Origin of the sequence: Mycolicibacterium boenickei, assembly GCF_010731295.1 — a bacterium.
In the GTDB taxonomy this organism is placed as follows: Bacteria; Actinomycetota; Actinomycetes; order Mycobacteriales; family Mycobacteriaceae; genus Mycobacterium; species Mycobacterium boenickei.
This window is the reverse complement of the sequence record NZ_AP022579.1, coordinates 4,717,969-4,775,432: the sequence shown is the minus strand read 5'-3', so window position 1 is coordinate 4,775,432 and position 57,464 is coordinate 4,717,969. Positions and strand designations below refer to the sequence as shown.

53 protein-coding genes (2 of these 53 only partly in view) are annotated in these 57,464 nt (G+C 67.6%); 28 read left to right on the top strand and 25 right to left on the bottom strand.

All coding sequences use genetic code 11. The features are described 5' to 3' along the window. From G6N57_RS22740 to G6N57_RS22715, 6 genes are all read left to right on the top strand, one after another. Nucleotides 1–1,598, top strand: partial view of an HNH endonuclease signature motif containing protein gene (locus G6N57_RS22740; protein ID WP_077739277.1) — the 3' portion only. 1 nt of this gene lie to the left of the window's left edge; only the last 1,598 of its 1,599 coding nucleotides appear in the window; its start codon straddles the left edge of the window (only 2 of its three bases are visible, at nt 1–2); its stop codon occupies nt 1,596–1,598. Between the two features lie 184 nt (nt 1,599–1,782). Further along, nucleotides 1,783–2,712 (top strand): methionyl-tRNA formyltransferase, encoded by a 930-nt coding sequence (fmt, locus tag G6N57_RS22735; RefSeq protein ID WP_077739278.1) that lies wholly within the window; start codon nt 1,783–1,785, stop codon nt 2,710–2,712. Next, complete coding sequence (locus G6N57_RS22730) at nt 2,709–4,118, top strand: RsmB/NOP family class I SAM-dependent RNA methyltransferase (protein WP_077739279.1); 1,410 nt, start codon at nt 2,709–2,711, stop codon at nt 4,116–4,118. Before fmt ends, G6N57_RS22730 begins: the two co-directional genes overlap by 4 nt. 5 nt (nt 4,119–4,123) lie before the next feature. Continuing rightward, nucleotides 4,124–4,828: a ribulose-phosphate 3-epimerase gene (gene rpe / locus G6N57_RS22725; RefSeq protein ID WP_077739280.1), complete on the top strand. Its 705-nt coding sequence runs from the start codon at nt 4,124–4,126 to the stop codon at nt 4,826–4,828. Further along, nucleotides 4,825–5,826, top strand: coding sequence for a bifunctional diaminohydroxyphosphoribosylaminopyrimidine deaminase/5-amino-6-(5-phosphoribosylamino)uracil reductase RibD (ribD, locus tag G6N57_RS22720; RefSeq protein WP_077739281.1), 1,002 nt, complete (start codon nt 4,825–4,827; stop codon nt 5,824–5,826). The genes rpe and ribD overlap by 4 nt, the downstream gene beginning before the upstream one ends. A gap of 153 nt (nt 5,827–5,979) precedes the next feature. Further along, entirely contained in the window at nt 5,980–6,135 is a 156-nt protein-coding gene (locus tag G6N57_RS22715; RefSeq protein WP_162563912.1) for a hypothetical protein, read from the top strand. Nucleotides 6,136–6,140: 5 nt separating this feature from the next. Here the strand turns inward: G6N57_RS22715 and G6N57_RS22710 are convergent, their stop codons facing one another. Both G6N57_RS22710 and G6N57_RS22705 read right to left on the bottom strand, forming a co-directional pair. Continuing rightward, entirely contained in the window at nt 6,141–7,814 is a 1,674-nt protein-coding gene (locus tag G6N57_RS22710) for an MFS transporter (RefSeq protein ID WP_077739282.1), read from the bottom strand. Beyond that, nucleotides 7,814–8,530: an LppX_LprAFG lipoprotein gene (locus G6N57_RS22705; RefSeq protein WP_077741719.1), complete on the bottom strand. Its 717-nt coding sequence runs from the start codon at nt 8,528–8,530 to the stop codon at nt 7,814–7,816. The genes G6N57_RS22710 and G6N57_RS22705 overlap by 1 nt, the downstream gene beginning before the upstream one ends. A 73-nt stretch (nt 8,531–8,603) precedes the next feature. Between G6N57_RS22705 and G6N57_RS22700 the strand changes: the two genes are divergently transcribed. The 4 genes from G6N57_RS22700 (at nt 8,604) to G6N57_RS22685 (ending at nt 11,586) form a co-directional block, all read left to right on the top strand. Continuing rightward, entirely contained in the window at nt 8,604–9,203 is a 600-nt protein-coding gene (locus tag G6N57_RS22700; protein ID WP_077739283.1) for a riboflavin synthase, read from the top strand. Between the two features lie 97 nt (nt 9,204–9,300). Continuing rightward, nucleotides 9,301–10,629: a bifunctional 3,4-dihydroxy-2-butanone-4-phosphate synthase/GTP cyclohydrolase II gene (locus tag G6N57_RS22695; RefSeq protein ID WP_077741720.1), complete on the top strand. Its 1,329-nt coding sequence runs from the start codon at nt 9,301–9,303 to the stop codon at nt 10,627–10,629. Continuing rightward, a complete protein-coding gene (gene ribH / locus G6N57_RS22690) occupies nt 10,626–11,105 on the top strand; it encodes a 6,7-dimethyl-8-ribityllumazine synthase (protein WP_077739284.1) in 480 nt (159 codons plus the stop codon). Before G6N57_RS22695 ends, ribH begins: the two co-directional genes overlap by 4 nt. A 7-nt stretch (nt 11,106–11,112) precedes the next feature. Next, the gene (locus G6N57_RS22685; RefSeq protein ID WP_077739285.1) at nt 11,113–11,586 is read left to right on the top strand and encodes a PH domain-containing protein; all 474 of its coding nucleotides are present in this window, start codon (nt 11,113–11,115) and stop codon (nt 11,584–11,586) included. 13 nt (nt 11,587–11,599) lie between these two features. On the opposite strand, the gene G6N57_RS22680 is transcribed toward G6N57_RS22685, so the two are convergent. Further along, the gene (locus tag G6N57_RS22680; RefSeq protein ID WP_174814506.1) at nt 11,600–13,567 is read right to left on the bottom strand and encodes a gamma-glutamyltransferase family protein; all 1,968 of its coding nucleotides are present in this window, start codon (nt 13,565–13,567) and stop codon (nt 11,600–11,602) included. A gap of 50 nt (nt 13,568–13,617) precedes the next feature. Here G6N57_RS22680 and uvrC point away from each other — a divergent pair, with 50 nt between their 5' ends. From uvrC to secG, 12 genes are all read left to right on the top strand, one after another. After that, nucleotides 13,618–15,741, top strand: a complete 2,124-nt coding sequence (uvrC, locus tag G6N57_RS22670; RefSeq protein ID WP_077739286.1) for an excinuclease ABC subunit UvrC — start codon at nt 13,618–13,620, stop codon at nt 15,739–15,741. Nucleotides 15,742–15,778: 37 nt separating this feature from the next. Continuing rightward, nucleotides 15,779–16,693 (top strand): RNase adapter RapZ, encoded by a 915-nt coding sequence (gene rapZ, locus G6N57_RS22665; RefSeq protein ID WP_075920308.1) that lies wholly within the window; start codon nt 15,779–15,781, stop codon nt 16,691–16,693. Continuing rightward, complete coding sequence (yvcK, locus tag G6N57_RS22660; protein ID WP_075920309.1) at nt 16,690–17,748, top strand: uridine diphosphate-N-acetylglucosamine-binding protein YvcK; 1,059 nt, start codon at nt 16,690–16,692, stop codon at nt 17,746–17,748. The genes rapZ and yvcK overlap by 4 nt, the downstream gene beginning before the upstream one ends. After that, the gene (whiA, locus tag G6N57_RS22655) at nt 17,745–18,722 is read left to right on the top strand and encodes a DNA-binding protein WhiA (RefSeq protein WP_077741723.1); all 978 of its coding nucleotides are present in this window, start codon (nt 17,745–17,747) and stop codon (nt 18,720–18,722) included. The genes yvcK and whiA overlap by 4 nt, the downstream gene beginning before the upstream one ends. 254 nt (nt 18,723–18,976) lie before the next feature. Then, a complete protein-coding gene (locus G6N57_RS22650; RefSeq protein WP_077739287.1) occupies nt 18,977–19,621 on the top strand; it encodes a TetR/AcrR family transcriptional regulator in 645 nt (214 codons plus the stop codon). A gap of 5 nt (nt 19,622–19,626) precedes the next feature. Next, a complete protein-coding gene (locus G6N57_RS22645) occupies nt 19,627–20,550 on the top strand; it encodes a sterol desaturase family protein (protein ID WP_077739288.1) in 924 nt (307 codons plus the stop codon). 130 nt (nt 20,551–20,680) lie between these two features. Continuing rightward, nucleotides 20,681–22,456, top strand: a complete 1,776-nt coding sequence (locus G6N57_RS22640) for an ABC transporter ATP-binding protein (RefSeq protein WP_077739289.1) — start codon at nt 20,681–20,683, stop codon at nt 22,454–22,456. After that, a complete protein-coding gene (locus tag G6N57_RS22635; protein WP_077739290.1) occupies nt 22,453–23,445 on the top strand; it encodes a phospholipase D-like domain-containing protein in 993 nt (330 codons plus the stop codon). The genes G6N57_RS22640 and G6N57_RS22635 overlap by 4 nt, the downstream gene beginning before the upstream one ends. 87 nt (nt 23,446–23,532) lie before the next feature. Beyond that, on the top strand, nt 23,533–24,555 hold the full coding sequence (gap, locus tag G6N57_RS22630; RefSeq protein ID WP_077739291.1) for a type I glyceraldehyde-3-phosphate dehydrogenase: 1,023 nt from the start codon (nt 23,533–23,535) through the stop codon (nt 24,553–24,555). A 5-nt stretch (nt 24,556–24,560) separates the two neighbouring features. Further along, nucleotides 24,561–25,784, top strand: coding sequence for a phosphoglycerate kinase (locus tag G6N57_RS22625; RefSeq protein ID WP_077739292.1), 1,224 nt, complete (start codon nt 24,561–24,563; stop codon nt 25,782–25,784). Nucleotides 25,785–25,788: 4 nt separating this feature from the next. Then, entirely contained in the window at nt 25,789–26,574 is a 786-nt protein-coding gene (gene tpiA / locus G6N57_RS22620; protein WP_077739293.1) for a triose-phosphate isomerase, read from the top strand. 44 nt (nt 26,575–26,618) lie between these two features. Beyond that, nucleotides 26,619–26,852 (top strand): preprotein translocase subunit SecG, encoded by a 234-nt coding sequence (secG, locus tag G6N57_RS22615; RefSeq protein WP_019348649.1) that lies wholly within the window; start codon nt 26,619–26,621, stop codon nt 26,850–26,852. Between the two features lie 22 nt (nt 26,853–26,874). On the opposite strand, the gene G6N57_RS22610 is transcribed toward secG, so the two are convergent. After that, the gene (locus G6N57_RS22610; protein WP_077739294.1) at nt 26,875–27,285 is read right to left on the bottom strand and encodes a hypothetical protein; all 411 of its coding nucleotides are present in this window, start codon (nt 27,283–27,285) and stop codon (nt 26,875–26,877) included. A gap of 172 nt (nt 27,286–27,457) precedes the next feature. Between G6N57_RS22610 and ppc the strand changes: the two genes are divergently transcribed. Next, a complete protein-coding gene (gene ppc / locus G6N57_RS22605) occupies nt 27,458–30,277 on the top strand; it encodes a phosphoenolpyruvate carboxylase (protein ID WP_077739295.1) in 2,820 nt (939 codons plus the stop codon). Here ppc and G6N57_RS22600 read toward each other — a convergent pair. The 9 genes from G6N57_RS22600 to tkt form a co-directional block, all read right to left on the bottom strand. Next, complete coding sequence (locus G6N57_RS22600; protein WP_162563913.1) at nt 30,274–31,398, bottom strand: FAD-dependent oxidoreductase; 1,125 nt, start codon at nt 31,396–31,398, stop codon at nt 30,274–30,276. The two genes, ppc and G6N57_RS22600, sit on opposite strands and share 4 nt — an antisense overlap. 16 nt (nt 31,399–31,414) lie before the next feature. Further along, nucleotides 31,415–32,689: an ABC transporter substrate-binding protein gene (locus G6N57_RS22595; RefSeq protein WP_077739297.1), complete on the bottom strand. Its 1,275-nt coding sequence runs from the start codon at nt 32,687–32,689 to the stop codon at nt 31,415–31,417. Beyond that, a complete protein-coding gene (locus tag G6N57_RS22590; RefSeq protein WP_077739298.1) occupies nt 32,689–33,984 on the bottom strand; it encodes an MFS transporter in 1,296 nt (431 codons plus the stop codon). The genes G6N57_RS22595 and G6N57_RS22590 overlap by 1 nt, the downstream gene beginning before the upstream one ends. A gap of 197 nt (nt 33,985–34,181) precedes the next feature. Beyond that, nucleotides 34,182–34,559 carry an ATPase gene (locus G6N57_RS22585; RefSeq protein WP_077739299.1) on the bottom strand — a complete coding sequence of 126 codons (378 nt, stop codon included), beginning with the start codon at nt 34,557–34,559 and terminating at the stop codon, nt 34,182–34,184. Between the two features lie 216 nt (nt 34,560–34,775). Beyond that, nucleotides 34,776–35,483: a 6-phosphogluconolactonase gene (gene pgl, locus G6N57_RS22580; RefSeq protein WP_077739300.1), complete on the bottom strand. Its 708-nt coding sequence runs from the start codon at nt 35,481–35,483 to the stop codon at nt 34,776–34,778. Next, nucleotides 35,476–36,387 (bottom strand): glucose-6-phosphate dehydrogenase assembly protein OpcA, encoded by a 912-nt coding sequence (gene opcA, locus G6N57_RS22575; protein WP_077739301.1) that lies wholly within the window; start codon nt 36,385–36,387, stop codon nt 35,476–35,478. Before opcA ends, pgl begins: the two co-directional genes overlap by 8 nt. A 28-nt stretch (nt 36,388–36,415) precedes the next feature. After that, nucleotides 36,416–37,966, bottom strand: a complete 1,551-nt coding sequence (gene zwf / locus G6N57_RS22570) for a glucose-6-phosphate dehydrogenase (protein ID WP_077739302.1) — start codon at nt 37,964–37,966, stop codon at nt 36,416–36,418. Beyond that, the gene (tal, locus tag G6N57_RS22565; protein ID WP_077739303.1) at nt 37,963–39,078 is read right to left on the bottom strand and encodes a transaldolase; all 1,116 of its coding nucleotides are present in this window, start codon (nt 39,076–39,078) and stop codon (nt 37,963–37,965) included. The genes zwf and tal overlap by 4 nt, the downstream gene beginning before the upstream one ends. A 22-nt stretch (nt 39,079–39,100) precedes the next feature. Next, nucleotides 39,101–41,191 carry a transketolase gene (gene tkt, locus G6N57_RS22560; RefSeq protein WP_077739304.1) on the bottom strand — a complete coding sequence of 697 codons (2,091 nt, stop codon included), beginning with the start codon at nt 41,189–41,191 and terminating at the stop codon, nt 39,101–39,103. A 232-nt stretch (nt 41,192–41,423) separates the two neighbouring features. Between tkt and G6N57_RS22555 the strand changes: the two genes are divergently transcribed. Next, the gene (locus G6N57_RS22555; RefSeq protein WP_077739305.1) at nt 41,424–42,356 is read left to right on the top strand and encodes a heme o synthase; all 933 of its coding nucleotides are present in this window, start codon (nt 41,424–41,426) and stop codon (nt 42,354–42,356) included. A 63-nt stretch (nt 42,357–42,419) separates the two neighbouring features. Continuing rightward, entirely contained in the window at nt 42,420–43,349 is a 930-nt protein-coding gene (locus tag G6N57_RS22550) for a DUF1254 domain-containing protein (RefSeq protein WP_174814586.1), read from the top strand. Nucleotides 43,350–43,451: 102 nt separating this feature from the next. On the opposite strand, the gene G6N57_RS22545 is transcribed toward G6N57_RS22550, so the two are convergent. Next, entirely contained in the window at nt 43,452–44,426 is a 975-nt protein-coding gene (locus tag G6N57_RS22545) for a quinone oxidoreductase family protein (RefSeq protein ID WP_109790714.1), read from the bottom strand. Nucleotides 44,427–44,458: 32 nt separating this feature from the next. Here G6N57_RS22545 and G6N57_RS22540 point away from each other — a divergent pair, with 32 nt between their 5' ends. Then, nucleotides 44,459–45,397 (top strand): ATP-grasp domain-containing protein, encoded by a 939-nt coding sequence (locus tag G6N57_RS22540; protein WP_077739307.1) that lies wholly within the window; start codon nt 44,459–44,461, stop codon nt 45,395–45,397. 25 nt (nt 45,398–45,422) lie between these two features. Here the strand turns inward: G6N57_RS22540 and G6N57_RS22535 are convergent, their stop codons facing one another. The 6 genes from G6N57_RS22535 to G6N57_RS22510 all read right to left on the bottom strand — a co-directional run bounded on the left by G6N57_RS22535 (nt 45,423) and on the right by G6N57_RS22510 (nt 51,912). After that, nucleotides 45,423–46,487 carry an ABC transporter ATP-binding protein gene (locus G6N57_RS22535; protein WP_077739308.1) on the bottom strand — a complete coding sequence of 355 codons (1,065 nt, stop codon included), beginning with the start codon at nt 46,485–46,487 and terminating at the stop codon, nt 45,423–45,425. A gap of 18 nt (nt 46,488–46,505) precedes the next feature. Next, nucleotides 46,506–47,321: a carbohydrate ABC transporter permease gene (locus G6N57_RS22530; RefSeq protein ID WP_036444397.1), complete on the bottom strand. Its 816-nt coding sequence runs from the start codon at nt 47,319–47,321 to the stop codon at nt 46,506–46,508. Beyond that, a complete protein-coding gene (locus tag G6N57_RS22525) occupies nt 47,318–48,187 on the bottom strand; it encodes a carbohydrate ABC transporter permease (RefSeq protein WP_077739309.1) in 870 nt (289 codons plus the stop codon). Before G6N57_RS22525 ends, G6N57_RS22530 begins: the two co-directional genes overlap by 4 nt. 40 nt (nt 48,188–48,227) lie before the next feature. Next, nucleotides 48,228–49,565 carry an ABC transporter substrate-binding protein gene (locus G6N57_RS22520; protein WP_077739310.1) on the bottom strand — a complete coding sequence of 446 codons (1,338 nt, stop codon included), beginning with the start codon at nt 49,563–49,565 and terminating at the stop codon, nt 48,228–48,230. A 62-nt stretch (nt 49,566–49,627) separates the two neighbouring features. Next, nucleotides 49,628–50,428: an SDR family NAD(P)-dependent oxidoreductase gene (locus G6N57_RS22515; RefSeq protein ID WP_077739311.1), complete on the bottom strand. Its 801-nt coding sequence runs from the start codon at nt 50,426–50,428 to the stop codon at nt 49,628–49,630. Then, nucleotides 50,425–51,912, bottom strand: a complete 1,488-nt coding sequence (locus tag G6N57_RS22510; RefSeq protein ID WP_077739312.1) for an FGGY-family carbohydrate kinase — start codon at nt 51,910–51,912, stop codon at nt 50,425–50,427. Before G6N57_RS22510 ends, G6N57_RS22515 begins: the two co-directional genes overlap by 4 nt. 189 nt (nt 51,913–52,101) lie before the next feature. Here G6N57_RS22510 and G6N57_RS22505 point away from each other — a divergent pair, with 189 nt between their 5' ends. Together G6N57_RS22505 and G6N57_RS22500 are read left to right on the top strand one after the other, a co-directional pair. Continuing rightward, nucleotides 52,102–52,917, top strand: a complete 816-nt coding sequence (locus tag G6N57_RS22505) for a BtpA/SgcQ family protein (protein WP_077739313.1) — start codon at nt 52,102–52,104, stop codon at nt 52,915–52,917. Continuing rightward, nucleotides 52,914–53,651 carry an inositol monophosphatase family protein gene (locus G6N57_RS22500; protein ID WP_077739314.1) on the top strand — a complete coding sequence of 246 codons (738 nt, stop codon included), beginning with the start codon at nt 52,914–52,916 and terminating at the stop codon, nt 53,649–53,651. The genes G6N57_RS22505 and G6N57_RS22500 overlap by 4 nt, the downstream gene beginning before the upstream one ends. Here the strand turns inward: G6N57_RS22500 and G6N57_RS22495 are convergent. From G6N57_RS22495 to mptB, 5 genes are all read right to left on the bottom strand, one after another. Further along, nucleotides 53,634–54,437, bottom strand: coding sequence for a DeoR/GlpR family DNA-binding transcription regulator (locus G6N57_RS22495; RefSeq protein WP_162563914.1), 804 nt, complete (start codon nt 54,435–54,437; stop codon nt 53,634–53,636). The genes G6N57_RS22500 and G6N57_RS22495 overlap by 18 nt on opposite strands. 88 nt (nt 54,438–54,525) lie before the next feature. Next, the gene (locus tag G6N57_RS22490) at nt 54,526–55,497 is read right to left on the bottom strand and encodes a COX15/CtaA family protein (RefSeq protein WP_077739315.1); all 972 of its coding nucleotides are present in this window, start codon (nt 55,495–55,497) and stop codon (nt 54,526–54,528) included. Nucleotides 55,498–55,549: 52 nt separating this feature from the next. Beyond that, entirely contained in the window at nt 55,550–56,332 is a 783-nt protein-coding gene (locus G6N57_RS22485) for an ABC transporter permease (protein WP_077739316.1), read from the bottom strand. Continuing rightward, complete coding sequence (locus G6N57_RS22480; protein WP_077739317.1) at nt 56,329–57,261, bottom strand: ABC transporter ATP-binding protein; 933 nt, start codon at nt 57,259–57,261, stop codon at nt 56,329–56,331. Before G6N57_RS22480 ends, G6N57_RS22485 begins: the two co-directional genes overlap by 4 nt. After that, on the bottom strand, nt 57,258–57,464 hold the 3' end of the coding sequence (gene mptB / locus G6N57_RS22475; RefSeq protein ID WP_077739318.1) for a polyprenol phosphomannose-dependent alpha 1,6 mannosyltransferase MptB. 1,470 nt of this gene lie beyond the right edge of the window; only the last 207 of its 1,677 coding nucleotides appear in the window; its start codon lies beyond the right edge, outside the window; it ends in the stop codon at nt 57,258–57,260. The genes G6N57_RS22480 and mptB overlap by 4 nt, the downstream gene beginning before the upstream one ends.

The window sequence follows — 57,464 nt, the reverse complement described above, 5'->3', positions numbered from 1 at the left end:
TGGTGATGGCGGGAGTGGTGCAGGGTCGGGAGGTGGTGCAGTCCGTGCTGGCCGGTCACCGTGCCGCGACCGCGGCGTTGGCCGATGTCGATTTCACCGGGTTGGACACCGCGGAGTTGTTGGCGCTGCAGTCCGCGCGGGAACGGCTCGCCCGTACCGAGGCGCTGATCGATCACCGGATCCAGGCCGCCCTGATGGCGCAGGCCAGCCCGCATGAGATCGGCGGGAAATCCTTTAAAGACGTACTGGCCACCCGGATGCGGATCAGCGGCAGGGAAGCTTCCCGGCGGGTGGCCGCCGCCGCCGCTCTCGGGCCGCGCTATGCCATCGGCGGTGAGGTGCTCGACCCGCTGTTTCCCGCGTGTGCCCAGGCGCTGCTGGCCGGCACGATCAACACCGACCACATCACCATCATCCGCGACACCGTGGCCAAGGCCGAAAAATACGTCAACACCGCCGAACTCGGCAAGATCGAATCCGACCTGGTCGCCGCCGCCACCCGCGACACCCCCGAAACCCTCAAAGCCGCTGCCGACAAACTGCTCTATCTGCTCAACCAGGACGGCGACTCGCCTGATGTCGCGGCGCATCTGCGGGGGTTGCGGATCGGCACACAGGACGCCGACGGACTGGTGCATGTCCAGGGCTGGCTGGACCCTGAGACCGCGGCGTACCTGACCACCGTCACCGGCGTCTGGGGTGCCCCGGGCATCAACAACCCCGCCGACCCCGAACCCATCCACAACCCCACACCCAACCCACTCGACGACCAGACCGAGACAGACGACGCCGCGCGCCAGACCGACACCCCTGCCGCTGAGGCCGGCGTGCCCGGGCCTGACGTGTCCGGGCCTGACGTGACCGACTCCGAGGCCGCCGTTCTCGTTGATGAGGAGACTGAACTCGACGCCTGCGAGGAGCAGCAGACCTCTCATGAGCAGGCCACGGCTCAAGCCGCACACGCCCAGCAGGCCGCCGCCGACCGGGACACCCGGACCCAAGCCCAACGCAACCACGACGCCCTCAAAGTCGCGCTACGGGAAGTCCTGATGTCCAAACGACTCGGCCAGCATGGCGGCCTCCCGGTCACCGTGGTGGTCTCCACGACCCTGGCCGAACTGGAAGCCGGCGCCGGCATCGCCGTCACCGGCGCGGGCCTGCGGATGCCGATGAACGACCTGATCCGATTGGCATCACACAGCTTTCACTACCTCACCGTCTACAAACGCCACACCGCCGAACCGCTATACCTGGCCCGCACCAAACGATTGGCCACCACAGCCCAACGCCTGCTGCTCTACAACCGCGACCGCGGCTGCACCCGCCCCGGATGCACCGCCGCGGCCGACCGCTGCGAGGTCCACCACGCCCGAGCCGACTGGCAACACGGCGGCCACACCGACGCCCCCGACCTCGCCCTGGGCTGCGGACCCGACAACCGCCTGGTCGGACTCGGCTGGACCACCACCATCGACCCCGACACCGGCCGCATCCACTGGCACCCAGCACCCCTGATGAACACCGGCCAAGACACCCTCAACCACCACTTCCACCCCGAAGAACTACTCATTCCCCCAGACGAAGCCGACGACGGGTAGAAACCGCCCGCTCAATCACAACCACGCTGACGCGCAGCATGATTGAAATCACCTATGTGCGGAATCGTGCCTGTGAACGCGGCTCTGCGGTGGCGCTGAGAACATCCGGATGCAAGTCCGCCGACCCGACATCGATGAGTCGACGTATTAGGGGAGCAGCGCCCTGGATACCTAGACTGTTTCGGTGCGTCTTGTCTTTGCCGGAACCCCAGAGCCCGCCCTCCCGTCGTTGCAGCGGCTGATCGACTCGCCCCGTCACGACGTGGTCGCGGTCCTGACCCGGCCTGACGCGGCCGCCGGGCGGCGCGGCAAGCCCGCACCGTCGCCGGTCGCGAAGCTGGCTCTCGAGCACGACATACCGGTGCTGCGCCCGGCCAAGCCCAACTCCGACGAGTTCATCGCCGAGCTGTCCGAGCTGGCACCCGACTGCTGCGCCGTCGTCGCGTACGGCGCGCTGCTGAGCGAACGCCTGCTCGCGGTGCCCGAGCACGGCTGGATCAATCTGCACTTCTCGTTGCTGCCCGCCTGGCGCGGGGCCGCGCCGGTGCAGGCCTCCCTGGCGGCCGGTGACGAGGTCACCGGGGCCACGACGTTCCTCATCGAACCGGCCCTCGACTCGGGCCCGGTCTACGGGGTGGTCACCGAGCGGGTGCGCGACACCGACACGGCGGGCGATCTGCTTGGGCGGCTTGCTGATTCGGGCGCGACGTTGTTGGAGTCCACATTGGATGGAATCGCCGAAGGCGCGCTCACCGCGGTGCCGCAGCCCGAGGACGGCGTCAGCCTGGCGCCCAAGATCAGCGTGGAGTCAGCCCGGGTGCGCTGGGACCTGCCAGCCCACGTCATCGACCGGCAGATCCGCGCCGTCACCCCGAATCCCGGTGCCTGGACGATGATCGGGGACCTGCGGGTCAAGGTCGGTCCCGTCACGGTGGAGCAGTCGCAAGATTCGTTGGCGCCCGGTGAGATCCGGGTCGAACGCAACGCGGTACTGGTCGGCACCGGGTCGCAACCGGTTCGGCTGGGGCAGATCCAACCGCCCGGCAAGAAGCTCATGAACGCCGCCGACTGGGCCCGCGGCGCGCGGCTGGACGAATCGGTGCGTGCATCATGAGCAATCCGCAGAACCGACCGAACCGAACCAACCGGGCACCGCAACGCAACCGCCAGTACCGGCGCACCCCGCTGGATCCCGCCCGCCGGGCGGCGTTCGACGTGCTGCGCGCGGTGTCGGAGCGCGATTCCTACGCCAACCTGGCTCTGCCCGCACTGCTGCGGGAACGGGGCATCGAGGGCCGCGACGCGGCTTTCGCCACCGAGCTGACCTACGGCGCCTGCCGGACGCGCGGGCTGCTCGACGCGGTCATCGCCGCGGCGGCCGGGCGTCCGCCCGAGCGGATCGATCCGGTGCTGCTCGACCTGTTGCGCCTTGGCGCCTACCAACTGCTGCGTACCCGGGTCGAACCGCACGCCGCGGTATCCACCACCGTCGAACAGGCCGGAATCGAATTCGACTCGGCCCGAGCCGGTTTCGTCAACGGGGTGTTGCGGACGATCTCCCGCAGCACCGAGGCCGAGTGGATGGAGCAGCTGGCACCGCCTGCGGCCACCGACCCGGTGGGGCACGCGGCCTTCCTGCACGCCCACCCACGGTGGATCGCCCAGGCCTTCACCGATGCATTGGGTGCCCGGGCCGGTGAACTCGACGCCCTGCTGACCAGCGACGACGAACGTCCGGTGGTCCACCTGGCAGCCCGGCCCACCGCGCTGACCGCTGCCGAGCTGGCTGCTCAGGCCGACGGCACCGTGGGCCGGTACTCGCCCTATGCGGTCTACCTGCCGGGCGGCGACCCCGGGCAACTGGCTGCGGTGCGTGACGGCGCCGCCCAGGTCCAGGACGAGGGCAGTCAGCTCGTGGCCCGAGCGCTGACCCTGGCCGAACTCGACGGCCCGGACAACGGCCGTTGGCTCGATCTGTGCGCCGGCCCCGGCGGGAAGACCGCGCTGCTGGCCGCCATCGGTGCGGCCTCGGGTGCCCGCGTCACCGCGGTCGAGCCCGCACCGCGGCGGGCCGATCTGGTCGAGGAGAACACGCGTGGCCTCGACGTCGACGTGCGCCGGGTGGACGGGCGGGAATCCGGTCTGGAACCCGGTTTCGACCGGGTCCTGGTCGACGCCCCGTGTACCGGGTTGGGCGCGCTGCGCCGACGCCCGGAGGCCAGGTGGCGACGCCAGCCCGGCGACGTCCCGGGCCTGGCGAAACTGCAGCGTGAGCTGCTCGCCGCGGCCATCTCGCTGACCCGGCCCGGCGGCGTGGTCCTCTACGCGACCTGTTCGCCGCACCTGGCCGAAACCGTCGGGGTGGTGGCCGATGCCGTGCGCCGGCATCCGGTGACCCAGCTGGACACCCGCGAGTTGTTTGCCCCGGCCGACGACCTCGGTGACGGACCGCACGTCCAGCTGTGGCCGCACCGGCATGGGACCGATGCGATGTTCGCCGCCGCCCTAAAAGTAGGCTGACCGCCATGGCAGACCCCCGCGCACGCGAGGAGCACAAGACTCCGTTGATCGCCCCGTCCATCCTGTCCGCTGACTTCGCGCGGCTGTCCGACGAGGTCGCCGCGGTGGCCGGGGCCGACTGGCTGCACGTCGACGTGATGGACAACCACTTCGTACCCAACCTCACGTTGGGCCTGCCGGTGGTGGAGTCCCTGCTCAAGGCGACCGACATCCCGATGGACTGCCACCTGATGATCGACCAGCCCGAGCGCTGGGCGCCGCCGTACGCCGAGGCGGGTGCGTACAACGTCACCTTCCACGCCGAGGCGACCGACAACCCGATCGGCGTGGCCCGCGACATCCGCGCCGCCGGCGCCAAGGCCGGCCTGTCGGTGAAGCCCGGCACCCCGTTGGAGCCGTACCTGGAGATCCTCAAGGAGTTCGACACGCTGCTGGTGATGTCGGTCGAGCCCGGGTTCGGCGGACAGAAATTCATACCTGAGGTGCTCGCCAAGGTGGGCACCGCGCGGCGGCTCGTCGACGCCGGCGAGCTGACCATCGTCGTGGAGATCGACGGCGGCATCAATGCCGACACCATCGAGCAGGCTGCCGAGGCCGGCGTGGACTGCTTCGTCGCGGGTTCCGCGGTCTACAGCGCGGCCGATCCGGCCGCCGCGGTGAAGTCGCTGCGTCAGCAGGCTGCGAGCGCTTCGCGACACCTGACGCTATGACGCCCGAGGCCGCGATGCGGCTGGCCATCGAGCAGGCCGAACAGGTCAAGGGTTCGACCTACCCCAATCCGCCGGTCGGCGCGGTGATTCTCGACAGGGACGGGCAGATCGCCGGCGTCGGCGGGACCCAGCCGGTAGGAGGCCCGCACGCCGAGGTGATGGCCCTCCAGGCAGCGGGGGACCGGGCCGAGGGTGGCACCGCCGTCGTCACCCTGGAGCCGTGCAATCACCACGGGCGCACCCCGCCGTGCGTGGATGCGCTTCTGGCGGCAGGGATTTCGTCGGTCACCTACGCGGTGTCCGATCCGAACGCGGAGGCCGCGGGCGGTGCCCAACGGCTTGTCGACGCCGGCGTCACGGTGAGTCCCGGGCTCCTGGCCGACGAGGTCGAGACGGGACCGCTGCGCGAGTGGCTCTACAAGCAGCGCACCGGATTGCCGCATGTCACATGGAAATTCGCGACGAGTGTGGACGGCCGCAGTGCCGCCGCCGACGGTTCCAGCCAGTGGATCACCAGTGAGGCCGCCCGCGCGGACGTGCATCGCAAGCGGGCCGCCGCCGACGCGATCGTGGTCGGTACCGGGACCGTGTTCGTCGACGACCCGACGCTGACGGCACGCCGGGCCGACGGCACGCTGACCGATCACCAGCCCCTGCGGGTGGTGGTGGGCATGCGAGAGGTGTCGCTGGACGCCAATGTGCTCAACGACGATTCGCACACGATGTTGATCCGCACGCATGATCCGCATGAGGTGATGCGGTCGCTGGGGGACCGGACGGACGTGCTCCTGGAGGGTGGGCCGACCCTGGCCGGGGCCTTCCTGCGGGCCGGCGTGGTGAACCGGATCCTGGCCTATGTGGCGCCGATGTTGCTCGGTGGGCCGATCACCGCGGTCGACGACATCGGGGTACCGAGCATCGTGCACGCCCAGCGGTGGCGGTTCGACGGCATCACCGCCATCGGGCCGGATGTTCGCCTGAGTCTGGTGCCGAACTGATAGCGGCCTCGCAGAAGGTAGCCAGCGCTAGTTAGGGTGACCTAAGTTACGCTCGCGAAATGCCGATCGTTGTCGGTAGTGATCGGTACACTCGTACCAAAGCGCGTTCGCTGCCGAATCCGCGCCCGGTGAACACGAGCAAAGGACGCGAGCATGACCGCACTGCAGGACTGGCTCCCCATCGCGCCACCGACTCCCCGCCTGATCCGGGCGCTGGTGCGCGCCCCGCTACGCCTCGTGATGCCCAGTCGGCCGGTTGAGGCCGACCGGGCGCCACGTTTGCTGAGCCCTGGGGTCGAACGCTGCTGAACCGGTCAGTCCGACCGGTGCCGCCCAGGAGGCTGCTGTCGCGGTAGCTGGACCGTCTCGTCGGCGGACTGGACCGGCAGCACCTGCGTGGGCAGGTACAGCTGCCCGGTCGGGGCGTCACCGTCACCGTCGTCGCCGGCGGGAGGCGGGCCCTCGAGTTCGTCGGCGTGGAAGTGGCGCGCCGCGATCAGCAGGCCGAGCACCGCACCCACCACGCAGACGATCGCGGTGATCCCGAAGATGTCGCCGTACATCGACACATACGCCTCGCGGTAGCGGGTCGCCTGCGACGCCAGCCGCTCCTGAAGCGACATCTCGCGGCTGTTCGCCGCAGCGGTCAGACCGGCCAGGTGCTGATTGAACCGGTACAGACCCCAGGCGGACAGCGCCGCCATGCCGATCAGCATGCCGATCATGCGGGCCACCACGACGAATGCCGAGGCGATGCCGTGCTGTGCGGCAGGCACCACCCGCAGCGTGGCCGAGGTGAGCGGCGCGATCACCAGACCGAGGCCGAGGCCCACGATCGCCAGATCGGTGTCGAGCACCGGCAGCCGGAACAGAGCCAGGTCGTAGGTGTTGTCGAGCACGTCGATCGACCAGTGGGTGATCAGCCAGAAGCCGCCTGCGGCGATCATCAAACCGGTGAAGCTGACGATCCGATCCCCGACCCGGGTGGCGATCCAGCCACCGATCAGGGCGCCGATCGGCAGGGCGATCAGGAACCGCAGCAGCAGGAAGGCGGCCTCGTACTTGTCCTTGCCGAGCACGCCCTGACCGAACAGTTCGACATTGACCAGCGTCACCATCAACGCGGCACCGGTGCACAACGACGCCGCGAGCGCGGCGAGGAACGGCAGGAACTTCACGCCCGCGGGTTCGATCAGCCGGGTGCGGGCGACCTTCTCCCAGACGAAGAACGCCACCGCCGCCACCAGCGCGCCGATCAGCAGCGGCGGGCCCCACTCGGGCAGGACGTGCTTGCCGTCCGGCTCCGGGTTGTAGAGGCCGACGACGGCCAGGCCCAATGCGATCGCCAGCAGGATGCCACCGACGACGTCGACCTTCTCCGGATGGTCGCTCTGCTGCTTGCCCGGCAGGCTGAAATGGATCATCACCATGGCGATGACGGCCAGCGGCACATTGATCCAGAACACGGCCTGCCAGTGATGGAACAGCGCGACTGCACCGATGCCGTACAGCGGGCCAAGGACACTGCCGAATTCCTGCGCGGCGCCGACGCCGCCGAGCACCGCGGCCCGGTTGCGTGCCGCCCACAGATCGGCGGCCAGCGCCAGGGTCACGGGGAGCAGCGCGCCGCTCGCGGTGCCCTGCACCACCCGGCCGATGACCAGCATGGTCAGGTCCCCCGACAGCGCGGTGATCACCGACCCGACCGCGAAGCCGGCCAGACCGACCTGGATCAGCATCTTGCGCCCGAACCGGTCCGAGGCCCGGCCCAGCAGCGGCATGGCCGCGATGTAGCCCAGCAGATAGCCGGTGATGATCGGCGTGACCTGCTGGATCTTGTTGATCGCGATACCGACGTCGGACATGATGTCGGTCATGATCGTGACCACGACGTAGGTGTCGAGGGCACCCAGCAGCACGGCGAGACTGCCCGCGCTGATCGCGATGTGGCGGTTGCGGCCGGACCTCGCCGACTCCGCGGCCTGCATCAGGAAGCGGGCTTGGTGACGGTGACCTGCTTGCCCCAGTCGGTCAGGGTCATGGTGACGCTGTTTCCGGGGGTGGGCTCGAGCTTGGCCTGCAGCAGGGCGTGGTCGCCGTCCTCCTTGATCCAGGCGGTGCCCGGGACCGGGCCCTCAGCCTTGAGCTGCGGGGCGATCTTGTTGACCGCGTCGGCGCTGACGGTGCCGGTCACGCGGACCCCCTCGGTGCCGTTGACCGACTCGCGGCCCTCGGCCTTGGGGTCGGTGAAGTTCGACAGCACGTTGGCCAGCCCGAGCTCGGGGTTCAGGATGGTCGAGACGTCGTAGATCTTCTCGGCGGGCCCGTAATCGGACAGCGGATCGCCCGCGGTCAGCGCGGCGTAGAGGATGCCGTCGGCGACGACGAACTTGGCGTCGGAGATCTTCTGGCCGAAGGCGTTGAGGTCGACGGTGCCCTCTGCGGCCACGGCGGGCGTGTTGGTCAGGTCGCCGTCGAGCTTCTCCACGGGGAGGCCCTTGATGGTGCCCTCCACGGTCAGCAGCAGATGCACGCTCTGCTGGGCCTTGGTGGTGGCGGCGGACTGCTGCAGGAGTTCGGCCGCGTCGGGCAGCGGGGCGTTCGACTTCTCCGAGGAGGACGACGAGCAACCCGCGACGAGGGCGGCCGCTGCGAAGAGGATTGCGAGTAAGGACTGGACTGCGAAGCGTGGGCGCGTCTGCATGACTTGCATCGTAGAGGCTCGCGGCGGTCGGGCGTTTTCTCCAACTCCCGGTTGACTGAATAGTCTGGTCCACGTGTTCACCGGAATCGTTGAAGAGCTGGGTGTCCTGGTCGACAAGGCGGAGCTGACGGATGCCGCCCGGTTCACCATCCGCGGGCCCGTGGTCACCGCTGACGCCGGCCACGGCGACTCGATCGCGGTGAACGGGGTCTGTCTGACCGTGGTGGACGTACTGCCCGACGGCGTGTTCACCGCCGATGTGATGGGGGAGACGCTCAACCGGTCCAGCCTGGGCGGAGTCGGAGTGGGCAGCCAGGTCAACCTGGAGCGGGCCGCAGCGGTCAACAGTCGACTCGGCGGGCACATCGTGCAGGGCCATGTGGACGGCACCGGCACTGTGATTTCCCGCACGCCCTTCGACCACTGGGAAGTGGTGCGCATCGGCCTGCCTGCCGCGCTGTCGCGCTACGTCGTCGAGAAGGGTTCGATCACCGTCGACGGCGTCTCGCTGACCGTGTCCGCCGTGGGTGACGACTGGTTCGAGGTGTCACTGATCCCCACCACCCGTGAGCTCACCACGCTCGGTCACGCGGCCGTCGGGACGACGGTCAACCTCGAGGTGGACATCATCGCCAAATACGTGGAACGGCTGATGGCCGGTCCCGGTGAGTAAGAGCTGGCAATAACCGCTGGATTTCGGTGGTTCATACTGGAGTCGGCATATGGTCCCGCATTGGGGACCTGGCATGAGAACAGGCAAGGTGGCGCAGATGACCAGGCTCGATTCCGTCGAGAGGGCGATAGCCGATATCGCGGCGGGCAAAGCCGTGGTGGTGATCGACGACGAGGATCGCGAGAACGAGGGCGATCTCATCTTCGCCGCCGAGAAGGCGACCCCCGAACTCGTGGCGTTCATGGTCCGCTACACCTCCGGCTATCTGTGTGTGCCGCTGGACGGTGAGATCTGCGACCGGCTGGGCCTGTTGCCGATGTACGCGGTCAACCAGGACAAGCACGGTACCGCCTACACCGTCACGGTGGACGCGAAAAAGGATGTGGGAACCGGCATTTCGGCATCCGACCGGGCCACCACCATGCGGGCCCTTGCCGATCCCGGTTCAGTGATCGACGACTTCACCAAACCCGGCCACGTGGTTCCGCTGCGGGCCAAGGACGGTGGCGTGCTGCGTCGCCCCGGGCACACCGAGGCCGCCGTGGACCTGGCCCGGCTGGCAGGGCTGCAGCCCGCAGGCGCGATCTGCGAGATCGTCAGCCAGAAGGACGAAGGCGACATGGCGCGCACCGATGAGCTGCGGGTCTTCGCCGACGACCACGACCTGGCGCTGATCTCGATCGCCGACCTGATCGAGTGGCGGCGCAAGCACGAGAAGCACATCGAGCGGATCGCCGAGGCGCGGATCCCGACGCGGCACGGCGAGTTCGTCGCGGTCGGCTACAAGAGCATCTACGAGGACGTCGAGCATGTCGCGTTGGTTCGCGGCGACATCGCCGGGCCGGCCAGTGACGGTCACGACGTCCTGGTCCGGGTCCACTCCGAATGCCTGACCGGCGACGTGTTCGGCTCCCGGCGCTGTGACTGCGGCCCGCAGCTGGACGCCGCGATGGCGATGGTGGCGCGCGAAGGGCGTGGCGTGGTGCTGTACATGCGTGGCCACGAGGGCCGGGGCATCGGGCTGATGCACAAGCTGCAGGCGTATCAGTTGCAGGACGCGGGCGAGGACACCGTCGACGCGAACCTGAAACTGGGTCTGCCTGCCGACGCCCGCGATTACGGCATCGGGGCCCAGATCCTGGTCGATCTCGGTATCCGGTCCATGCGGCTGCTGACCAACAACCCGGCCAAGCGGGTGGGTCTGGACGGGTACGGCCTGCACATCATCGAGCGGGTACCGCTGCCGGTGCGGGCGAACTCGGAGAACATCCGCTACCTGATGACCAAGCGGGACCGCATGGGCCACGACCTCGTCGGCCTCGAAGACTACGACGAAGCGGTGAGCATGGACGACTATGACGAGGCGGTGTACCTGCTCGGTGACCGCAGGCCGCCCAGTGCGACCGATTCGGGATCGAGCCTGTGAGCGGCCACGGAGTCCCCGATCTGCCCCAGGTGGATGCCTCGAACGTGAAGCTGGCGATCGTGGCCAGCACCTGGCACACCCAGATCTGCGACGCGCTGCTCGACGGCGCGCGCAAGGTGGCCGCCGAGGCGGGCATCGGCGATCCGACGGTGGTACGTGTGCTCGGGGCCATCGAAATTCCCGTTGTCGCACAGGCATTGGCGGCCACGCACGACGCGGTGGTGGCGCTGGGCGTGGTCATCCGCGGGCAGACCCCACATTTCGACTATGTCTGTGATGCGGTGACGCAGGGGTTGACCCGGGTGTCGCTCGATGCCTCCACCCCCGTCGCCAACGGCGTGCTGACCACTGACAACGAGGCCCAGGCCCTGGACCGGGCCGGTCTCCCGGATTCCACCGAGGACAAGGGCGCCCAGGCGGCGGCGGCCGCTCTGTCCACCGCGCTGACCCTGCGGGAACTGCGCGCCAAGGCGTGACCGACCGATGACCGACAAGACTGACAAGAAGACCGGGGACAGCTGGGATCTCGACATCCGGCCTTATCGGACACCGTATTTCGCCTACGGTGCGGCGCTGATCATCTTTCTGGCGCACGTCGCGGTCGGTGTGCTGCTGAAGGTGGGGTCCACCGGCGTGGTGTTCCAGACCTCCGATCAGGTGGCGATCGCGTTGCTCGGCGCGATCATCGGCGGAGTGGTGTTGTTGTTCGCGCGGCCGCGGCTGAAGGTCGGCCCGGCCGGTGTCGCGGTCCGGAATCTGATCGGTTTCAAGGTGATTCCGTGGTCCGAGGCGCTCGGTGTGTCGTTCCCGGTCGGAGCCCGCTGGGCCCGGCTGGATCTGCCCGATGACGAGTACATCCCGGTGATGGCGATCCAGGCGATCGACAAGGGCCGTGCCGTCGAGGCCATGGACGAGGTCCGAGACCTGATCGACCAGTACCGCTCGAAGCCGGACTGACTTCTCGCCCGGGTCAACCGGGATCGCCGAGCACCACACCCTCCCGGCGCGGATCGGCCCCGCCGATCCAGCCCGAGGGGGTGCGCACCAGGGCCGAGAGTCCGCTGGACTGATCGGCCAGTGACACCTGGTGCCCGAGGGCCCGCAGGCCTTCGACGAGTTGATCTCGGTCTCCGTTGGCCACCGTGTCGACCATCGGATGCTCCCCGCCGACGTTGGTGACGGGCGTGTTGGCCGCGCCGAAATCGATCATGGACACCGCCTGTTGTGGGTCCAGGTTCCAATCCATGATGCCGACAAGGGTTTTCACGACGAACTGGATGATGACCGCACCACCGGGGGAGCCCAGGACGGCATACAGGGGACCTCGTTGCGTCCCCGTCTTGTCGAACACCAGCGTCGGCGCCATGGTGCTGCGGGGACGCTTGCCCGGCTGGACCCGGTTGGGCAGCGGATGGCCTTCGGCGCTGACCGGCTCGGCGGAGAAGTCGGTCAGCTGGTTGTTCAGCAGGAAGCCGTCGACCATGTGGAACGAGCCGAACGCGGACTCGATCGTGGTGGTCAGGGATGCGGCGTTGCCGAGGCTGTCGATGATGCTGATCTGGCTGGTGCCGTGTTCGGGCGCCGGCGGAATCGTCATCGGAGGTGCGAAGTCCCCTGGTGCGGCGACGCCCATCGTGTGGTTCTTGGAGATCAGGGCGGCCCGGCCCGTGAGGTAGGCGCCGTCCAGCAGGGTTTCGGGCGATCCGCCGGGAAGCGGGACGAAATCCGTGTCGGCGACATAGCGGTCCCGGTCGGCGTAGGCGAGGCGTTCGGCCTCGGAGACCAGGTGCACCCCGGTCACCGACGGATGACCGCCGTTGCGGTCGACGCGCGCCGGTTTGTAGTTGCTCATGGGGAAGTGCTCGAGCATGCCGAGAGTGGCCGCCACCGCGATGCCGCCTGAGGACGGCGGTGGCATCCCGCAGACCTCGCGGCCGCGGTAGGTGGTGCACAGCGGGACCCGTTGCTTGACGGCGTAGGTGGCGAGGTCCTGTTCCGTGATCGCGCCGGGCGTGCGGCCGCCGCTGGTGTCGGCGGCGGCTGCGGCGACAGCGCGGGCGATGTCGCCGGTGTAGAAGGCCTTGGCCCCCTCGGATGCGATGGCGCCCAGGGTTTTCGCGTAGGCCGGGTTGGTCATCCGGGTGCCTACCGGTTTGGGGCTGCCGTCGGTGTTGAGAAAATATCCGCCGGCCGCGGGATCCAGCCGAAGCTGGGCGTCGGCATCGTCGATCGCGGCGGCCAGGCGCGGGCTGATGTCGAATCCCTGGTCAGCCAGCGTCACGGCCGGGCTGAACAGATCGCGCCAGGCCTTCTTGCCGTACTGACGGTGGACGTCGTCGAGCAGTCGCACGATGCCCGGCACCCCGATGGAGCGCCCCGACGCCCGGGCGTCGGGTTTGGGGACGGTCCGATCGGTCTCGGATACCCAGCGCAGATAGTTCTCGCTCGCCGCGGCCGGGGCGGTCTCCCGTCCGTCGTACGCGCGTACCGCGTTGCCCGCCGCGTCGTAATACAGCAGGAAACCGCCACCGCCGATCCCGGAGGACTGAGGCTCGACGAGCCCGAGGACGGCCTGTGCGGTCACCAGCGCGTCGGCAGCGGTCCCGCCGTCGCGGAGCACCTTGCAGGCGGCCTCGGTGGCCAGCGGGTTGGCGGTGGCCACCGCGTAGGTCGCGGTGCGGACGGCGGTCATGTCGCTGCGGTAGCCGGTGCCGATCTCGGGGTTGGTCGCGAGGTCCCTGGTCGTCGGCGGTGCCGGCGGTGGGGCGGGTGTCGGTGCTGCCGGGGGCTTGGGCATCGGCGTCCCGTTGGACACGATCTGGCACGGCCCGGCATCGGTCCTGGCCGGGCGCCGATTTCCGTCGGCGCATCCGGCAAGGATCAGCGCGGCGACGCCGAGCAGCGCGATGACCGAACGGGTGGACGCCAGCAACCGCACAGTTCGACGGTAGCGGAGTTCGGTCGGATCGCGGCAGTAACCTGGAAACCGTGCCCGATCCAGCGACGTACCGGCCGGCGCCCGGATCGATACCTGTGGAGCCGGGCGTGTACCGGTTCCGGGACCCGCACGGGCGGGTCATCTATGTCGGCAAGGCCAAGAGCCTGCGGAGCCGGCTGACGTCGTACTTCGCCGATATCGCGAGCCTCGCGCCGCGCACCCGGCAGATGGTGATGACGGCGGGCAGTGTCGAGTGGACCGTGGTCGGCACCGAGGTCGAGGCACTGCAGCTGGAGTACAACTGGATCAAGGAGTTCGATCCACGCTTCAACATCCGCTACCGCGACGACAAGACGTATCCGGTGCTGGCGGTCACACTCAACGAGGAGTACCCACGCCTGATGGTGTACCGCGGGCCTCGGCGCAAGGGCGTGCGCTACTTCGGCCCGTACTCGCATGCGTGGGCGATCCGGGAGACGCTCGACCTGCTGACCCGGGTGTTCCCGGCCCGGACCTGTTCCGCGGGAGTGTTCAAGCGGCACAGGCAGATCGACCGACCGTGCCTGCTGGGCTACATCGACAAGTGCTCGGCGCCGTGCGTCGGCCGGGTCAGCGCCGAGGAACACCGGCGCATCGTGCTGGACTTCTGTGACTTCCTGTCCGGCAAGACCGACCGGTTGGCCCGCGACATGGAGCAGCAGATGACGGCGGCCGCCGAGGAGCTGGACTTCGAGCGGGCGGCCCGGCTGCGCGACGACATCGCGGCGCTCAAACGTGCCCTGGAGAAGCAGGCCGTGGTGCTCGGCGACGGTACGGATGCCGACGTGGTCGCGTTCGCCGACGACGATCTCGAAGCGGCGGTTCAGGTGTTCCACGTGCGCGGGGGCCGGGTGCGGGGTCAGCGGGGCTGGATCGTCGAGAAGTCCGGTGACCCAGAACAATCCGGGCAGGAGCACCTCGTCGAGCAGTTCCTCACTCAGTTCTACGGCGAACAGGCCGAACTCGGCGGCGCGGCAGACGAGGCGACCAATCCGGTGCCGCGGGAGGTCCTGGTGCCGGTGCTGCCGCCGAACTCCGATGAACTGTCGGCCTGGTTGTCGGGGCTTCGCGGCTCGCGGGTGAGTCTGCGAGTGCCGGTACGCGGCGACAAGCGCACACTGGCCGAGACCGTTGCCCGCAACGCCCACGAGGCGCTGGCCCAACACAAGCTCAAGCGTGCCGGCGACTTCAACGCGAGATCGGAAGCACTGCAGAGTATTCAGGATTCGCTGGGCCTGGCCGATGCGCCGTTGCGGATCGAGTGCGTGGACATCAGCCACGTCCAGGGCACCGACGTGGTCGCGTCGCTGGTGGTGTTCGAGGACGGGCTGCCGCGAAAGTCGGACTACCGGCATTACGCGATCCGCGAGGCTGCCGGTGAAGGACGCTCGGATGACGTCGCCTCGATCGCCGAGGTGACCCGGCGCCGTTTTCTGCGGCACGTGAGCGACGCGCAGCCCGAGCCGGGCGCCGAGCAGCGTCCGCGCCGGTTCGCCTATCCGCCCAACCTGTTCGTGGTGGACGGCGGCGCTCCTCAGGTGAATGCGGCGGCCGCGGTCCTCGACGAACTGGGCGTCACCGATGTCGCGGTGATCGGGCTGGCCAAACGACTCGAGGAAGTCTGGGTGCCCTCGGAGCCCGATCCGGTGATCTTCCCGCGCAACAGCGAGGGGCTGTATCTGTTGCAGCGCGTACGCGATGAGGCGCACCGGTTCGCGATCAGCTATCACCGCAGCAAGCGGTCCAAGCGGATGACCGCCTCCGCGCTCGACTCCGTGCGTGGACTGGGCGAGCAGCGCCGCAAGGCATTGGTGACACATTTCGGCTCGGTGGCGCGACTCAAGGAGGCCACGGTCGAGGAGATCACCGCGGTGCCGGGGATCGGTGTGGCGACGGCGACGGCGGTCCTGGCTGCGCTGGGCGGCGAGCCGCCGAATGGGCACGGCGGCGAGCCGCCAATCGAGCACCCCGGCGAGCCGCCAATAGAGCACGGCGGCGAGCCGCCAATGGAGCACCCCGGCGAGCCGGAGTCACCCGAAAACGGTGACCCGCGAAGTGAGAACGGCGCCGGACTGGGCGATTCAGGGGCGCCCGCAACGCTTATCGAGGATGATCGACGCAGGGTGTCGGGATGACGGGTAACGGGGACATGAGTAGCCAGGCGGATCGCGCATGAACGAACATCTGCGCGAGAGCGGCATCGTAGGTGGTGCGGACGCGGATTCGGGTATCGACGTGGTGCTGGTCACCGGCCTGTCGGGGGCGGGCCGCGGTACCGCTGCCAAGGTGTTGGAGGACCTCGGCTGGTATGTCGCCGACAACCTGCCGCCGGAGTTGATCGCCCGCATGGTCGAGTTGGGGCTGGCCGCCGGTTCGCGCATCACGCAGCTGGCCGTGGTGATGGATGTGCGGTCGCGTGGTTTCACCGGTGATCTCGATTGGGTGCGCAACGAATTGGCGGCCCGCAGCATCACCCCGCGGGTGTTGTTCCTCGAGGCGTCCGACGACATCCTGGTCCGTCGCTACGAACAGAACCGGCGCAGTCATCCGCTGCAGGGCACCCAGACCCTGGCGGAGGGGATCGCTGCCGAGCGGGCGTTGCTGGCCCCGGTGCGCGCGGCGGCCGACCTGGTGATCGACACGTCTGCGCTCCCGGTGCCCGCGCTGCGTGAGAGCATCGAGCGTGCGTTCGGCGGTGAGACCGTGGCGTACACGAACGTCACCGTGGAATCTTTCGGCTACAAGTACGGACTGCCGATGGACGCGGACACGGTGATGGATGTCCGATTCCTGCCGAACCCGCATTGGGTCGACGAGTTACGGCCGCACAGCGGTCAACATCCGGATGTCCGTGACTACGTGCTGGGACAACCGGGGGCCAGGGAATTTCTCGACACCTACCATCGTCTGTTGGACGTGGTGATCGCCGGATACCGCCGGGAGGGGAAGCGTTATATGACCGTCGCCATCGGCTGTACGGGCGGCAAACATCGGAGTGTGGCGATCGCCGAGGCGCTGGCGGAGCGATTGCAGGGCGGTGACGGGCTGACCGTGCACGTGCTGCACCGGGATCTGGGTCGCGAATGACGCCCCGCATCGTGGCCCTCGGGGGAGGGCATGGGTTGTACGCCACCCTGTCCGCGGCGCGTCGGCTCAGCCCGCACGTGACAGCCGTGGTGACGGTCGCCGACGACGGCGGCTCATCGGGTCGGCTGCGCAGCGAACTCGATGTAGTGCCACCCGGCGACCTGCGAATGGCGTTGGCGGCCTTGGCTTCTGACAGTCCGCACGGCCGGCTGTGGGCGACGATCATCCAGCACCGGTTCGGTGGCAGCGGCGCGCTCGCCGGTCACCCGATCGGCAATCTGATCCTGGCGGGTCTCAGCGAGGTACTGGCCGATCCGGTCGCCGCCCTCGACGAGCTCGGGCGCATCCTGGGCGTGAAGGGCCGGGTGCTGCCGATGTGCCCGATCGCCCTGCAGATCGAGGCCGACGTCGCGGGCCTGGAGACCGATCCCCGGATGAGCCGGGTGATCCGCGGTCAGGTGGCGATCGCCACCACGGTGGGCAAGGTGCGCCGGGTCCGGTTGCTGCCGGGGGATCCACCGGCCACCCGCCAGGCTGTGGAGGCCATCATGAGCGCCGATCTCGTGGTGCTCGGGCCGGGGTCCTGGTTCACCAGTGTGATCCCGCACGTGTTGGTGCCTCAGCTGGCGGCGGCCTTGCGGGCGACAACTGCGCGCCGGGCGCTCGTTCTGAATCTGGCGGCAGAGCCGGGTGAAACGGCGGGGTTCTCGGCCGAGCGTCACATCCACGTTCTGGCCCAGCATGCCCCGGACTTCAGCGTGCATGACATCATCGTCGATGCCAGCCGGGTGCCGAGCGACCGTGAACGGGAGCAACTCAGCCGCACTGCCAACATCCTCAATGCCCGCGTTGAGTTTGCTGACGTGTCCCGACCTGGTACACCTTTACATGACCCGGCGAAGTTGGCCGCGGTGCTGGAGGGTGTCCGGTTGCGCACGATGGCGCCCGGCGCCGTGCAGGAGCCCACCGTTCCCACGCCCGCTGCTAGGCCGGTCGACGTGGCGCGCCAGGAGCCGGCGCCGAATACACCGAGAGGGGACGATCCGTGGCGATGACAGCCGAGGTGAAGGACGAGCTGAGCCGTCTCGTAGTCAACTCGGTCAGCGCTCGCCGTGCGGAGGTGGCGTCGTTGTTGCGATTTGCCGGTGGTCTGCACATCGTGGCCGGCCGGGTAGTGGTGGAGGCCGAGGTGGATCTCGGGATCATCGCGCGCCGCCTTCGCAAGGACATCTACGACCTGTACGGGTACAACGCGGTGGTGCACGTGCTCTCGGCCAGCGGAATCCGGAAGAACACCCGCTATGTGGTGCGGGTCGCGGCCGACGGGGAAGCGCTGGCCCGGCAGACCGGCCTGCTCGATCTTCGGGGACGCCCGGTGCGCGGCCTGCCCGCGCAGGTGGTCGGCGGCAGCGTCGGTGACGCCGAAGCCGCGTGGCGTGGTGCGTTCCTCGCCCACGGGTCGCTGACCGAGCCGGGACGGTCGTCGGCGCTGGAGGTCAGCTGCCCCGGTCCGGAGGCGGCGTTGGCCCTGGTCGGTGCGGCCAGGCGGCTCGGAGTCAGTGCCAAGGCCCGCGAGGTGCGTGGCGCTGACCGGGTTGTGGTGCGTGACGGCGAGGCGATCGGCGCCCTGCTGACCCGGATGGGCGCCCAGGACACCCGGTTGACGTGGGAGGAACGGCGCATGCGACGCGAGGTCCGCGCCACCGCCAATCGCCTGGCGAACTTCGACGACGCGAACCTGCGCCGGTCGGCGCGTGCCGCGGTGGCCGCGGCTGCCCGGGTGGAACGTGCACTGGACATCCTGGGTGACGGGGTGCCCGATCACCTGGCGGCAGCGGGCAAGCTTCGGGTGGAACACCGGCAGGCGTCCCTGGAGGAGCTGGGCCGGCTCGCCGACCCGCCGATGACGAAAGATGCTGTGGCCGGCCGTATCCGGCGGCTGCTGTCGATGGCCGACCGCAAGGCCAAGCAAGAAGGAGTTCCCGACACCGAGTCGGCGGTGACCCCGGACCTGCTCGACGACGCCTGATCTCGGCGAGATCGCAAGCGCTTCAGGTCGTTCCACTCGCGGTTGGGTGCACTCACGCCGAACCCGGTGACCATCGATACCGCGATTCGCGGGTTGTCGGACGCCTCATGGGTTCTCGTGGTTGTCGCGGTGTTGGGTCGACGGTTGCCGCCGCGACGACGGTCGCTGCGGATCGCAGATCAGCTCAGGGTTGTGTGCTGTGTCACAAATTTCAGATAGTGACTACTATTCAAATAGTGATTACTATTTGAAATATGGTTGACGACCAAGGTGCCGAAGGCGTCAAGCCTGCGCGGCTGACGCGGGCAGAGACCCAGGCCCGGACCCGTGCGGCACTGTTGGACGCGGCCGCCGAGACCTGCGCCAGGAAGGGCTACGCCGCGGCATCTGTCGACGAGATCGCGTCCGCGGCAGGGTATTCGGTCGGCGCGGTCTACTCGAATTTCTCCAGCAAGGAGAAGCTGTTCTCCGAACTGATGAACGAGCGGGCTTCCGGCCGGATCGACCAGGTGGTGCAGGCGGTATCCGAGGACGCCGACGGGGGGCCACTGCGGGCCCTTGGCCGGGTGCTCGTCGAGATCGCCGACAACGACATCGCGTTCGAAGCCATCCAGGCGGAGTTCTGGTTGCATGCCGTGCGCAACCCCGACGCCATGCAGATCCTGCAGGACCGGTCCGCACGGACGTTGGCCTCGCTGCGCGAAATCCTCGCCGATGCGCTGGAGCGCAACAACATCGACGACAGCGTGTCCGTGGAGGGATTCGCGGTGGTTGTCCTGGCCCTCTTCCAGGGCCTGATCCGGCAGCGCCGCATCGACTCCGCTCGGGTGCCCGAGGAGCTTTTCGGTCAGGCCCTGGCCTGGCAACTGGCCGGCATGCCCAAGAAAGACAGGGGATAACCCCGATGGATCCGGTGCGGATCGGCCTTTACGCCATGCCCGCGTTCTTCGTCCTGATGGCTGTAGAGTTCCTCAGCTATCACTTCGACAAGGACGAGGACGTCACGGGCACAACCCGGCGCCGGGCCGGGATCTCGTGGCGCGACAGCGCCACCAACCTGTCCGTCTACGCGCTGGGCTTCGTCCTGCGGCCGTTGGACAAGTTCATCGCGGTGCCGATGGTGGCGATCGCCGCAGCCGTGACGCCGCTGCACCTGTCCGCAGCCCACTGGTGGGTCTGGGTGCTGGCCATCGTGCTCGCCGATCTGGCCTACTACCTGCAACACCGGATGTCGCACCGCATTCGGATGTTCTGGGCCGCGCACAACGTGCACCACTCAAGCCAGTACTTCAACCTGTCCACCGCGCTGCGGTTGTCCTGGCTCATCCCAGGATCGTTCCTGTCCACCATCGGTTACGTCGGGCTGGCGCTGATCGGGATCCCGGCCTGGCTGGTCTTCCTCTCGCAGGCGATCGTGTTGCTCTACCAGTTCCCGATTCACACCGAGCGCATCGATCGGCTGCCCCGCGCGATCGAGTACGTGTTCAACACCCCGTCGCACCATCGGGTGCACCACGGCGCCAACAACCCCTACCTCGACAAGAACTACGCAGGCATCTTCATCCTGTGGGACCGGATGTTCGGCACCTTCGTCGCCGAGGACGAGCCTGTCCGCTACGGCCTCACCAAGAACATCGACACCCACAACCCGATCAAGGTGAATTACCACGAGTTCGTCGCCATGATCGGCGACGTGGCGAGGGCCCGCACCTGGCGCGGCCGCCTCGGCTACCTGTTCGGGCCCCCGGGGTGGAGTGAAAAAGCCGATGCCGCAACGATTGTCGAGCCCAGCCTGCAGAAGGTGGCGGCGCCGACCGGGGCCCGCTAGGGGCGCCGGGCGTTGTCGTAGCCGACACTTGCCAGCCCGGCGTACTTCTGTCACTCCGTAGTCATCGTGACGTTGTACTGTGTGGCGACAAACTTCGACGTCAACACCACGATTCGAGGCGGCACTCACGATGCGACTGATTCTTGAGCTGATCCGCCCGTACCGGTTGCTGATCGCCGGAATCTTCGCCGTATTGCTGGTGCAGATCGCCACCGGTCTCGCCGCGCCGTGGCCGCTCAAGGTCGTGCTGGACAGCGTGGTCGGCCACCACCCGCTGCCCGGCTGGCTGCAGGGGCTGCTGCAGCCGCTGCTGGGCGGCGAGAGCAAGATGCACATCGCCGGTCTCGCGGCGATCATGGTCCTGGTCATCGCCGTGGTGGCAGCGATCGCGTCGTACATCTCCAACTACCTGACCGAAACCGTCGGCCAGCGCATCGGCAACGACCTGCGCACCCGGGCCTACCACCACCTGCAGCAGTTGTCGCTCAACTACTTCGACACCCACCGCGTCGGGCCCATCCTGAGCACGCTCACCGACGACGTCGACACCATCCAGAGCTTCGCGTCGTCCTCGACCCTGGGCATCGCAACCGACCTGCTGACCATCGTGGGCATGTTGGCCATGATGTTGTGGCTGCAATGGGACTTCACGCTCATCGCGCTCGCCGTGGCGCCCCTGCTCCTGCTGTTCGTGTCCCGGATCCGGAAGGCCGTGAAGGCCGCGACCCACGAAGTGCGCAGACGGGAATCCGACATCGTCGCCGTCGCGGAGGAGGGCCTGCAGTCCATCCGCGTCGTCAAGGCATTCGACCGCGAGGACATGCAGGAACGTGAGCTGGCAGCCGCCGGCCAGCAGGCCGTCGATGCGGCACTCAACGCGCGGCGCGTGAAATCGGTGGTGTCACCGATCGTCGGCGTCGTGGTGGCCGCCTGCACCGCGGTGGTGTTGTGGCGCGGTTCGGCACTCATCCTCGCGGGTGCGATGACGGCAGGCACGCTGACCGTGTTCATCTCCTACCTGGCGTCGTTCTTCAAGCCGGTGCAGGATCTGGCCAAGCTCACCAACACCATCGCCATGGCCTCGGTCGGGGTGGACCGCGTCAACGCGCTGCTCACCGCGGAGACGTCGGTCGAGGAGCGGCCGGACGCGGTCGATGCCGAGCGCATCAAGGGCGCGATCAGCTTCGAGCGCGTGGCGTTCAGCTACGACAGCGAGACACCCGTGCTGCGCGACGTCACTTTCGAGGTGAAACCGGGCCAGCTCGTCGGCGTCGTCGGGCACACCGGAAGCGGAAAGTCCAGTCTGGTCAGCCTGATTCCGCGGTTCTACGACCCGAGCATGGGCACGGTCCGGATCGACGGGGTCGACCTGCGCGACTACAAACTCCACGAACTCCGCCGTCAGATCGCCTACGTCCTGCAGGACACGGTGCTGTTCCGGGGCACGATCCGCGACAACATCGCCTTCGGACGGCCCGACGCCGACCACGACGAGATCGTCGAGATGGCCAAACTGGCCAATGCCCACGAGTTCATCTCCGAGATGCCGCAGGGCTACGACAGCCCGGTCGGGGAGCGGGGGCTCACCCTGTCCGGCGGTCAGCGTCAGCGCATCGGCATCGCCCGGGCCCTGATCCGGGACAGCCCGATCCTCATCCTGGACGAACCGACCGCGGCGCTGGACGCCGAGTCCGAGCGCCTCGTGATGTCGGCACTGCAGCGGTTGATGAAAGACCGCACGGTGATCACGATTGCCCACCGGCTCAGCACAATTCGTGACGCGGACTCGATCGTCGTGCTCGAGGAGGGCCGCGTCGTCGAACAGGGCACGCACACCGAGCTACTGACCGCCGGCGGCAGATACGCCGAACTGCACCGCATCCAATACGAGGACGAGACAACGTGACACGTTCGCTGATCATCCTGCCCGACGACTCCGCACAGCCGGTGCTCGACGCAATCGGCGCGGCCACCCGGTCGGTGCGCATCAAGATGTTCGCCTTCAACCACCTGCCGCTGCTGGAGGCCGTGGTCGCCGCCCACCGGCGCGGCGTGGACGTCAAGGTCATGCTCAACCCCGAGCGCCGCGACGGGGAGACCGACAACGATGTCGCGCGGGAGACGTTGCAGCGGTTCGGTATCGAGGTGCGTGCCAGCAACCCGGCCTTCGACCTGACGCACGAGAAATCCATGGTCGTCGACGATGACCATGCCTTTGTCGAGTCGTTGAACTGGACCGAGGAGAACTTCACGGTGACGCGGGACTATGCCGTCGTCACACCCAGCGCCTACGAAGTCGCCGAGATCGTCGACTGCTTCGAGGCCGACTGGGCGCGTGAGCAGTTCGATCCCGGCGGTGGGGCACACCTGATCTGGTGCCCGACCAACGGTCGGCATCGCATCGCCGAGTTCATCGACAGCGCCAAACACACCCTGTTCGTCCAGAACGAGCGATACCAGGACCCGGTGATCATCGAGCGTCTGGTCCGTGCGGCGCATCGCGGGGTGAAGGTTCACGTCATGGCCCGCGCCGCGCACCACCTCAAGTCGGGCAAGCTCCTCGAAGGCGTCAGCGGGATGCGCATCCTGGACGACGTCGGCATCAAGATCCACCGGCTGAAGCACATGAAGCTGCACGCCAAGATGATTCTCGCCGACCGCGAGCGGGCCATCGTCGGCTCGATCAACTTCTCCCCGGGCAGCTTCGACCATCGTCGCGAACTGGCCATCGAGGTGACCGACCACCACATCATCAAGCGACTGAACGAGGTGGCCCATCACGACTGGAAACGCTCCGAGCCGATGGACCTGTCGGACGACGGGCTGATCGCCGATCTGGTCGGCCAGGATCCGCACGAACTCGACCAACTCGCCCTACACGACCGCGAAATCTGATGCACTGACCGGACCGCGCGGCGAGGCGTTGACGCCACTAGGCTGGCGACGGGCAGTTCAGTTAACGGCAACTGTAGGGAGAATCACGTGACCATCCGGGTAGGCGTTAACGGCTTCGGCCGCATCGGGCGCAACTTCTACCGGGCCCTGGCGACGCAGCAGGCCGAGGGCACGAACACCGACATCGAGATCGTGGCGGTCAACGACCTCACCGACAACGCCACCCTGGCTCACCTGCTGAAGTTCGATTCGATCCTGGGCCGCCTGCCGCAGGAGGTCAGCCTCGAGGGCGAGGACACCATCGTCATCGGCGACAAGAAGATCAAGGCGCTCGAGGTGAAGGAAGGCCCGGCGGCCCTCCCGTGGGGCGACCTCGGAGTCGACGTCGTCGTCGAGTCGACCGGCATCTTCACCAAGCGCGAAAAGGCGCAGGGTCACCTGGACGCGGGCGCCAAGAAGGTCATCATCTCCGCGCCGGCCAGCGACGAGGACATCACCATCGTGCTCGGCGTCAACGACGACAAGTACGACGGCAGCCAGAACATCATCTCCAACGCCTCCTGCACCACCAACTGCCTCGGCCCGCTGGCCAAGGTCCTCAACGACGAGTTCGGCATCGTCAAGGGCCTGATGACCACCATCCACGCCTACACCCAGGACCAGAACCTTCAGGACGGCCCGCACAAGGATCTGCGGCGCGCCCGCGCTGCCGCGCTGAACATCGTGCCGACCTCCACCGGTGCCGCAAAAGCAATTGGCCTCGTCTTACCTGAATTGAAAGGCAAGCTGGACGGCTACGCCCTGCGCGTGCCGATCCCCACGGGGTCGGTCACCGACCTGACCGCCGAGCTGGCGAAGGCGGCGCCCGCCGACGAGATCAACGCCGCGATGAAGGCCGCGGCCGAGGGACCGATGAAGGGCATCCTCAAGTACTATGACGCGCCGATCGTGTCGAGTGACATCGTCACCGATCCGCACAGCTCGATCTTCGACTCCGGCCTGACCAAGGTCATCGACAATCAGGCCAAGGTCGTCTCCTGGTATGACAACGAGTGGGGTTACTCCAACCGCCTCGTCGATCTGGTCGCTCTCGTAGGGAAGTCGCTCTAATAAAAATGGCTGTCAAGACACTCGCTGACCTGTTGGCCGAGGGTGTGGAAGGACGCGGCGTGCTGGTCCGCTCCGACCTCAACGTCCCTCTCGACGACGGCAAGATCACCGACCCGGGCCGCATCATCGCGTCGGTCCCGACCCTGAAGGCGCTGGCCGAGGCCGGTGCCAAGGTTGTCGTCACCGCGCACCTGGGCCGTCCCAAGGGAACCCCGGACCCGAAGCTGTCGCTGGCCCCGGTCGCCGCGGCGCTGGGGGAGAAGCTCGGGCGCCACGTACAGCTGGCCGGCGACGTGGTCGGTACCGACGCACTGGCCCGCGCCGAGGGACTGACCGACGGCGACGTCCTGCTGCTGGAGAACATCCGCTTCGATCCGCGGGAGACCAGCAAGGACGACGCCGAACGGTTGGCGCTGGCCAAGGCGCTGGCCGCCCTCGTCGAAGGTGCCGACGGTTCACCGGGTGCGTTCGTCTCCGACGGGTTCGGCGTGGTGCACCGCAAGCAGGCGTCCGTGTATGACGTCGCCACCTTGCTGCCGCATTACGCGGGCACGCTGGTGGCCACCGAGGTTCAGGTGCTGGAGCAGCTGACCAACTCGACCGAGCGGCCCTACGCCGTGGTGCTCGGCGGCTCCAAGGTCTCCGACAAGCTCGCGGTGATCGAGAATCTCGCCACCAAGGCCGACAGCATTGTCATCGGCGGTGGTATGTGCTTCACCTTCCTTGCCGCCCAAGGGGTTTCGGTGGGTACCTCACTGCTGCAGGAAGAGATGATCGACACCTGCAAGCGGCTGCTCGACACCTACGCCGACGTGATCCATCTCCCGGTGGACATCGTGGTGGCCGACAAGTTCGCCGCTGACGCCGAGCCGGAGACCGTGGCCTCCGATCGGATTCCCGACGGCAAGATGGGCCTGGACATCGGCCCGGAGTCGGTGAAGCGCTTCACCGCACTGCTGTCCAACGCCAAGACCGTGTTCTGGAACGGCCCGATGGGCGTGTTCGAGTTCCCGGCATTCGCGGCGGGCACCAAGGGCGTGGCCGAGGCGATCATCGGGGCCACCGAGAAGGGCGCCTTCAGCGTCGTCGGCGGTGGCGACTCGGCAGCCGCGGTGCGCCAGCTCGGCCTGGCCGAGGACGGCTTCTCGCACATCTCGACCGGCGGCGGGGCGTCGCTGGAATACCTTGAGGGCAAGACCCTCCCCGGCATCGAAGTACTGGAGTCGTAGAACCATGGCCCGTAAGCCGCTCATTGCCGGCAACTGGAAGATGAACCTCAACCATTTCGAGGCCATCGCATTGGTGCAGAAGATCGCATTCGCGTTGCCGGACAAGTACTTCGACAAAGTCGATGTGACCGTCATCCCGCCGTTCACCGACCTGCGCAGTGTGCAGACCCTGGTCGACGGGGACAAGTTGCGGCTCACCTACGGTGCCCAGGACGTGTCGAAGCACGATTCCGGCGCCTACACCGGTGAGATCAGCGGGGCGTTCCTGGCCAAGCTCGGATGCAGCTTCGTGGTCGTGGGTCACTCCGAGCGGCGCACCTACCACGGTGAGACCGACGAGCTCGTGGCGGCCAAGGCCGCGGCGGCGTTCAAGCACGGCATCACCCCGATCATCTGTATCGGCGAGCAGCTTGAGGTGCGCGAGGCCGGCAACCACGTCGAGTACAACGTGAACTCGTTGCGCGGCTCGCTGGCCGGGCTCACGAAGGAACAGATCGGCCAGGCGGTTATCGCCTACGAGCCGGTGTGGGCCATCGGCACCGGCCGGGTAGCCAGCGCGGCAGACGCGCAGGAGGTCTGCAAGGCCATCCGTGACGAGCTCGGCAACCTGTCGACGCCCGCGCTGGCGGCCGGAGTACGGGTGCTCTACGGCGGGTCGGTCAATGCCAAGAACGTCGGTGAGATCGTGGCGCAGGGCGACGTGGACGGCGCCCTCGTCGGCGGCGCTTCGCTGGACGGCGAGCAGTTCGCCACGCTGTCGGCGATCGCCGCGGGCGGACCGCTGCCGTAACCCGGGGGCCTGGGCCGGACACCCTACCCGGTAGTCTTACAGCCATGGAATTGGCTCTGCAGATCACTCTGGTCGTGACCAGCGTGCTGGTCGTGCTCTTGGTGCTGCTGCATCGTGCCAAGGGTGGCGGTTTGTCCACCCTGTTCGGTGGCGGTGTCCAGTCCAGCCTGTCCGGCTCCACTGTGGTCGAGAAGAACCTCGACCGGCTGACGCTGTTCGTGACCGGCATCTGGCTGGTGTCCATCGTCGGCGTCGCGCTGCTGATCAAGTACAGCTAGCGCATTCCCCCGGCGGTGACAGTCAGCCGGGAGCGAGCAGTGTCGGTAACGGCCGGGTCGGTGCACCCGGGGCGACTTCGGTCGCAGTGTCTATCGGCGTATCGATGATCGCCCGTGGCGGTCGCGGTGCCGTGCCCTGTTCGACCCCGGCCTGCTGGGCCGGCGGTGCGTAACAGTTGGGTGATCCGTCCGACTGGGTGTCGTTGGGATCGGATGTGGGCACGCCGCCCGAGTCGATGCAGCACAGGTCGGCGTTTCTGACCGTCTTGCTCATGCAATTGTCGTACGCCTCGATGTCCCATGTGCCGTCGTCGGGGGCGGCGGTCGCGCCGACGGGTGCGGCCAGCGCACCGAGCCCCAACGTCGCGCTCAGGACGGCCCCCTGGGCCAGTCGGCTCCAGTAGGTACGTCGCGGAAAAACGAAACCGGCCATCGTGACCTCCTGGGTTCGCCGGAATGTTCACAGCTGATTCACAACATGCTCCGCCGCATCCGGTGTCGCGTCGAGACCTCGCGCGAATCAGGCCGCGCGATGGTTGCCATGTCAAACGCGAGCTCACGGTTGCCGCAATGCGGCGCAGCGTGGCTGCCCCGATACTGGGGACATGGCTGACGGTCCCGACACTGCGCTCGACCCGATCGGCGCGGTTCAGCGCACTCCCGTAGGCCGCGAGGCCACCGAGCCCATGCGCGAGGACATCCGGCTGCTCGGCGCGATTCTCGGCGACACCGTGCGCGAGCAGAACGGCGCGGAGGTTTTCGACCTGGTCGAGCGGGCGCGAGTGGAATCCTTCCGGGTTCGTCGTTCGGAGATCGACCGCGCCGAGCTCGCCGATCTGTTCTCCGGTATCGACATCCATCAGGCCATCCCCGTCATCCGCGCGTTCACCCACTTCGCGCTGCTGGCCAATGTGGCCGAGGACATCCACCGGGAGCGGCGCCGGGCCGTGCACGAAGCGGCAGGCGAACCGCCCCAGGACAGCAGCCTGGCCGCGACGTATCGCAAACTCGACGAGGCGATCTCGTCCGCCCACCTCGACGCCGCCACCGTCGCCGACGCGTTGAGCGGGGCCCTCGTCGCACCGGTGATCACCGCACATCCGACCGAAACCCGGCGCCGGACCGTGTTCGACACCCAGCACCGGGTCACCGAGTTGATGCGGCTGCGGCTGCACGGGCTGAGCCGTACCGCCGACGGCCGCGACATCGAGGTCGAGTTGCGGCGCCACATCCTCACGCTGTGGCAGACGGCTCTCGTGCGGTTGTCCCGGCTCAAGATCTCCGACGAGATCGAAACCGGCCTGCGGTACTACCCGGCGGCATTCTTCGACGTGATCCCACAGGTCAACGCTGAGGTACGCACCGCGTTGCAGGCCCGCTGGCCCGGGGCGCACCTGCTGGAGCAGCCGATCCTACGGCCGGGCAGCTGGATCGGCGGGGACCGCGACGGAAACCCCAACGTCGACGCGGGCGTGGTGCGGCTGGCCACCGGGCGGGCCGCTCACGTGGCCTTCGCCCACTACTTCGCCGAGATCACCGCGTTGGAGGAAGAGCTGTCGATGTCGGCGCGGCTGGTCGCGGTCAGCGACGGGCTCACCGCACTGGCCGATGCCTGTCACGAGCCGGCCCGCGCCGACGAACCGTACCGGCGGGCATTGCGCGTGATCCACGCCAGATTGACCGCAACCGGACGCGAAATCCTCGACGAACAACCAGAACACGAACTCGACCTGGGCCTCGAACCCTATGGTGCGCCAGAGGAGTTCCTGGCCGACCTCGACACGGTGGACGCCTCGCTGCGCGGCAACGGCAGTGCGGTGGTGGCCGACGATCGGCTGGCCCGGCTACGAGAAGCGGTGCGGGTCTTCGGCTTTCACCTGTGCGGGCTGGACATGAGGCAGAACTCGGAGGTGCACGAGCAGGTGGTCGCCGAGCTGTTGGCATGGGCCGGGGTGCATCCCGACTACGCGTCGTTACCCGAGCCGCAGCGGGTGGAGCTGCTCGCGCGCGAGATCTCGACCCGCCGCCCGTTGATCGGGGAGGGCGCCGAGCTGTCGGAGCTGGCCCGCAAGGAACTCGATATCGTCGGCGCCGCCGCGCGGGCGGTCACCGTCTTCGGCGCCGCGGCTGTGCCCAACTACATCATCTCCATGTGCCAATCGGTGTCCGACCTGCTCGAGGCCGCGATTCTGCTGAAAGAGGCCGGCTTGCTCGATGTTTCGGGTGCGGCGCACGGGGACGAGGTGTACGCGCCGGTCGGGATCGTGCCGCTGTTCGAAACGATCGACGATCTGCAGCGGGGTGCGGCGATCCTGCAGGAGGCGTTGGCGCTGCCGGTCTACCGCAGCATCGTCGCAGCCCGCGGCCAGCATCAGGAAGTGATGCTGGGGTACTCGGACTCGAACAAGGACGGCGGCTACCTGGCGGCGAACTGGGCGCTGTACCGGGCCGAACTGGATCTCGTCGAAGCCGCACGCAAGACCGGTATTCGGTTGCGCCTGTTCCACGGTCGCGGCGGCACCGTGGGCCGTGGTGGCGGACCTAGCTATGACGCGATCCTGGCGCAGCCGCCCGGCGCCGTGAAGGGTTCACTGCGGATCACCGAGCAGGGCGAGGTGATCGCCGCCAAGTACGCGGAGCCGCGGATCGCGCACCGCAACCTGGAGACCCTGCTGGCCGCGACGCTGGAATCCACCCTGCTCGACGTAGAGGGACTGGGCGACGAAGCCGAGCCGGCCTATCAAGTACTCGATGAGCTGGCTGCCCTGGCGCAGCGCTCCTACGCCGAACTGGTCCACGAGACACCGGGATTCGTCGAATACTTCAAGGCATCGACACCGGTGAGCGAGATCGGTGCGCTCAACATCGGCAGCCGGCCCAGCTCACGCAAGCCGACCACCTCGATAGCCGATCTGCGGGCCATCCCGTGGGTACTGGCCTGGAGCCAGTCGCGGGTGATGCTGCCCGGTTGGTACGGCACCGGCACGGCGTTCGAACAGTGGATCGGCGAGGACGAGTCCCGGGTTGCGGTGCTGCAGGATCTCTACGAGCGCTGGCCGTTCTTCCGCACGGTGCTGTCGAACATGGCTCAGGTGCTGGCCAAGTCCGACATGGGTCTGGCCGCACGGTATTCCGAGCTGGTCGACGACGCGGAACTGCGAGCCAGGGTGTTCGACAAGATCGTTGCCGAGCACGATCGCACCATCGCCATGTACAAGCTGATCACCGGCCAGGACGACCTGCTGGCCGACAACCCGGCGTTGGCCCGCTCGGTGTTCAACCGGTTTCCGTACCTCGAACCGCTCAATCACCTGCAGGTCGAGCTGCTGCGCCGGTACCGGGCGGGAGATACCGATGAACGGGTGCAGCGGGGGATCCTGCTGACCATGAGCGGGCTCGCGACCGCCCTGCGCAACAGCGGTTAGCCCACGAGGATGTCCGCAAGCCGCAGCGACACCTTGGCCCTGCGGTCGGCGTAACTCCGTGCCGCGCGCTGGATCTCGGCGGTCTGCTCGGTTCTGATGCGCTGGTACCGCTGCAGTGCCCGGGTGACGTCGCCCGTAGGCGCAGTGGCGATCTGGGCGGCCAGTTCTGCCGCATCCTGGATCGCCTGGTTGGCGCCCTGTCCACCGAACGGTGTCATCGGGTGCGCCGCGTCTCCGAGGAGCGCCACCCGGGCGCTGGTCCACCGGTCGATGGGATCCCGGTCGTACGCCGGGTGCATATAGACCGGACTGGTCGCGGCACGCAACATCCGCCCGACCGCGGGGTCGAACTCGTCGAACTGGCGGGCCAACGCTTCCAGGTCGGCCCGCGCCGACCACAGGTGCAGGGGCGGCTCGTCCACCCCGAGGGTGGCATCGACGGCCACCTGTCGGCCGGCCCGCACCGGCATGGAGATGATGTGCTTGGCGTAGTCCGCGGAATGCCAGGACCGGAGCCGGTCGTTCGGCCCCTCGACGCATTCGGCGGGGCTGACGGCCCGGAAGATCACCGACCCGCAGTAGTGAATATCGTCGCTGCTGAACATTTTCCGGACTCGGGAGCGCAGGCCGTCGGCAGCGATCACGATACCGGCACGCTGAACTTCCCCGTCGATGAATCTCAGCTCGACATGATCGTCATGCTCGGTGATGCCTGCGAGTTCGCGGCCGAGCCGGACGTTGTCCGAGCCGACGGTCGAGACCAGCAGACTGTGCAGGTCAGCGCGGTGCACGGTGCGCGGGGATACCTCGGCGTCGGCGTAGCCGAACCGGCCGTGCTCGCCGCCTGCCTCTGGCGTCGCGGCGTAGTCGGTGAGCTTCTCGAGCCGGCCCAGCTGATCGCGGTTCTCGAAGTATTGCGTGGCCGAGGAGATTCCGTCGAACGCACCGGCAATGTTCCACCGTGAGAACAGTCGCAGGGTCTGCGGCGAGATGCCCAGTGGACCGCCGACCTCGCCGAGGGCGCGGGTCTTGTCGAACAGGACGGGACGATGGCCGTGGTGTCGCAGCGCAACAGCGGCGGACAGTCCGCCGAGGCCGGCGCCGACGATGGCGATATCCATGGTGAGCCTTTCGGATTCAGGGGATTCGGGCCAGGGCTTCGGTGTCGAGGTGGACACCGAAGAGCCCGCCGGGCCGATAACTGGTGACGGTGCGGACATTGCACAGCGGTAGCCACAGGCCGCCGGTGAGGATCCGCCGCTGGATGTCATGCACCATCGCGCGGCGCGTGACGGGATCGCTGCAGGTGAGCTGACCGTCGAGCAGCGCGTCGAGGTCGTCGGCCCTGGTGCGGCGGTTCATGTTCCGCTGGCCTACGGCGAACTGGTAACGCAGCAGATCAGGGTCGCTGCCGGTGAAATAGAAGAACCGAAAGTCGTAGTCGCCTGATTGCTGGCGCAGGCGCAACTCGGTGAAGTCGACGTCGGCGAGGCAGAGTTCGATGCCGTGCTGCCGCCACTGTGCGGCGACAGCGTTCAGTATTGCGGCGTCGACGGGGGAGAACGTGCTGTTGAACACCACCTCGAACGAAAGCTGTTGCACGCCTGCGGCAGCGAGCAGCCGCCGGGCGGTCGACGGATCGTGGGCGAGTTCGGTCGAGCAGTCGCGGTAGCCTTCCGTTGTCGGCGTGAGCACCGAAGAGGCGACCGGGTACCCGGCGCCGTCCAGGATCGGCTGCAAGGCGCCGCGGTCGATCAGCAGAGAGAGTGCGCGCCGCACCATCGGGTCGGTCAGCGGACCGCGGGAAGCATTGGGACACAACCCGTAACTGATGCCCGGGTTGTACAGTTCGGCAACCAGGTAGCCGTCGATCAACCCCGCGTACAGATCGCCGGTGTCGCCTTCGCGGAAGACCAGTCGGCGGTCACCGTCGGTCAACCCATCCTCGGTCTGCGCCCACCGGCCGGTACCCAGGCCCGACGGGCTTCTGATCGCCAGGTTCACACTGGCCAACGACCGTAGGAATGCCGCGTTGTGGTGCACGAAGTGAAATGTCACGGTATCGGTCCCGACCTCTATGCGGTCGAGTCCGGTGAGCATGGTGACTGCAGCCGGAAGCGGTGAAACCTCTTTCAGGGCAGCGATGTCGGAGAAGCTCTGAGCGATCGCTTCTGGAGTGAGTGGGGTGCCGTCGGAGAACCGCAGGCCCGGGCGGATGGTCAGGTCAAGGGTGAGCGGATCGCGGTAGCACCAGGAGGCGGCAAGCCACGGCAACAGCTGCCCGTTGTCGGGATCGACGTCGACCAGGCTTTCGTAGATCAGCCGGCAGAACGTTTTCGAAATGCTGTTGTAGGCCAACCGCGGGTCGTCGGTGAGCTGGTGCGTCGGCCAGCCGAACGTGAGGTGGCGCATCACCGCACCCGGGCCGATCGCGTTGCCTGCCGTGCCGAACGGGCAGCCAACGTGGCGGCCAACCCGGCCGTGGTGACCACCACGGCGGCCCCGCCGAACAGCGTGGAGCCAAGGCCGTCGACCATCGTCGCCCCGGTTGCCACCCCGATCGCAGCGCCGAGCGCCCGAAGATAGTGGTACAGGCTGGAATCGAACGGGACGTCTGTCGAGTTGGTGAGCACATTGCCGGCCAGGGCGCTCCACAGGAATCCCATCGCGCAACCCATCAACGCGGCGTTGAGCAGGAGCAGCTCGGCAGGCAGGCTCAGACCGGCCACGATCAGGAAAACCGACCCGATGCACACCAGGCCGGTGTTCTTCCGATTGCCTCCTGGCCTACCGAAACTCAGCACGGGTATCAGCCCGGCGAAGAACGCCATCGGCAACAGAAACAGTGCCGAGCCATAGGAATTCAGCCCGCGCACCTGCTGCAGGACGTACACCGTCGACAGGGTGAACACGTTCGTCGCGACACCGGCGACGAACACCACCACCAGGCTTGCAGACAGCACACGTGACTGTGACCGGCTGCGCAGGACGATCACCGCGATCCCGAGCAGCATCGCCAGCGCAAGCAGGAGCACCTTGGTGCGCAGCGCGGTGGCCCAGCCGATCCCCAGGAAGATCGCCAACTGCACCGCGGCGAGGCCCACGATCGGCAGCGCCACCCGGCCGGCTGTGGCGTGTTCGCCGGCGTTGTCGTTCCTCCCCGGTGCCAGGGCCAGCAGTGCCATCGCGGCGACGGTGGTCACCACGGTCTCGTACGGAAACGACCGCCAGCCCCACAGGTCGTTGAGGAGGGCGGTGATCAGCGGCGAACACAGCGCCGACGCCGACACCACCAGACCCCATGCGCCCAGAACCGCCGAATGGTGGTCCGGGTAGAACTGCGCCCGGATGATGCGGAAGACCTGGGGCGCCAGCACGGCCGAGGCGATGCCCTGGAGGAACCGCAGCGCGATGAGGACCCAGAATTCGGGGCTGAGGCCGCAAGCGATCCCGAGAACGACCAGGGCCGCCGAACCGGCGAAGAACGCGGCATCGGGCCGGCAGCGGTGCGACAGCAGGCCCGCCGGCAGCAACGCCAGACAGAATCCAGCCAGGAACGCGACACCGATGTAGGCGGCCTGCGAGTACGGGATGCCGAACTGGTCGGCGATCGCCGAGTTCAACAGCACAGCCGACGACGAGTTGGAGTAGAGGGTGTATTCGGTCAGGTAGAGCGACGCCGCAACGGCGTAGAGGGACGGCTTCATGACGCCTCGAAGCTGATAGCAGGATTATGTGGGCAGCGGGAGCTAACCCGAGATCCTCTTCAGCGGTGCCAGCCGGGCCCGGTTCCACATCGACGCCAGCAAACTAGGGGCGAATGATGCGGCAGGATGCACGGGACGTGCACCTGCGCGATCGAATCCGGCACCCATGACGACCACTGTAGCCGAGGCTGCCGGTGCTACAGGCCCGCGCTCTTGCGGACCCGGGTGATCATCCCGCGCACCGCACTCTCTGTCGCGGCCAGCGGCGACATCACCGCCTCGCCGATCGCGACGATGGCTTCGACGCGGTCGACGATCGATTCCAGACGTTCGACGACACCGATCAGACGCGGCGCGAGCTCGTCGATGCGGGTGATGGTTTCGTTGAACCGGTCGAGGGTGGCATCCAGGCCGCCGGTCGACTTGTTGAGATCGACCAACGTGGTGCTCAGGTCGGTGAGCAGGGTGTCTACCTGCTCCACCGTCATGTCGGCGTTGAGCGCGGCCTGCGTCAGTGTCCGGATTCGCTGCCGCCCGGAGTTCGGGCGGGCGCGGCCGTCACCTTTGTCTGCCATGCCGACCAGTATGGCCGGTACGGAACCGAACGGGGACGAACCGCGTCTGAATGGTTGTGCGCCAATTCTGCGAACACCGAACCCGGTCGGCCGTTGCGACCGACCGGGTCATGCCCAACCGTCAGGTGGCCGACTACCTCGCCGGCTATGCCGAGGCGTTGGCCGACGCGACGACCGAGCGGAACCGCGGCACCGCCGACGAATAGGCGGGCCGGGTCAGAGCTTGCTCGCGGCGCCCTCGTCGAGCAGCCACACGGTCTTCTCCAGCCCGATGGCGCCGGCGGCCGGGATGTCGACCGGATCGGCGCCGCCGACGGCGGCGGCAACCGCATCGGCCTTCGCCTCGCCGGACACCACCAGCCACACCTCGCGGGAACGCTGAATCGCGGGCAGTGTCAGGCTGATTCGACGTGGCGGCGGCTTGGGGGAGTCGGTCACAGCTACCACCAAACGCGTGGTCTCGCGCACCGCCGGGGTGTCGGGGAACAACGAATTGACATGTCCCTCACCACCCATGCCGAGCAGGTGCACGTCGAACTGTGCGGGCAGCTGTTGTTCGTACGCGGCGGCGGCGTCATCGATCGCGTCACCGAATTCGCCGTCGCTGGTGGCGATCCGGTGCACATTCGCCGGGGGGATGTTGACGCCCTCCAGCAGTGCGTCGTACGCCTGCTGGTCGTTGCGTTCGGCGTCGCCCTGGGGCACGAAACGGTCGTCACCCCAGTACAGCCGCACCTTCGACCATTCGATCTCGGCTCCGGCCACGTGGCGCAAGAGCGCGATCCCGACGGTGCCGCCGGTCAGCACGATGTCCGCCGCGCCGCGGGTGGCGACGGCCGAGGTGATCGCCCCGACCAGCCTCGCACCTGCCGCAGCCGCCAATTCTTCTGCGCCGGCATACGTTTCGATGATGCGTTCAGGCATAACTCACCTTGTCGATCCCCGTAAGTGCGTCGTAGTAGATTTCGTCGGCATCGAGCCGGCGCAGATCCTCGGCCAGGCACTCCTTGGCCTCGCGGCGGGCCAGTGGCACCAACGCATCCGGCTTGCCGGTGCGGCTCAGTACGGCGGTGACGCCGGTCTGCGGACGAGCCAGGGTCACGGTCTCACTCGGCCTGGTCAGTTCGACCTTCAATTCACCGGTCGTTCGGGTCACGGGTCCGTCGATCCGGTTGGCCAGCCAGCCGGCCAGGATGTCCAGCGCGGGTTCGTCCTTGAGCCCGGACACCAGCGCGGAGGTGATGGGTTCGTGCGGTGGCTGGTCGATCGCCGCGGCCAGCAGTGCACGCCAGTAGGTGACACGGCTCCAGGCCAGGTCGGTGTCGCCTGCGGTATAGCCGTTGAGCCTGCTCTTGATGCAGGCCAGCGGATCAGCGCCGTTGGTGGCATCGGTGATGCGGCGAATCGCCAACTTGCCCAGCGGATCCTGTGCGGGCACGGCAGGCGCCAGGTCGGGCCACCAGGTCACGACCGGGGTGTCGGGCAACAGGAACGGCGTCACCACACTGCTGGCGTGGTTGGCCAGCGGACCGGACAGTCGCAGCACCACGACCTCGTTCGCGCCGGCGTCGCGGCCCACCCGCAGCTGGGCATCCAGCCGAGCCTCGGTGGTCAATCGGTCTCCGGGGATCACCACGATCACGCGGCAGGGATGCTCGCGGCTGGCCCAGTTGGCCGCCTCGATCGACTCCTCGAGCACCGCCTCGGTATCGGGGGCGATGACCAGCGTCAGCACCCGGCCGAGGGTGATCGCGCCGCCCTCCTCGCGCAGGGCGACGATTTTCTTGTTGATTGCCCCGGTATTGGTCTCGGGCAGATCGACGATCATAGTGTTCGGTTCCTCGCGCTAGCGCTCGTCACGGCCGCCTCCATTCCCGGCCCGACCTGCGCAACATCTCGAACGCCGAATCGGGGCCCCACGTTCCGGACTCGTACGAATCGGGCTTACCGTGCGTAGCCCAGTACTCCAGTGCGGGATCCAGGATCTTCCAGCACAATTCGACCTCGGCATTGACCGGGAACAGCGACGGTTCGCCCAGCAGCACATCGAGGATCAGGCGCTCGTAGGCCTCGGGCGACTCCTCGGCGAAGGCCGAGCCGTAGGAGAAGTCCATGCTGACATCGCGGACTTCCATGATGTGGCCAGGAACCTTGGACCCGAACCGCAGGGTGATGCCCTCGTCCGGCTGTACCCGGATCACGAGGGCGTTCTGGCCCAGCTCATCGGTCATCGTGGCGTCGAAGGGCAGGTGTGGCGCGCGCTTGAACAACAGCGCGATCTCGGTGACTCTGCGGCCCAAGCGTTTTCCGGTGCGCAGATAGAACGGGACGCCGGCCCAGCGCCGGGTGTCCACATCCAGGGTGATGGCTGCGAACGTCTCGGTGGTCGAGGTCTTCGAGAACCCTTCCTCGTCCAGCAACCCGACGACCTTCTCGCCGCCCTGCCAGCCGGCCGCGTACTGCCCGCGGGACGTGGTCTCGTCCAGCGGCTCGGCGAGCCGGGTTGCCGAGAGCACCTTGATCTTTTCGGCCTGCAGCTCCGCGGGGGAGAAACTGACCGGCTCCTCCATCGCGGTCAGCGCCAGCAGCTGCAGCAGATGGTTCTGGATGACGTCGCGGGCGGCACCGACACCGTCGTAGTAGCCGCCGCGCCCGCCGAGGCCGATGTCCTCGGCCATCGTGATCTGCACGCTGTCGACATAGTGCGAGTTCAGTACCGGCTCGAACATCTCGTTGGCGAAGCGCAGTGCCAGGAGGTTCTGAACGGTCTCCTTGCCCAGGTAGTGGTCGATGCGGAACACCGACGATTCCGGGAACACGCTGTTGACCACGGCGTTGAGTTCCTCGGCGCTCTTGAGGTCGTGACCGAACGGCTTCTCGATCACCACCCGGCTCCAGCTGCCCTCTGGCTTGTCCGCCAGCCCCGACTTCGACAGCTGCTCGCAGACCTGGGGGAACGCCTTCGGCGGGATCGACAGGTAGAACGCGTGATTGCCGCTGGTGCCGCGTTCGACGTCGAGTTTGTGCAGCGTGTCCTTGAGGCGTTCGAACGAGGCGTCGTCGTCGAAAGTGCCCTGCACGAACCGGAATCCCTCGGCCAGGCGGTCCCAGACCTCCTGGCGGAACGGCGTGCGGGCGTGCTGTTTGACCGCGTCGAAGACGATCTTGCCGAAATCCTCGTCCGCCCAATCGCGGCGGGCGAAACCCACCAGCGCAAAGCTGGGTGGCAGCAGTCCGCGATTGGCCAGATCGTAGATGGCCGGCATCAGCTTCTTGCGGGCCAAATCGCCGGTGACGCCGAAGATCACCACCGCACAGGGCCCCGCGATGCGGGGCATGCGCTTGTCGCGCTTGTCCCGCAACGGGTTACGCCAGGCGGTCTCGGGCCCGCCGCTGGCCGGGCTCATCGCGTCGCGGCGTCGAGTTGGCCCTGTGTCGCGTCGAGCAGTTCCTGCCACGACTTCTCGAACTTCTCCACGCCCTCGTCCTCGAGGACCTTGAACACATCGACCAGGTCGATACCGACTGCGCTGAGCTTGTCGAAGATTTCCTGTGATGCCGCCGCGGTGCCGGTGATGGTGTCACCGGTGATCTCGCCGTGATCGGCGACCGCCTCCAGCGTCTTCTCCGGCAGCGTGTTCACCGTGTGCGGCGCGACCAACTCGGTGACGTAGAGGGTGTCGGAATACTCCGGGTTCTTGACGCCGGTGGACGCCCACAGCACGCGCTGTACGCGGGCGCCGTCACCCTTGAGTGCGGCGAACCGCTCACCGCCGAAGACTTCCTCGTAGGCCGCGTAGGCCAGGCGAGAGTTGGCCACCCCGGCCTTGCCGCGCAGCGCCAGAGCCTCCTCCGAGCCGATCTTCTCCAACCGGTTGTCGATCTCGGTGTCCACGCGGGACACGAAGAACGAGGCGACCGAGTGGATCTTGGACAGATCGTGGCCGGCTTCCTTGGCGGCCTCAAGGCCGGCCAGGTAGGCGTCCATCACTGCGCGGTGCCGCTCGACCGAGAAGATCAGCGTGACGTTGACCGAGATGCCTTCGGCGATCACCGCGGTGATCGCCGGCAGTCCGGCGAGCGTCGCGGGAATCTTGATCAGCAGATTGGGCCGGTCGACGATCTTCCACAGCTCGATCGCCTGCAGGATCGTCTTGTCGGTGTCATGGGCCAGCCGCGGGTCGACCTCGATGGACACCCGGCCGTCGACGCCGTCGGAGGCCTCGTACTGCTTGGCCAGCACATCGCAGGCGTTGCGGACATCGTCGGTGGTGACGGTGCGGATGGTGGCGTCGACGTCGGCGCCCCGCTCGGCGAGTTCCTTCACCTGGGCGTCGTAGGCGGTGCCCTTCGACAGCGCCGCCTGGAAGATCGACGGGTTGGTGGTCACCCCCACGACGCTGCGGGTGTTGATGAGCTCCGTCAGATTTCCTGATTGCAGCCGCTCGCGCGACAAGTCGTCGAGCCAGACAGATACACCCGCGGCACTCAGCGCCGCGAGATTCGGGTTCTGAGTCATGTTCGCCTTCTCCTGCTAGTCGTCAGTTGTCCAGGGATCGTTCTGCCGCGGCAGCCACGGCCTCGGGGGTGAAGCCGAACTCGCGGAACAGGGTCTTGTCGTCGGCCGAGGCGCCGTAGTGCTCGATCGAAACGATCTCGCCGGTGTCTCCGACCAGCTTGTACCAACTCTGCGCCACTGCGGCCTCGACCGCCACCCGGGCCGAAACCGCAGGCGGCAGCACCGAATCGCGGTACTCCTTGGGCTGCGATTCGAACCACTCGACACACGGCATCGACACCACGCTCGCGTTGATGTCCTTGTCCGCCAGCAGCTTCTGCGCCGCGACGGCGAGCTGAAGTTCGGAGCCGGTGGCGATGATCACCACGTCGGGGTTCTCCTCCGGGGTGCCGCCGAGCACGTAACCACCGCGGGAGACCCCTTCGGCGCTGGTGCCCTCGATGACGGGGACGCCCTGGCGGGTCAGGATCAAGCCGACCGGGCCGGTGCTGGCAGTGCGCTCCAGCACCGTCTTCCACGCGTAGGCGGTCTCGTTCGGGTCACCCGGGCGCACCACCGACAGGTTCGGGATCGCGCGCAGCGCGGCCAGGTGCTCGATCGGCTGATGCGTCGGGCCGTCTTCGCCGAGACCGATCGAATCGTGCGTCCAGACGTAGATCGGATCGATGTTCATCAATGAGGCCAAACGCACGGCAGGCCGCATGTAATCCGAGAACTGGAGGAACGTTCCGCCGTAGGGCCGGGTCGGGCCGTGCAGCACGATGCCCGACAGGATGGCGCCCATCGCATGCTCACGGATGCCGAAGTGCAGGGTGCGGCCGTACCAGGTCGCGTTCCAGTCTTCGGTCGAGATCGATGGCGGTCCAAAGGAGTTCGCGCCCTTGATCGTGGTGTTGTTGCTGCCGGCGAGGTCGGCCGAGCCGCCCCACAGCTCGGGCAGCGTCTGACCGACGGCAGCCAGCACGGCCCCGGAGGCGGCCCGGGTGGCCACCGGCTTGGAGTCGAGGTCCCAGTGCGGCAGCTCGGCGTCCCAACCCTCCGGCAGTTCCTTGGCCTGCAACCGGTCCAGCAGCGCCTTGCGCTCCGGCTCGCGCTTGGCCCAGGCGTCGAAGCTCACCTGCCAGTCGTCGTGCACCTGCTTGCCGCGGGTGACCAGCTCACGGGTGTGGGCGATGACGTCATCGCGCACCTCGAAGCTCTTCTCCGGGTCGAATCCGAGGATCTTCTTGGTGGCGGCCACCTCGTCGGCGCCCAGCGCCGAGCCGTGCACGCCACCGGTGTTCATCTTGTTGGGGGCGGGGTAGCCGATGATGGTGCGCAGCGCGATGAACGAGGGCTTGTCGGTGACCTTCTTGGCCTCTTCGATGGCCTTCTCGATGCCGACGACGTTCTCGCCGCCCTCGACCTCCTGGACGTGCCAGCCGTACGCCCGGTAGCGCGCGGGCACGTCCTCACTCAGTGCGATGTCGGTGTTGTGCTCGATGGAGATCTTGTTGTCATCCCAGAACACGATGAGGTTGCCGAGCTGCTGGGTACCCGCGAGCGACGAGGCTTCGCTGGTGACGCCTTCCTCCATGTCGCCATCCGAGGCCACCACGTAGATGTAGTGGTCGAACGGGCTCTCGCCCGGGGCGGTGTCGGGATCGAACAGGCCGCGCTCGTAGCGGGCGGCCATGGCCATGCCGACGGCTGACGCCAGCCCCTGGCCCAGCGGACCGGTCGTGATCTCCACGCCCTTGGTGTGGTGGTACTCGGGGTGGCCCGGAGTGAGCGAACCCCAGGTGCGAAGTGCCTCGATGTCGGCCAGCTCGAGACCGAACCCGCCCAGGTAGAGCTGCAGGTACAGGGTCAGGCTGGAGTGTCCGCAGGACAGCACGAAGCGGTCGCGGCCGATCCATTCGGTGTCGCTGGGATCGTGGCGCAGTTGCCGCTGGAACAGCGTGTAGGCGAGGGGAGCCAGGCTCATCGCGGTACCGGGGTGGCCGTTGCCGACCTTCTGCACCGCGTCAGCCGCGAGCACCCGGACGGTGTCGACGGCGACGCTGTCGAGTTCGGTCCAGTCATCTGGGTGGTTGGGCTGGGTGAGAGCGGTGATCTCTTCGGCGGTGGTCACTAAGCTCACTTCCTCGTCTTCTATCTGCTGGCACGGGCACGCAGTTGCCATGCTGCTACGACAAACACCCTAGTGGGGCGGACTCATCAGATGCAGACTGGTTCTCACACCGATACCCGGTCGTTTACCCGTAGTTGCCCCAGAACAGACCCTGCGGTGCCGAGGCATTCGGGCGGCGGTCTACCATCGTGTGTAGTAGAAGCCGCGTGACGCCACCCGAGGAGTTATTTGCGTGAGCATTCGCGAGCGCCGGCTCATCAATGGGGCGCCGAGCCGAATACGAACCACCTTCCTGTCGTATCTGGCCTTGACCAAGCCGCGCGTGATCGAGTTGTTGCTGGTCACCACCATTCCGGCGATGCTGTTGGCGGCCCGCGGCACCATTGATCCGCTGCTGATCCTCAACACGCTGATCGGTGGCGGCCTCGCTGCGGCCGGCGCCAACACGCTCAACTGCGTGGTCGACGCCGACATCGACAAGGTGATGAAGCGGACCGCCCGCCGTCCGCTGGCCCAGGCCTCGGTGCCCACGCGGCACGCCCTGATCTTCGGACTGGTGCTCTCCGTCACGTCGTTCTGCTGGCTGTGGTGGACCTCGAATCTGCTGTCCGGGTTGCTGGCCGTGGCGACGATCGCGTTCTACGTCTTCGTCTACACATTGCTGCTCAAGCGCCGCACCTCCCAGAACGTGGTGTGGGGCGGGGCGGCCGGCTGCATGCCCGTGATGATCGGCTGGTCCGCGGTGACCGGCACCATCCAGTGGCCGGCGCTGGTGATGTTCCTGATCATCTTCTTCTGGACACCGCCGCACACCTGGGCACTGGCGATGCGCTACAAGGACGACTACAAAGCAGCAGGCGTGCCGATGCTGCCCGCCGTCGCCACCGAGCGTGAGGTCACCCGCCAGATCCTCATCTACACCTGGCTGACGGTGCTCACCACTCTGGTGCTGGCGCTGGCCACCGGTTGGCTCTACGGGGCCGTGGCGCTGCTGGCCGGGGCGTGGTTCCTGGTGATGGCGCACCAGCTGTATTCCGGCGTGAAGCGCGGCGAGCCGGTCAAGCCGCTGCGGTTGTTCCTGCAGTCGAACAACTACCTGGCCGTGGTGTTCTGCGCGCTGGCCATCGATTCGGCGCTCGCGCTTCCGACCATCTTCGGTCACTGAGCCCCCGGGGATCTGCCACCCCAACACCGTTGGTGTGGCAGCGTTGTGGGCATGACCGAACTGGTGAGTCCCGACAACTTCGCGCGGGCCGAATCCGACCTGTACTTCGCCGGTGCCGTGAAGGACGGCGGCTTCGGCAAGTTCTTCCACAATCGCGAGCTGACCCCCATCGATCACCAGATCGTCATCCGGCAGAACCGTGACACCCTGTACTCCGCGGCGGTGTTCGATCTCGACGGTGGGCCCGTCACCATCACGCTGCCCGACAGCGCGGGCCGGTTCATGTCGCTGCAGGTCATCAGCGAGGACCACTACACCACCAACGTCGCCTACGCGCCGGCCGAGCTGACGTTCAGCAGGGACTCCGTCGATACCCGCTACGCGATCGCGGCGGTGCGCACCTTGGTCGATCCGGGCGATCCCGCCGACCTGGCCGCGGTGCACGCGCTGCAGGACTCGATCGGCGTCTCACAGGCAGAGCCGGGGTTCTTCGAGATCCCGCAGTGGGATCCGGTCAGTCAGAAGACCGTTCGGGACGCGCTCGTAACGCTGTCGACCACCGTTGCCGACACGAAGGGGATGTTCGGCCCCAGGTATGCCGTGGAGCCGGTGCGGCACCTGATCGGCTCCGCGTTCGCGTGGGGTGGCAACCCGGAGCGCGATGCGCTGTATCTCACCGTCGTGCCGGCCCACAACGACGGCACCACCGTGCACCGTCTCACGGTGAAAGACGTCCCGGTGGACGGGTTCTGGTCGATCACGGTCTACAACAAGGACGGCTACTTCACCCCGAACGCACAGAATGCCTATTCGGTGAACAACGTCACTGCGGTGAAGGACCCTGACGGTTCCACCACGGTGCAGTTCGGCGGGAGCGGTGCGGCCAACCTGCTGCCGGTCACCGAGGGCTGGAACTACATCGTGCGGCTGTACCGGCCGAGGCCCGAGATCCTCGACGGTTCCTGGACGTTCCCGGCCGCCGAGCCGGTGTAGCTGTCGCGACACAGCTACGTCGCTTTCCACCCCTGGGTCGTGGATCGGCCCTCAGCGCGGCCCTGGGGTAGGAATCGGCGCGGTCCCGGCGGTGCAGCCGGTCTAGGGCACCAGCACGATCGAGCCGACGGTCTTGCGGCCCTGTAGGTCGGTGTGGGCCTGGCCGGCTTCGGCCAGGGGGTAGCGTCCGCCGACGGTGATGGTGATCGACCCGTCGGCGATTGCGTTGATCAATTCTCCCGCACGCCAGGAGAACTCGTCGGGGGTGCGGGTGTGGTGGGCCAGCGTCGGCCGCGTCAGGAACACCGATCCCGCCGCGTTGAGTCGCTGCGGATCGACCGGGGGGACCGGTCCGCTGGCCGCACCGAACAGTGCCAGCGTGCCACGCACCGCGAGGCTGGCCAGGCTGGCGTCGAACGTTGACGCACCGACGCCGTCGTAGACCGCGGCCACCCCCGCCCCGCCGGTGAGATCGCGGATCTTGTCACCGAACTCGGCCGGATCCTCGGGGTAGTCGAGCACCTCGATGGCGCCGGCCTGCCGGGACAACTCGGCCTTCTCCGGAGTGGAGGCGGTGGTGATCACGCGGGTGCCGATACTGGTGGCCCACTGGGTGAGGATCAGGCCGACCCCGCCGGCGCCGGCATGCACCAGCACGGTGTCGTTCGGTTGCACGGGATAGGTCGACTTGATCAGATAGTGCGCCGTCATCCCTTTCAGCAGCGCCGACGCGATCGCGTCGGGCGCCACGCCGTCGGGCACATACGCGACGAAATCGGCTGGGGCAACGCAGAAGTCGGCGTAGGCCCCGGTCGCGTTCGCCGTCACCACCCGGTCGCCGACAGCCAGCGCGGCCACATCGTCACCCACCGCGGCGACGGTGCCGCACACCTCGGACCCGACGATGAACGGCAGCTCGCGCGGATACGCCCCGGACCGGAAGTAGGTGTCGATGAAGTTGACGCCGATGGCCTCGGCCTTGATCAGTACCTCGCCTGGGCCCGGTGCGGGCTCGGGCCGCTCGACGTAGCTCAGGACTTCGGGTCCGCCGGTCTCGGCAACTTCGATGGCATACACGCCATCCATCATCCACACCTATCATCGCGGAGGTGAAGCTTGCCCGTCCGGATGTGTTCCATCCCCGCATCGTGTTGGCCGGTTGCGCGGCGTTGCCCGACGGCGACGGCGACGACGCCGGCCTGCTCGCGGCGTTGCGCAACCGCGGTTTGCACGCCCGCTGGCTGCCCTGGGACGACCCGGAGACGCTCGACGCCGACCTGGTGATCCTGCGGGCCACGTGGGATTACACCGAGCGGCTCGACGAGTTCCTGGCCTGGACGCGATCTGTGCCGCACCTGATCAACTCGGCACAGATCGTGCAGTGGAACACCGACAAGCGCTATCTCGACGATCTGCACCGGATGGGTGTTCCGGTCGTCCCGACCGGATATTTCGCGGTCGGCGAGCGGGTCATCGTGCCTGACGGCGAAGTGGTGGTGAAGCCCGCGGTCGGGGCCGGGTCGGCCGGGGCGCAGCGGTTCGTCGACGCCTCGGCGGCGCTGGCCCACGCGGCCGCCCTGCACGCCCAGGGACGTGCGGTGTTGGTGCAGCCGTACGATCCGCGGATCGCCGACGGTGAGGCCGCACTGGTGTTCCTGGGTGGCGAGCAGTCCCACGCATTCACGAAGGGGCCGATCCTGCCCCCGGCCGGCCAGTCGCCCGAATTCGAGGAGACCGGCACCTACGCCCACGAGTCGTTGTCGCCCGCGGATCCCGACGACGAGGTCTGGGAGGTGGGCCACCAGGCGATCGACGCGGTGCTCCGGTTGCTCGATCTCAGCCCCGAGGAGTTGGTGTACGCGCGGGTCGACGTGATCGGCGGTCCGGAAGATCCTCGCCTGCTCGAGCTGGAACTGGTCGAGCCGGGACTCGGATTCCGGCAGCTGGATCGGACCGCCCGCGAGGACGCCGAGCGGCGGTTCGCCGTCGCCGTGGAGGGTGCCCTGGAGCGGTTCGGGTTGGGCCCGTTGTCGCACCGCGGATTCTGACCGCCGGGCTGATCAGGCGCGGACGTCAGTCCTCGAGTCGGTGTCCGGTCGTCACGTCGAACCGGTGCACTTCGCGAGCCGAGAGCCGCACCGGGGTACCCGGGGTGATGTCGGTCAGTGATGAGGCCTCCACCACGCTGGTGAGCTGCAGATCGACGGCGCGCACCGTGACGATGGCCCGCGGCCCCAGCAGTTCCACGAGTTCCACCGAGGCGACGGCGTCCCCGGCCTCGCTGCCTGTGTCCGGCGCGAGGATGAGATCGTCGGGGCGCACTCCGATGGTCACCGTCCCGGAGTCCGGGCCACCGAGCGCGATGCGTGCACCGGACAGCGTGCGCAGCTCACCGTTGCTGATCGTGCCGTCGATCAGGTTCATCTTCGGGCTGCCGACAAACGTCGCGACGAAGGTGTCGGCGGGGCGCCGGTAGACCTCCTCGGGCGGACCGGCCTGGGCGACGCGGCCGTCGCGCATCACCACGATGCGGTCCGACAGGGTCATCGCCTCTTCCTGATCGTGGGTCACGTAGAGCGAGGTGATACCCAGCTTGCGTTGGAGTCGCAGCAGTTCGGTGCGGGTCTCCACCCGCAGCTTGGCATCGAGATTGCTCAAGGGCTCGTCGAACAGGAACACCGCCGGTTCGCGGATGATGGCCCGGCCGATGGCGACCCGCTGCTGCTGTCCGCCGGAGAGGTCCTTGGGTTTGCGGTCGACGAGCTTGCCCAGACCGAGCGATTCGGCGATCTCATCGGCCCGCCGCAACGCCTCGGCCCGCGGAATCCGCTTGGCCCGCAACGGGAATGCGATGTTCTCCCGCACCGTCAGGTGCGGGTAGAGCGCATAGTTCTGGAACACCATCGCGATATCGCGTTCCTTGGGCTCCAGCCCTGTCACGTCGCGGTCACCGATGTGGATGCTGCCCGAGGTGATCTCTTCCAGCCCGGCCAGCATCCGCAGTGATGTGGTCTTGCCGCACCCGGAAGGACCGACCAGGACGGTCAGGGTGCCGTCGGCCAATTCCAGATCGAGGTCGGAGACCACCGTCATCGCCCCGTAGGACTTTCCGACCTTGGAGAACTTCACCGATGCCATATCCGAATCCTCGTTTGTCTAGTACTTGACCGCGCCGCCGCTGATCCCCTGGACCAGGCGTCGCTGGATGAAGAAGCTGGCGACCACGACCGGCACGATCGCGATCATGATCGCGGCGCTCATGGTGCCGATCTGCACACCGCGGAAGGTGTTGAAGTTCGCGATCGCCACCGGCAGGATCGCCGCATTGCCGGGCGCCAGGATGAGCCCGTAGAACAGGTCGTTCCAGGACAGGGTGAACCCGAAGATGCCTGCGGCCCCGATCCCCGGATACACCTGGGGCAGCACCACCATTCGGAACGCCTGCCAGCGGGTGAAGCCGTCGACTCGGGCCTGTTCCTCCAGCGATGCGGGCACCGCCTCGAAGAAACCGATCAGGAACCAGGTCACCAGCGGAAGGACGAACGACAGGTGCGCGAAGATCACCGGCGCCAGGGTGTCGGTCAACCGCAGCGCATGGGCCATGGTCAGGAACGGGAACACCATGACCGCAGGCGGAACCACCTGGGCGGCCAGCATGCCGAACCGGGTCAGCGATCCGCCGGCCCGGTACTTGGCGATGACGTAGGCACCCATGCTGCCGACCACCAGGCTGATGGACACCGTGACGACGCCGACCAGCGCGCTGCGGCCCGCGGCGGCGAAGACACCTGATTCCAGCACGGCATGCCAATTGGTCAGCGTGGGGGAGAACGCGATCAGGAACGGCTCCGACATCTGTTCGGGCGTCTTGAAACTCGCCAGCGCCACCCAGATGATGGGGAACAGGACGAACAGGAACGCCGCGGTCAGTACGGCGAGGCGCAGGGTCTCCAGCCAGCGGGGGCGGCTCATCCGACGGTGTTCCTTTCCGAGTCCCGGCTGCGTTCCATGGTGCGGAATGCCATCACGATGACCACCAGAACCACCACCAGCACGATGAAGGCCATGGCACTGGCCTGCGCCAGCCGGAAGAACTGGATGCCTTCGAGATACATGTAGTACTGCAGGGTTTGGGTCTCGGTGCCCGGGCCGCCGCGGGTGGTGGCATAGACGTATTCGAAGACTCGGAGCGCGTCCAGGCCCCGGAGCAGCACCGCCACGGTGAGCACCGGGGCGAGCATCGGGATCAGCACCCGGCGCAGCCGGTAGACCGGCCCGGCGCCGTCGACCCGGGCGGCCTCCATGGGTTGTTTGGGCATCGATTCCAGGCCGGCCAGGATGAGCAGCACCATGAACGGGGTCCACTGCCAGACGTCGATGAATGCCAGCGTGAACAACGCCCGGCCTGCGCCGAAGAAGTCGTAATCGGCTCCTACCGCGTGCAACAGCGCCGGCACCGCACCGATCTGATCGTTGAGCAGGAACCGGAAGATCAGCCCGACCGCGATCGGGGTGATGAACATCGGCGCGAGCACGATGGCGCGGGACAGGTCCTTGGCCCAACGCTGCTGATGCAGCGCCAGGGCCAGCGCGAAGCCGATCACCAACTCCGCGGTCACCGCGATCACCACATAGACAGCGGTGGTGGCGAAGGCTTCCCAGAATGCCGAGTTCGTCAGGGCGTTGGTGAAATTCGCCACGCCGACGAAGCCGGGTTGCTTGCGGTCGGTCAGCTTGTAGTTCGTCAGAGACAGGTAGGCCGCATAGCAGAGCGGGAATCCGACGGCCACAGCGAACAGGGCGAGCAGCGGCATGAGCATGCCGTATTTGAACTTCATCTGGACGCCCCCGTCGGGGTGGCCGCCGGATTCCCCACGGTCACTGCTGGATCCGCTCCGCGGCGGCCTGCGCGTCGCGCAGCGCGTCGGTGACGCTCTTGTTGCCTGCCGCGGCATCGTTGAGCTCGGTACCGACCGCCTGGATCATCTCCTCACCGCCCTTGCCCTGGGACAGCGGCGACGCGTTGGCCAGGATCTGACCGACCGTTTTGTAGTAATCGGCGCCGTACTTGTCGGCGAGCACCTTCGGATTGGTCAGCGAGCTCTGCCGGATCACGGCACCGCCTTCGGCGACCCGTTGCGCGTCGACCTCGGGCGAGGTCACCCAGGAGGCGAACGCCCAGGCGGCGTCAGCAGCACCGGAGTTGGCCGGAATCGCCCAACTCCACAGTCCCAGAGCGGATTTGCCGCCAGGGATCGGCGCCAGGGCGAACTGGCCGGCACGCGGTCCGGACGCCCCCGCCGGGTCGTTGAGGGCGGGCAGGTTCCAGTTGTAGGCGACCATCGAGGCCGCTTTGCCGCTGGAGACCGAGCGGAAGGCTTCGTCGAAGCCCCAGGCCAGGCTGTTGGCCGGGGCCGCGGTGCGATAGGTGTCGATATAGGCGTTGAGTGCGCGCGCGGCCTGCTCGGTGTCCAGCGTGGGCTTACCGTCGGCACCGTAGATCGACCCGCCGGCGGCGAACAACCAGTTGGCCCACTCTTCGAAGATCTTGTAACCGCGCTGGGGCTGCATCGCGATGCCGGCCCGGTCGGCGGTCTTCAGCTTCTTCGATGTGGCGACCAGGCTGTCGAGATCGCTGGGAACGGATACTCCGGCCGACGCGAGATCACCGGTGTTGTAGATGTAGCCGAGCGCGTAGTTGTAGAACGGGACCCCATAGGTGGTGCCCTCGACATCGGTGATCGCCTTCAGCGAGGGGAAGAAATCGTCGGGCTGATAGCCGGTGGTCGAAGCGATGCGGTCGTTGAGCGGCTCCAGGAATCCGGCGGCGGCGAAATCGTCCATCCACGGGTTGTCGACCACGATCAGGTCATAGGCCGGCTGGGAAGCCTGGAACGAGGAGACCAGCCGGTCGCGCATCTGGTCGAAGGTCATGGTCTCGATTTGGACCTTGATGCCGGGATACTTCTGATTGAACTGCCCGACGAGGTTTTTCACGATGTCGGTGTCCGGGACGTTCTCCATCAGCACCCGGACGGTGGCGCTGGTGTCGGTCGGCACGTCACCGATGCCGGAGGAGCTCTGCTCACCCGAGCCGCCGCTGCCGGCACAGCCGGACAAAGTCAGACCGGCGGCAGCGATCATCGCGGGCAACCACCGAAATGTCTTGGCGGAGGCCGGCCGAGCCGCGCGCCGGCTCAACATCGGAATTTTCATAGGTTCTCACTTTCCCTTTTCCGGGTGGGGTGGATCGAGGCGGGCACGGGGAGGCGGTCGGCTCAATCCATGTAGGCACCGCCGTTGACGGACAGTGCTTCTCCGGTGATGAACCGGGCATCCTCGGAGACCAGGAACGCCACCGCGCGGGCGACGTCATCGGGGGTCTGCAACCGACCCAGAGGGGTGGCGTCGATCCAGGACTGGCGCACGCCGTCGGGAGTGGAGCCCGTGAGGTGGGCCTCCCACTCGAGTTCTCGGGACTGCATCGGGGTGGCGACGAAGCCGGGGCACACACTGTTGACCGTGATGCCGTGGGCGGCCAGCTCATAGGCCATCGCCTGTGTGAGTCCGAGGACGCCGAACTTGGAGGCGACGTAATCCGACAGGAACGGCACCCGGCCCTGCTTGGCCGCCATCGACGCGGTGTTGACGATCGTGCCGCGCACCTTGGTGCGGATCATGGCGCGGGCCGCGGCCTGCCCGCACAGGAAGACACCCTTGAGGTTGATGTCGAGGCTGCGATCGAGTTGCTCTGCGGAGACGTCGACGAAGCTGGCCATGGCCGAGATGCCGGCGTTGCTCACCCAGGCGTGCAGCCCCGTTCGGTCGGCCACATCGTCGGCGAGCCGGCCGGCGCCTGCCGCGTCGGTGACATCGAGCCGGGCGGCCTCGTGACCGGTTCCGGCCAACCCGTCGCGGGTTTGTTCGGCAGCGGCCGCATCGATATCGGTGACCACCACGCGCCAGCCGCGCTGAGCCAAGGTGGTCGCGATTGCCCGGCCGATGCCTGATCCGGCACCGGTGACGACGGCGGTCTGGGTGGTGTCGGCCGTGGTGGTGGTGCTGTCAGGGGAGGTCATGACCGGGCCTTTCTGGCGATGCGATGAGAAACGGGGGTGAGCACGTCGCCGAGTTCGCGCCATTGGGCGTACGACTCCGCGTAGCGGTCGACGTGCTTCGGATCGGGAATCACGGGTTCGCCGACGGTCTGGAACGCCTCGGTGCTGTCCCAGCTGGGAAGTAGGCCGGTGCCCACGGCGGCGATCACCGCGGCACCCAGGGACGCACCCGGATGCCCGACGATCGGGGACAGCGGGGTGCCGAGGACATCGGCCAGGATCTGCTTCCACAGCACCGATCGGCTGCCGCCATTGGTGACCAGGGCGCGCCGAAGCGGCACTCCCATCGAGGCGAAGACCTCGGTGTGGTGCTTGAAGCCATAGGCGATGGCCTCGAGGACCGAGCGGTACATGTCGGCGCGGGTATGGGCCAGGTCGAGTCCTACGAACGCGCCGCGCAGATCAGGATCGTGTAGGGGACTCTTCTCGCCGAGAAAATAGGGCAGACAGAGGATCTCGGCTGGCCGGCGGGCATCGGCTTCGTCGTCGAGTGCGACCAGGTCGATGCCGCCGGACAAGGTTTGGAACCACCGGATCAGGCTGCCGCTGGTGGCCATGCAGCCGTTGGGCAGCCAGCGACCCGGCACCGGATGGGCGTCGAGATAGAGCCGGGCATCGATCACCGGGTGGTCGGCTGCGGCCAAGATGTCCCCGGCGCCACCGAGTTTGACCAGCCAATCGCCCTCGGCGTTGATCCCGGCGGCGTAGGCCGACAGCACATGGTCGGCGCCGCCGACGATCAGTGGTAGGCCGACCGGCAGTCCGGTGGAGGCTGCGGCGGCGGCGCTGAGGTCGCCTGCCTGGGCACCGGGGGAGAGCACGGTCGGCACCAGCTCCGCGGCCAGGCCGGCTGCGGCGTACATCGGCTCGAAGCGCTGCCCGTCGACGGTGCCCAAGCCCGATTCGATGGCCCAGTTCAGCTCGACGTGCGGGGGTGCGCCGAGGGCCATCAACACCCAGTCGTACGAGCCGACCAGATATGTTGTGGCACGCCAGGTCTCGGGCTCGTTTCGTTGTAGCCACAGCGCGGTCGGTCCCACCGATTGCTGGGTGACCGCCGAGCCGGTGGCGCGCAGCACGGCGTCCTCGTCGACGACGTTCTTGAGTTCGGCGATCTCGGCGGTGGCCCGGGCATCGTTCTGCAGCATCGCGCGGCGTACCGGGGTGCCGGCGCCGTCGACCGGTAGGACCGCCGGGACCATGCCGGTGGTCGACAACGCGCCGATCTGCTCGGGCGCCACACCGGATTCCGCCAGCACCGCGCGAATGCCGGCGTGCACATTGCCCAGCCATTGCGCGGGGTCGGCCTCGGCCTGCCCGGGCGCATCGGAATACAACCGCGCCTCACCGGTGGCTTGAGCGACGATGCGTGCTCGGCCGACATCGACGAGCACCGTCTTGGTGCCCGTGGTGCCTATGTCGATGCCGATCGTGAACTCCGGCATGCCGTCCCTTCTGTCGGTCCCTGGTGCGTGGCGCGGCCTCGCGGTGGTGGGACCACACTAATGACAATGTTAGATTCTCACAAGAGATGTGGATCAGTCACGAAATCTCACGAGAATCTGTACTATCGCTGTGATTTAGTAACAAGTGTTGCTACGAAACACGCGAACGACGAAGCGGAGAGACGCCCCATGAACAGCTGGCTCGACAACGTATTTGCCGTGCGAAAGCCCGTGATCGCGATGCTGCATCTGGCGGCACTGCCGGGAGATCCGGGGTTCGACTCGGCAGCGGGTATCCGCGCGGTCGTGGACCGGGCCCGCGGTGAACTGGCCGAACTGCAAGAGGGCGGCGTCGACGGGGTGATGATCTCCAACGAGTTCAGCCTGCCGTACCTGACCAAGACCGAGCCGATCACCGCGATCACGATGGCCCGGATCATCGGTGAACTGCTGCCCGACTTCACGGTGCCCTACGGCGTGAACGTGTTGTGGGACGGCCGTGCCTCCATCGACCTGGCCGTGGCGACCGGGGCGCGGTGGGTCCGCGAGATCTTCACCGGCGTCTACGCCAGCGACTTCGGGCTGTGGAACACGAACGTCGGTGAGGTCGCCCGGCACCGGCACCGGATCGGCGGCGACGGGGTCAAACTGCTGTTCAACATCGTCCCGGAATCGGCGGTCTACCTGGCCGAGCGCGATCTCGCCTCGGTCACCGCCACCACAGTGTTCGCCACAAAGCCCGATGGCATCTGCGTGTCCGGCCTGACCGCGGGTGCGGCCACCGATGCCCAGGCTCTGCAGGTGGTCAAGAACAACGCGGGCGCCGTACCGGTGTTCGTCAACACCGGGGTTCGCGCCCACAACGCGGCCGATCAGCTGTCGATCGCCGACGGCGCCATCGTCGGTACCTACTTCAAGGAGGACGGGGTGTTCGAGAACCGCGCCGTAGCCTCTCGGGTCGCCGAATTGATGGGCGCCGTCAAGGAATTCCGCAAAACCCTATGAGTGAACAGCTGCGCCTGCTGGCGGTGCGGGCCGCCCAGCACGGGGCCGCGGTGTGCCTGCGGCAGTGGGGGCACTCCGTCGAGGTGGCCACCAAGAGTGCGGCAGGCGATGTGGTGACCGCCGTGGACCGGGCCGCCGAAGAGACGGTGCGCGCGGTGCTGTTGGGCGCCAGGCCCGCGGACGGCGTGCTCGGCGAGGAGCTGCCCGAGCACGCCGGTGCTGGGCCGGTGCAGTGGGTTGTCGATCCGCTCGACGGCACCACCAACTACACCCGGCGCATCCCGTTCTTCGGCACCTCGGTGGCGGCTCGCTCGACGCTCGACGGAAGCTGGCTGGCCGGGGCGGTCTGCGCGCCGGCACTCGGCACCACCTGGAGTGCGGCGAAAGGCCTTGGTGCTCAGGTGGACTCGGGGGCGGGTGTGGTACGACTGCCACTCGCGCTGATGGAAACCTCGGTCCGGTTGGTGGGCACCGGGCTGTCCTACGATCCTGAGCGCCGGCGCAGACAGCTGCGCGAACTCCCCGATGTGGTGACCGGTTACACCGACATGCGCCGGTTGGGCGCGGCCGCGGTCGATCTGTGTCTGGTGGCCCAGGGCAGCCTGGATGCGTTCGTCGAGGATGATCTCGCGGTGCACGACTGGGCGGCCGGTGCGCTGATCGCCGAAGAGGCCGGCGCTCAGGTGTCCCGTCCCGAGGGCCGCCACACGGCGCTGTCAGCGGCCTGGGGTTGACCGTTCGGCGTTGACGCACACCACCGAGACGCCGGCCGAACGCAAGGCCTCCACCGCGGGATGGGCCGGCAGGCCGTCGGTCACCAGGATCGAGATGGCCGACACGGGTGCGACATTGATCAGCTGCACCCGGCCCAGCTTGGTGGCGTCGGCCGCCACGATCACCCGGTCGGCGGCCCGCATGGCCGCCTGCTTCACGTTGCCTTCTTCGCGGTGATACTCCGAAGCCCCGCGCTTGCCGTCGACCCCGGCGATCCCCATGACGTAGGTGTCGCAGTTGTAGCGCAGGTAGAAATCCTCGGCCTCGGCGCCGATCAGGCTCAGCTCACCGGGACGGACCTTGCCGCCGGTGAGCAGGATCGTGGTGTCGGGTTCGTCGGCGAGTTCGACCGCCACCAGCACACTGGGGGTGATCACCGTGAGCCCGAGATTGCGCCCTTTGATGGCGCGGGCGACGGCCAGCACCGTGCTGCCGCTGTCCAGGATCACGGTTTCGCTCGGGGTCAGCAGGTCGGCGACCGCGCGGGCGATGTGCAGTTTCTCGTCGGCGGCATCGGCGGCCCGGGCGGCGAAAGACGGCTCGGTCGACTTGCCGCCGAACGCGATCGCGCCGCCGAGGACCCGGCGGGCGATGCCCTGATCCTCCAACCGCTCGATATCGCGGCGGATGGTCATGGCCGAGACGTCGAATTCGTCGGCCAGGGTGGTGAAGTCGACCTCGCGGTCGGCGTTGATCCGCGCGGCGATCGCTGCTCGCCGCGCGTGGGCGTTCAAGCCTGGGGCCATGCCAACAGGGTAGGGCATTGTTGTGAATTAATCACAGCAATCACAGGTTGTGCCACAAATGTCTGAGTTGCTTGTAGCGGGCTAACAGTCAGACGGTGACGTCGGCGGTCTGACCGCCGGGTGCCGGAACCCGTTCGCGCATCGAGGCCCACAGCGCCGCGGTGGCCGCGGTGCAGGTGGCCGCGCCGGCGACGTGCACGGCGACCAGGACAGCGGGAACGCCGGTGTAGAACTGCACGATCCCGACGAGCCCCTGTGCGCACACCAGCGCCACCAGGACGGCGAGCCGGATCATGACCGGGCGGGGGGCACGCACTGCGGTGAGGCCGAATCCCAGTGCGACGATCAGGGACAGGTAGGCCACCAGCAGCGACGAATGCATGTGCACCAGCGTGGTGATCTCGACCTCTAGTCGTGGCACCACGCGATCGAGGCTCTTGTCCCCGGCATGAGGGCCTGCGCCGGTCACCAGCGTGCCGGTCACCAGGACCGCGGCCAGGATGACGCCGCTCAGGGCGGTCAACTGCCGCAACGGTTTCGGAGCCGTGGCCGTGGGCGCGCCGTTGTCCGGCTGACCGATCTTGACGAACAGCAACACTGAGAGCCACACCATCGCCATGGAGGCGAGCAGGTGGATGGCCACGGTCCACCACAGCAGGCCGGTCCGTACCGTGATGCCGCCGATGACGGCCTGGACCACGGTGGACGCCGGCATGAGCCAGGCATAGATCAGCACCTCGCGGCGGCGACGGGCCCGGGTCACGGCCAGGACGGCGGCGATGGCGGTCAGCACCACCAGGAAGGTGATCATCCGGTTGCCGAACTCGACCACCTGGTGCACGACGGCGACTTCCGCGTGCGGGACGGGCGTGAAGCTGCCGGGGAAGCACTGGGGCCACGTGGGGCAGCCCAGACCGGACGCGGTGACACGGACGATCGCTCCGGTGACCGAGATGCCGCCCTGGGTGAGGATCACCAGGAACGCGACCAGGCGCTGGACCCGCAGGCTCGGCATGGGCAGCAGATCGACCAGTCGCTGGAAAGCTGTTCCGACGGGCACGGCCTGATCGTAGTTGATCAGTAACTACAGCCCGTAGTAGGGCCGGTGTGCATCAGGTGAACCGGAACCAGCGCAGCGCGCAGGCCGCTGCCACCACACCCCACGCCGCGAGCACGGCCACCCCGAACCAGTCCATCGAAACCGTCATCGCCTGGGTCAACGCCTCGGTGAGCGCTCCCGACGGGGTCAGTCGGGCCGCCCAGCGCAGGGCCGACGGCACCGGGCCGCCTTCCAGGGTCAGTGCGCCGAGGCCGGCGAACACGAACCACAGCAGATTGGCCAGGGCCAGCACGATCTCGGCCTTGAGGGTGCCGCCGAGCAGCAGGCCCAACGCGGCAAAGGTGGCCGTACCCAACGCGATGATCACCGCGCCCAGCGCCAGCCCTATCGCCGAAGGGCGCCACCCAAGGGCAAAACCGATGGCACCCAAGAGGATTGCCTGGAGGAACACGACGGTGACCACTGCCAGTGACTTGCCGGCGATGATGCCCCACACCGGAAGTGCGGTGGCGCCGAGCCGTTTCAGGGCGCCGTAGCGGCGGTCGAAGGCCACCGCGATGGCCTGGCCGGTGAACGCGGTCGAGATCAGGGCCAGGGCCATGATGGCCGGGGTGAAGGTTCCCGCCCGATCGTCGCCGAACGAGCCCAGCGGCAGCAGCGTCATCCCGACCAGCAGCGTGATCGGGATGAACATGGTCAGCAGCAGCTGTTCGCCGTTGCGCAGCAGCAACTTCAGTTCCAGCCCGAATTGGGCGGCCAGCATGGCAGGCACCTTGGCGGGGCGAGGGTCCGGGGTGAAGGTGCCCGGGGCGAATCGGTTCGGAGCGCTCGTCATGACCGCAGCTCCCGTCCTGTCAGGTCGAGGAATACATCTTCGAGGCTTCGCTGCTCCACCCGCATGCCGGTGGCCAGCACATTGAGCCGGGCGCACCATGCCGTCACGGTGGCCAGCACCTGCGGGTCGATGTGGCCTTCGACCAGGTACTCGCCAGGGGCCGTCTCGGTGGCCTTGTAGTTCTCCGGCAATGCGTCGGCCAGCAGGGACAGGTCGAGCTTGCGGGGCGCACTGAACCGCAGCTGGTTCTCGGCACCGCTGTGGGTCAGTTCGGCCGGGGTGCCGGTGGCGACCGCGACGCCGTGGTCGATGATCACGATCCGGTCGGCGAGTTCTTCTGCCTCGGCGAGGTGATGGGTGGTCAGCACCACGGTCACACCATCTCGGCGCAGCGCATCGATCAACTCCCACACCACAATTCGGGCGTGAGCGTCCATCCCGGCGGTGGGCTCGTCGAGGAACACCAGTTCGGGACGACCCACCACGGCGCACGCCAGTGCCAGACGCTGCTGCTGGCCGCCCGACAGCCGCCGGTAGGTGGTGCGGGCGGATTCGGTCAGGCCGAGGGTTTCCATCAGCCAGGCTGGATCGAGGGGATCGGCGGCGTAGGAGGCCACCAGGTCGAGCATCTCGCCGGCCTTGGCTGCGGGGTACCCGCCGCCTCCCTGCAGCATCACGCCGATCCGCTCGCGCAGCTGGGCGTTGTCCGCGACGGGGTCAAGGCCGAGGATCTCGATGCGGCCTTCGTCGGAGCGGATGAATCCCTCGCACATCTCGACGGTGGTGGTCTTGCCTGCGCCGTTCGGGCCGAGCAGGGCCAGCACCTCGGCGCGCTGCACCTCGAGGTCGAGGTTCGACACCGCCGTCGTCGCGCCGTAGCGCTTGCTGACGCCGCGGAGCAGCACAGGTGGTTCAGAACGCGAGGTCACGGGGATTCAGCGTAAGCGTCGGCGGACTGTGTGGGTGCCGGCGGTGGGCTTATCTCGGTCTGAGGTGACGCGCGCCACGGCAGCCGGCGCCACGTCAACCCGATCAAGATCAGCACGATCAGGGTGCTGGCCAGGGTTGCCATCACGATCTGGAACAGCGTGAACCGGTCACCGTTGGCGGTGGGACCGAAGATGCCGACGAC

Excerpts from the sequence above, each read along its gene's own strand:
- G6N57_RS22730 (WP_077739279.1), top strand. The coding sequence starts at position 2,709 with ATGAGCAATCCGCAGAACCGACCGAACCGAACCAACCGGGCACCGCAA.
- rpe (WP_077739280.1), top strand. The coding sequence starts at position 4,124 with ATGGCAGACCCCCGCGCACGCGAGGAGCACAAGACTCCGTTGATCGCC.
- ribD (WP_077739281.1), top strand. The coding sequence starts at position 4,825 with ATGACGCCCGAGGCCGCGATGCGGCTGGCCATCGAGCAGGCCGAACAG.
- G6N57_RS22715 (WP_162563912.1), top strand. The coding sequence starts at position 5,980 with ATGACCGCACTGCAGGACTGGCTCCCCATCGCGCCACCGACTCCCCGC.
- G6N57_RS22710 (WP_077739282.1), bottom strand. The coding sequence starts at position 7,814 with ATGCAGGCCGCGGAGTCGGCGAGGTCCGGCCGCAACCGCCACATCGCG.
- G6N57_RS22705 (WP_077741719.1), bottom strand. The coding sequence starts at position 8,530 with ATGCAGACGCGCCCACGCTTCGCAGTCCAGTCCTTACTCGCAATCCTC.
- G6N57_RS22695 (WP_077741720.1), top strand. The coding sequence starts at position 9,301 with ATGACCAGGCTCGATTCCGTCGAGAGGGCGATAGCCGATATCGCGGCG.
- G6N57_RS22685 (WP_077739285.1), top strand. The coding sequence starts at position 11,113 with ATGACCGACAAGACTGACAAGAAGACCGGGGACAGCTGGGATCTCGAC.
- rapZ (WP_075920308.1), top strand. The coding sequence starts at position 15,779 with ATGAACGAACATCTGCGCGAGAGCGGCATCGTAGGTGGTGCGGACGCG.
- yvcK (WP_075920309.1), top strand. The coding sequence starts at position 16,690 with ATGACGCCCCGCATCGTGGCCCTCGGGGGAGGGCATGGGTTGTACGCC.
- whiA (WP_077741723.1), top strand. The coding sequence starts at position 17,745 with ATGACAGCCGAGGTGAAGGACGAGCTGAGCCGTCTCGTAGTCAACTCG.
- G6N57_RS22650 (WP_077739287.1), top strand. The coding sequence starts at position 18,977 with ATGGTTGACGACCAAGGTGCCGAAGGCGTCAAGCCTGCGCGGCTGACG.
- G6N57_RS22645 (WP_077739288.1), top strand. The coding sequence starts at position 19,627 with ATGGATCCGGTGCGGATCGGCCTTTACGCCATGCCCGCGTTCTTCGTC.
- G6N57_RS22640 (WP_077739289.1), top strand. The coding sequence starts at position 20,681 with ATGCGACTGATTCTTGAGCTGATCCGCCCGTACCGGTTGCTGATCGCC.
- G6N57_RS22625 (WP_077739292.1), top strand. The coding sequence starts at position 24,561 with ATGGCTGTCAAGACACTCGCTGACCTGTTGGCCGAGGGTGTGGAAGGA.
- tpiA (WP_077739293.1), top strand. The coding sequence starts at position 25,789 with ATGGCCCGTAAGCCGCTCATTGCCGGCAACTGGAAGATGAACCTCAAC.
- secG (WP_019348649.1), top strand. The coding sequence starts at position 26,619 with ATGGAATTGGCTCTGCAGATCACTCTGGTCGTGACCAGCGTGCTGGTC.
- G6N57_RS22610 (WP_077739294.1), bottom strand. The coding sequence starts at position 27,285 with ATGGCCGGTTTCGTTTTTCCGCGACGTACCTACTGGAGCCGACTGGCC.
- ppc (WP_077739295.1), top strand. The coding sequence starts at position 27,458 with ATGGCTGACGGTCCCGACACTGCGCTCGACCCGATCGGCGCGGTTCAG.
- G6N57_RS22600 (WP_162563913.1), bottom strand. The coding sequence starts at position 31,398 with ATGGATATCGCCATCGTCGGCGCCGGCCTCGGCGGACTGTCCGCCGCT.
- G6N57_RS22595 (WP_077739297.1), bottom strand. The coding sequence starts at position 32,689 with ATGCGCCACCTCACGTTCGGCTGGCCGACGCACCAGCTCACCGACGAC.
- G6N57_RS22590 (WP_077739298.1), bottom strand. The coding sequence starts at position 33,984 with ATGAAGCCGTCCCTCTACGCCGTTGCGGCGTCGCTCTACCTGACCGAA.
- G6N57_RS22585 (WP_077739299.1), bottom strand. The coding sequence starts at position 34,559 with ATGGCAGACAAAGGTGACGGCCGCGCCCGCCCGAACTCCGGGCGGCAG.
- pgl (WP_077739300.1), bottom strand. The coding sequence starts at position 35,483 with ATGCCTGAACGCATCATCGAAACGTATGCCGGCGCAGAAGAATTGGCG.
- opcA (WP_077739301.1), bottom strand. The coding sequence starts at position 36,387 with ATGATCGTCGATCTGCCCGAGACCAATACCGGGGCAATCAACAAGAAA.
- zwf (WP_077739302.1), bottom strand. The coding sequence starts at position 37,966 with ATGAGCCCGGCCAGCGGCGGGCCCGAGACCGCCTGGCGTAACCCGTTG.
- tal (WP_077739303.1), bottom strand. The coding sequence starts at position 39,078 with ATGACTCAGAACCCGAATCTCGCGGCGCTGAGTGCCGCGGGTGTATCT.
- G6N57_RS22535 (WP_077739308.1), bottom strand. The coding sequence starts at position 46,487 with ATGGCATCGGTGAAGTTCTCCAAGGTCGGAAAGTCCTACGGGGCGATG.
- G6N57_RS22530 (WP_036444397.1), bottom strand. The coding sequence starts at position 47,321 with ATGAGCCGCCCCCGCTGGCTGGAGACCCTGCGCCTCGCCGTACTGACC.
- G6N57_RS22525 (WP_077739309.1), bottom strand. The coding sequence starts at position 48,187 with ATGAAGTTCAAATACGGCATGCTCATGCCGCTGCTCGCCCTGTTCGCT.
- G6N57_RS22520 (WP_077739310.1), bottom strand. The coding sequence starts at position 49,565 with ATGAAAATTCCGATGTTGAGCCGGCGCGCGGCTCGGCCGGCCTCCGCC.
- G6N57_RS22515 (WP_077739311.1), bottom strand. The coding sequence starts at position 50,428 with ATGACCTCCCCTGACAGCACCACCACCACGGCCGACACCACCCAGACC.
- G6N57_RS22510 (WP_077739312.1), bottom strand. The coding sequence starts at position 51,912 with ATGCCGGAGTTCACGATCGGCATCGACATAGGCACCACGGGCACCAAG.
- G6N57_RS22505 (WP_077739313.1), top strand. The coding sequence starts at position 52,102 with ATGAACAGCTGGCTCGACAACGTATTTGCCGTGCGAAAGCCCGTGATC.
- G6N57_RS22500 (WP_077739314.1), top strand. The coding sequence starts at position 52,914 with ATGAGTGAACAGCTGCGCCTGCTGGCGGTGCGGGCCGCCCAGCACGGG.
- G6N57_RS22495 (WP_162563914.1), bottom strand. The coding sequence starts at position 54,437 with ATGGCCCCAGGCTTGAACGCCCACGCGCGGCGAGCAGCGATCGCCGCG.
- G6N57_RS22485 (WP_077739316.1), bottom strand. The coding sequence starts at position 56,332 with ATGACGAGCGCTCCGAACCGATTCGCCCCGGGCACCTTCACCCCGGAC.